Annotated in this window: 55 protein-coding genes (2 of these 55 only partly in view); 28 read left to right on the top strand and 27 right to left on the bottom strand. The window is 72.5% G+C overall.

Features of this window, described 5'->3' with window-relative positions; genetic code table 11:
- Positions 1-1,320, top strand: the 3' portion of a protein-coding gene (locus tag SHK17_RS10415) for an acyl-CoA dehydrogenase (RefSeq protein ID WP_322424264.1). Its footprint begins 438 nt before the window's first position; the window shows 1,320 of its 1,758 coding nt (coding positions 439-1,758); its start codon lies off the left edge, out of view; it ends in the stop codon at positions 1,318-1,320.
- A 30-nt stretch (positions 1,321-1,350) separates the two neighbouring features.
- On the opposite strand, the gene SHK17_RS10420 is transcribed toward SHK17_RS10415, so the two are convergent.
- Together SHK17_RS10420 and SHK17_RS10425 are read right to left on the bottom strand one after the other, a co-directional pair.
- Positions 1,351-2,418: an AI-2E family transporter gene (locus tag SHK17_RS10420; RefSeq protein WP_322424265.1), complete on the bottom strand. Its 1,068-nt coding sequence runs from the start codon at positions 2,416-2,418 to the stop codon at positions 1,351-1,353.
- Positions 2,419-2,686: 268 nt separating this feature from the next.
- A complete protein-coding gene (locus SHK17_RS10425; RefSeq protein ID WP_172272162.1) occupies positions 2,687-3,013 on the bottom strand; it encodes a hypothetical protein in 327 nt (108 codons plus the stop codon).
- A 189-nt stretch (positions 3,014-3,202) separates the two neighbouring features.
- Here SHK17_RS10425 and SHK17_RS10430 point away from each other — a divergent pair, with 189 nt between their 5' ends.
- The 3 genes from SHK17_RS10430 to SHK17_RS10440 all read left to right on the top strand — a co-directional run bounded on the left by SHK17_RS10430 (position 3,203) and on the right by SHK17_RS10440 (position 5,031).
- Positions 3,203-3,385, top strand: a complete 183-nt coding sequence (locus SHK17_RS10430; protein WP_172272159.1) for a hypothetical protein — start codon at positions 3,203-3,205, stop codon at positions 3,383-3,385.
- Positions 3,386-3,455: 70 nt separating this feature from the next.
- The gene (locus SHK17_RS10435) at positions 3,456-4,190 is read left to right on the top strand and encodes a TetR/AcrR family transcriptional regulator C-terminal domain-containing protein (RefSeq protein WP_322424266.1); all 735 of its coding nucleotides are present in this window, start codon (positions 3,456-3,458) and stop codon (positions 4,188-4,190) included.
- Positions 4,191-4,338: 148 nt separating this feature from the next.
- The gene (locus tag SHK17_RS10440; RefSeq protein WP_172272153.1) at positions 4,339-5,031 is read left to right on the top strand and encodes an ANTAR domain-containing protein; all 693 of its coding nucleotides are present in this window, start codon (positions 4,339-4,341) and stop codon (positions 5,029-5,031) included.
- A 161-nt stretch (positions 5,032-5,192) separates the two neighbouring features.
- Here SHK17_RS10440 and SHK17_RS10445 read toward each other — a convergent pair whose 3' ends face one another.
- Positions 5,193-5,498 carry a hypothetical protein gene (locus SHK17_RS10445; RefSeq protein ID WP_322921999.1) on the bottom strand — a complete coding sequence of 102 codons (306 nt, stop codon included), beginning with the start codon at positions 5,496-5,498 and terminating at the stop codon, positions 5,193-5,195.
- A gap of 43 nt (positions 5,499-5,541) precedes the next feature.
- On the opposite strand from SHK17_RS10445, the gene SHK17_RS10450 reads away from it, so the two are divergent.
- Together SHK17_RS10450 and SHK17_RS10455 are read left to right on the top strand one after the other, a co-directional pair.
- A complete protein-coding gene (locus SHK17_RS10450; RefSeq protein ID WP_405030411.1) occupies positions 5,542-6,042 on the top strand; it encodes a general stress protein in 501 nt (166 codons plus the stop codon).
- 215 nt (positions 6,043-6,257) lie between these two features.
- Positions 6,258-8,291 carry an AGE family epimerase/isomerase gene (locus SHK17_RS10455; RefSeq protein ID WP_322919129.1) on the top strand — a complete coding sequence of 678 codons (2,034 nt, stop codon included), beginning with the start codon at positions 6,258-6,260 and terminating at the stop codon, positions 8,289-8,291.
- 21 nt (positions 8,292-8,312) lie between these two features.
- Here the strand turns inward: SHK17_RS10455 and SHK17_RS10460 are convergent, their stop codons facing one another.
- Genes SHK17_RS10460 through SHK17_RS10470 form a run of 3 tightly spaced genes read right to left on the bottom strand, consistent with a single transcriptional unit; the run spans position 8,313 to position 12,275 of the window.
- Positions 8,313-8,990 carry a response regulator transcription factor gene (locus tag SHK17_RS10460; protein ID WP_322919131.1) on the bottom strand — a complete coding sequence of 226 codons (678 nt, stop codon included), beginning with the start codon at positions 8,988-8,990 and terminating at the stop codon, positions 8,313-8,315.
- Positions 8,987-10,342, bottom strand: coding sequence for a sensor histidine kinase (locus SHK17_RS10465; RefSeq protein WP_322919132.1), 1,356 nt, complete (start codon positions 10,340-10,342; stop codon positions 8,987-8,989). Before SHK17_RS10465 ends, SHK17_RS10460 begins: the two co-directional genes overlap by 4 nt.
- A 22-nt stretch (positions 10,343-10,364) precedes the next feature.
- A complete protein-coding gene (locus SHK17_RS10470) occupies positions 10,365-12,275 on the bottom strand; it encodes an APC family permease (RefSeq protein ID WP_322919133.1) in 1,911 nt (636 codons plus the stop codon).
- A gap of 111 nt (positions 12,276-12,386) precedes the next feature.
- On the opposite strand from SHK17_RS10470, the gene SHK17_RS10475 reads away from it, so the two are divergent.
- The gene (locus SHK17_RS10475; protein ID WP_322919134.1) at positions 12,387-13,241 is read left to right on the top strand and encodes an ERCC4 domain-containing protein; all 855 of its coding nucleotides are present in this window, start codon (positions 12,387-12,389) and stop codon (positions 13,239-13,241) included.
- A 243-nt stretch (positions 13,242-13,484) separates the two neighbouring features.
- Entirely contained in the window at positions 13,485-13,904 is a 420-nt protein-coding gene (locus tag SHK17_RS10480) for a DUF7144 family membrane protein (protein WP_172272138.1), read from the top strand.
- A gap of 16 nt (positions 13,905-13,920) precedes the next feature.
- On the opposite strand, the gene cls (SHK17_RS10485) is transcribed toward SHK17_RS10480, so the two are convergent.
- Together cls (SHK17_RS10485) and SHK17_RS10490 are read right to left on the bottom strand one after the other, a co-directional pair.
- Positions 13,921-15,447, bottom strand: a complete 1,527-nt coding sequence (gene cls / locus SHK17_RS10485; protein WP_322919135.1) for a cardiolipin synthase — start codon at positions 15,445-15,447, stop codon at positions 13,921-13,923.
- Positions 15,448-15,576: 129 nt separating this feature from the next.
- Complete coding sequence (locus SHK17_RS10490; RefSeq protein ID WP_322919136.1) at positions 15,577-15,804, bottom strand: hypothetical protein; 228 nt, start codon at positions 15,802-15,804, stop codon at positions 15,577-15,579.
- A 240-nt stretch (positions 15,805-16,044) separates the two neighbouring features.
- On the opposite strand from SHK17_RS10490, the gene SHK17_RS10495 reads away from it, so the two are divergent.
- Positions 16,045-16,599 carry an LURP-one-related/scramblase family protein gene (locus SHK17_RS10495; protein WP_322919138.1) on the top strand — a complete coding sequence of 185 codons (555 nt, stop codon included), beginning with the start codon at positions 16,045-16,047 and terminating at the stop codon, positions 16,597-16,599.
- A gap of 172 nt (positions 16,600-16,771) precedes the next feature.
- Here SHK17_RS10495 and SHK17_RS10500 read toward each other — a convergent pair whose 3' ends face one another.
- Positions 16,772-18,112, bottom strand: a complete 1,341-nt coding sequence (locus SHK17_RS10500) for an MFS transporter (RefSeq protein WP_322919140.1) — start codon at positions 18,110-18,112, stop codon at positions 16,772-16,774.
- A 69-nt stretch (positions 18,113-18,181) separates the two neighbouring features.
- Between SHK17_RS10500 and SHK17_RS10505 the strand changes: the two genes are divergently transcribed.
- A complete protein-coding gene (locus tag SHK17_RS10505) occupies positions 18,182-20,449 on the top strand; it encodes a LuxR C-terminal-related transcriptional regulator (protein WP_322919141.1) in 2,268 nt (755 codons plus the stop codon).
- Between the two features lie 197 nt (positions 20,450-20,646).
- Here SHK17_RS10505 and SHK17_RS10510 read toward each other — a convergent pair whose 3' ends face one another.
- Positions 20,647-21,654 (bottom strand): LuxR C-terminal-related transcriptional regulator, encoded by a 1,008-nt coding sequence (locus tag SHK17_RS10510; RefSeq protein WP_322919143.1) that lies wholly within the window; start codon positions 21,652-21,654, stop codon positions 20,647-20,649.
- 127 nt (positions 21,655-21,781) lie between these two features.
- On the opposite strand from SHK17_RS10510, the gene SHK17_RS10515 reads away from it, so the two are divergent.
- The 3 genes from SHK17_RS10515 to SHK17_RS10525 are packed head-to-tail and all read left to right on the top strand — an operon-like array spanning position 21,782 to position 24,421.
- Entirely contained in the window at positions 21,782-23,287 is a 1,506-nt protein-coding gene (locus SHK17_RS10515; RefSeq protein WP_322919144.1) for an arylsulfatase, read from the top strand.
- Complete coding sequence (locus SHK17_RS10520; RefSeq protein WP_322919145.1) at positions 23,284-24,258, top strand: formylglycine-generating enzyme family protein; 975 nt, start codon at positions 23,284-23,286, stop codon at positions 24,256-24,258. The genes SHK17_RS10515 and SHK17_RS10520 overlap by 4 nt, the downstream gene beginning before the upstream one ends.
- Positions 24,251-24,421 (top strand): hypothetical protein, encoded by a 171-nt coding sequence (locus SHK17_RS10525; protein ID WP_172272120.1) that lies wholly within the window; start codon positions 24,251-24,253, stop codon positions 24,419-24,421. The genes SHK17_RS10520 and SHK17_RS10525 overlap by 8 nt, the downstream gene beginning before the upstream one ends.
- Before the next feature lie 43 nt (positions 24,422-24,464).
- Here the strand turns inward: SHK17_RS10525 and SHK17_RS10530 are convergent, their stop codons facing one another.
- Both SHK17_RS10530 and SHK17_RS10535 read right to left on the bottom strand, forming a co-directional pair.
- Positions 24,465-25,841, bottom strand: coding sequence for a glutamate decarboxylase (locus tag SHK17_RS10530; RefSeq protein WP_322919146.1), 1,377 nt, complete (start codon positions 25,839-25,841; stop codon positions 24,465-24,467).
- Positions 25,838-26,491, bottom strand: coding sequence for a hypothetical protein (locus SHK17_RS10535; RefSeq protein ID WP_172272116.1), 654 nt, complete (start codon positions 26,489-26,491; stop codon positions 25,838-25,840). Before SHK17_RS10535 ends, SHK17_RS10530 begins: the two co-directional genes overlap by 4 nt.
- Positions 26,492-26,623: 132 nt before the next feature.
- Here SHK17_RS10535 and SHK17_RS10540 point away from each other — a divergent pair, with 132 nt between their 5' ends.
- From SHK17_RS10540 to SHK17_RS10560, 5 genes are all read left to right on the top strand, one after another.
- Positions 26,624-27,061 (top strand): DUF7144 family membrane protein, encoded by a 438-nt coding sequence (locus SHK17_RS10540; protein ID WP_322919147.1) that lies wholly within the window; start codon positions 26,624-26,626, stop codon positions 27,059-27,061.
- A gap of 299 nt (positions 27,062-27,360) precedes the next feature.
- Entirely contained in the window at positions 27,361-28,635 is a 1,275-nt protein-coding gene (locus SHK17_RS10545) for a LuxR C-terminal-related transcriptional regulator (protein ID WP_322919148.1), read from the top strand.
- Positions 28,636-28,723: 88 nt separating this feature from the next.
- Positions 28,724-29,161 carry a DUF7144 family membrane protein gene (locus tag SHK17_RS10550; RefSeq protein WP_172272107.1) on the top strand — a complete coding sequence of 146 codons (438 nt, stop codon included), beginning with the start codon at positions 28,724-28,726 and terminating at the stop codon, positions 29,159-29,161.
- 92 nt (positions 29,162-29,253) lie between these two features.
- A complete protein-coding gene (locus SHK17_RS10555; RefSeq protein ID WP_322919149.1) occupies positions 29,254-31,323 on the top strand; it encodes a phage holin family protein in 2,070 nt (689 codons plus the stop codon).
- Positions 31,320-32,378: an AI-2E family transporter gene (locus tag SHK17_RS10560; RefSeq protein ID WP_322919150.1), complete on the top strand. Its 1,059-nt coding sequence runs from the start codon at positions 31,320-31,322 to the stop codon at positions 32,376-32,378. Before SHK17_RS10555 ends, SHK17_RS10560 begins: the two co-directional genes overlap by 4 nt.
- Here SHK17_RS10560 and SHK17_RS10565 read toward each other — a convergent pair.
- Genes SHK17_RS10565 through SHK17_RS10575 form a run of 3 tightly spaced genes read right to left on the bottom strand, consistent with a single transcriptional unit; the run spans position 32,323 to position 34,940 of the window.
- Positions 32,323-33,111, bottom strand: coding sequence for an MBL fold metallo-hydrolase (locus SHK17_RS10565; RefSeq protein WP_172272101.1), 789 nt, complete (start codon positions 33,109-33,111; stop codon positions 32,323-32,325). The genes SHK17_RS10560 and SHK17_RS10565 overlap by 56 nt on opposite strands.
- Positions 33,108-34,418 (bottom strand): YhjD/YihY/BrkB family envelope integrity protein, encoded by a 1,311-nt coding sequence (locus SHK17_RS10570; protein WP_322424282.1) that lies wholly within the window; start codon positions 34,416-34,418, stop codon positions 33,108-33,110. The genes SHK17_RS10565 and SHK17_RS10570 overlap by 4 nt, the downstream gene beginning before the upstream one ends.
- A gap of 15 nt (positions 34,419-34,433) precedes the next feature.
- Complete coding sequence (locus SHK17_RS10575; protein WP_172272097.1) at positions 34,434-34,940, bottom strand: hypothetical protein; 507 nt, start codon at positions 34,938-34,940, stop codon at positions 34,434-34,436.
- A gap of 172 nt (positions 34,941-35,112) precedes the next feature.
- On the opposite strand from SHK17_RS10575, the gene SHK17_RS10580 reads away from it, so the two are divergent.
- Positions 35,113-35,652 (top strand): potassium channel family protein, encoded by a 540-nt coding sequence (locus tag SHK17_RS10580; RefSeq protein ID WP_216652509.1) that lies wholly within the window; start codon positions 35,113-35,115, stop codon positions 35,650-35,652.
- Positions 35,653-35,785: 133 nt separating this feature from the next.
- The gene (locus SHK17_RS10585) at positions 35,786-36,307 is read left to right on the top strand and encodes a DUF1269 domain-containing protein (RefSeq protein WP_172272095.1); all 522 of its coding nucleotides are present in this window, start codon (positions 35,786-35,788) and stop codon (positions 36,305-36,307) included.
- Between the two features lie 39 nt (positions 36,308-36,346).
- Here the strand turns inward: SHK17_RS10585 and SHK17_RS10590 are convergent, their stop codons facing one another.
- The 4 genes from SHK17_RS10590 to SHK17_RS10605 form a co-directional block, all read right to left on the bottom strand.
- Entirely contained in the window at positions 36,347-37,000 is a 654-nt protein-coding gene (locus tag SHK17_RS10590; protein WP_322919154.1) for a hypothetical protein, read from the bottom strand.
- Positions 36,993-37,817: a bestrophin-like domain gene (locus tag SHK17_RS10595; RefSeq protein WP_172272091.1), complete on the bottom strand. Its 825-nt coding sequence runs from the start codon at positions 37,815-37,817 to the stop codon at positions 36,993-36,995. The genes SHK17_RS10590 and SHK17_RS10595 overlap by 8 nt, the downstream gene beginning before the upstream one ends.
- 43 nt (positions 37,818-37,860) lie before the next feature.
- Complete coding sequence (locus SHK17_RS10600) at positions 37,861-38,790, bottom strand: HAD family hydrolase (RefSeq protein ID WP_322919155.1); 930 nt, start codon at positions 38,788-38,790, stop codon at positions 37,861-37,863.
- A gap of 67 nt (positions 38,791-38,857) precedes the next feature.
- On the bottom strand, positions 38,858-40,120 hold the full coding sequence (locus SHK17_RS10605; protein WP_322919156.1) for a cation:proton antiporter domain-containing protein: 1,263 nt from the start codon (positions 40,118-40,120) through the stop codon (positions 38,858-38,860).
- A 210-nt stretch (positions 40,121-40,330) separates the two neighbouring features.
- Between SHK17_RS10605 and SHK17_RS10610 the strand changes: the two genes are divergently transcribed.
- Positions 40,331-42,019 carry a SulP family inorganic anion transporter gene (locus tag SHK17_RS10610; RefSeq protein WP_322919157.1) on the top strand — a complete coding sequence of 563 codons (1,689 nt, stop codon included), beginning with the start codon at positions 40,331-40,333 and terminating at the stop codon, positions 42,017-42,019.
- Between the two features lie 75 nt (positions 42,020-42,094).
- On the opposite strand, the gene SHK17_RS10615 is transcribed toward SHK17_RS10610, so the two are convergent.
- Both SHK17_RS10615 and SHK17_RS10620 read right to left on the bottom strand, forming a co-directional pair.
- Entirely contained in the window at positions 42,095-42,397 is a 303-nt protein-coding gene (locus SHK17_RS10615; RefSeq protein ID WP_322919158.1) for a hypothetical protein, read from the bottom strand.
- Between the two features lie 12 nt (positions 42,398-42,409).
- A complete protein-coding gene (locus SHK17_RS10620; protein ID WP_322919159.1) occupies positions 42,410-42,886 on the bottom strand; it encodes a DUF6325 family protein in 477 nt (158 codons plus the stop codon).
- A gap of 199 nt (positions 42,887-43,085) precedes the next feature.
- Between SHK17_RS10620 and SHK17_RS10625 the strand changes: the two genes are divergently transcribed.
- Complete coding sequence (locus SHK17_RS10625) at positions 43,086-43,472, top strand: phage holin family protein (protein WP_322919160.1); 387 nt, start codon at positions 43,086-43,088, stop codon at positions 43,470-43,472.
- 36 nt (positions 43,473-43,508) lie between these two features.
- On the opposite strand, the gene cls (SHK17_RS10630) is transcribed toward SHK17_RS10625, so the two are convergent.
- Positions 43,509-44,960, bottom strand: coding sequence for a cardiolipin synthase (gene cls, locus SHK17_RS10630; protein ID WP_322919162.1), 1,452 nt, complete (start codon positions 44,958-44,960; stop codon positions 43,509-43,511).
- 105 nt (positions 44,961-45,065) lie between these two features.
- Between cls (SHK17_RS10630) and SHK17_RS10635 the strand changes: the two genes are divergently transcribed.
- Positions 45,066-45,575, top strand: coding sequence for a hypothetical protein (locus SHK17_RS10635; protein ID WP_322919163.1), 510 nt, complete (start codon positions 45,066-45,068; stop codon positions 45,573-45,575).
- 2 nt (positions 45,576-45,577) lie between these two features.
- Positions 45,578-46,045: a hypothetical protein gene (locus SHK17_RS10640; RefSeq protein WP_322919164.1), complete on the top strand. Its 468-nt coding sequence runs from the start codon at positions 45,578-45,580 to the stop codon at positions 46,043-46,045.
- Between the two features lie 4 nt (positions 46,046-46,049).
- On the opposite strand, the gene SHK17_RS10645 is transcribed toward SHK17_RS10640, so the two are convergent.
- The 4 genes from SHK17_RS10645 to SHK17_RS10660 all read right to left on the bottom strand — a co-directional run bounded on the left by SHK17_RS10645 (position 46,050) and on the right by SHK17_RS10660 (position 50,655).
- Positions 46,050-48,332, bottom strand: a complete 2,283-nt coding sequence (locus SHK17_RS10645; protein WP_322919165.1) for a helix-turn-helix transcriptional regulator — start codon at positions 48,330-48,332, stop codon at positions 46,050-46,052.
- Between the two features lie 118 nt (positions 48,333-48,450).
- The gene (locus tag SHK17_RS10650) at positions 48,451-48,672 is read right to left on the bottom strand and encodes a hypothetical protein (RefSeq protein WP_172272062.1); all 222 of its coding nucleotides are present in this window, start codon (positions 48,670-48,672) and stop codon (positions 48,451-48,453) included.
- 109 nt (positions 48,673-48,781) lie between these two features.
- On the bottom strand, positions 48,782-49,048 hold the full coding sequence (locus SHK17_RS10655; protein WP_172272059.1) for an ANTAR domain-containing protein: 267 nt from the start codon (positions 49,046-49,048) through the stop codon (positions 48,782-48,784).
- A gap of 302 nt (positions 49,049-49,350) precedes the next feature.
- A complete protein-coding gene (locus tag SHK17_RS10660; protein WP_322919169.1) occupies positions 49,351-50,655 on the bottom strand; it encodes a hypothetical protein in 1,305 nt (434 codons plus the stop codon).
- 910 nt (positions 50,656-51,565) lie between these two features.
- Here SHK17_RS10660 and SHK17_RS10665 point away from each other — a divergent pair.
- From SHK17_RS10665 to SHK17_RS10680, 4 genes are all read left to right on the top strand, one after another.
- Positions 51,566-52,171 carry a PAS and ANTAR domain-containing protein gene (locus SHK17_RS10665; protein ID WP_322919170.1) on the top strand — a complete coding sequence of 202 codons (606 nt, stop codon included), beginning with the start codon at positions 51,566-51,568 and terminating at the stop codon, positions 52,169-52,171.
- A 54-nt stretch (positions 52,172-52,225) separates the two neighbouring features.
- The gene (locus tag SHK17_RS10670) at positions 52,226-53,101 is read left to right on the top strand and encodes a WcbI family polysaccharide biosynthesis putative acetyltransferase (protein WP_322919172.1); all 876 of its coding nucleotides are present in this window, start codon (positions 52,226-52,228) and stop codon (positions 53,099-53,101) included.
- Between the two features lie 197 nt (positions 53,102-53,298).
- Positions 53,299-53,718: a hypothetical protein gene (locus tag SHK17_RS10675; RefSeq protein WP_322919173.1), complete on the top strand. Its 420-nt coding sequence runs from the start codon at positions 53,299-53,301 to the stop codon at positions 53,716-53,718.
- A gap of 201 nt (positions 53,719-53,919) precedes the next feature.
- The gene (locus SHK17_RS10680) at positions 53,920-55,881 is read left to right on the top strand and encodes a translation factor GTPase family protein (RefSeq protein ID WP_322919175.1); all 1,962 of its coding nucleotides are present in this window, start codon (positions 53,920-53,922) and stop codon (positions 55,879-55,881) included.
- A gap of 5 nt (positions 55,882-55,886) precedes the next feature.
- On the opposite strand, the gene SHK17_RS10685 is transcribed toward SHK17_RS10680, so the two are convergent.
- Positions 55,887-56,538, bottom strand: partial view of a hypothetical protein gene (locus SHK17_RS10685; RefSeq protein ID WP_322919176.1) — the 3' portion only. The gene runs 113 nt beyond the window's last position; only the last 652 of its 765 coding nucleotides appear in the window; the start codon falls outside the window, past its right edge; it ends in the stop codon at positions 55,887-55,889.

Genomic DNA, 56,538 nt, shown 5'->3' on the forward strand with positions numbered 1-56,538 from the left:
CAGCCGATGGTCGAGGGCCGCTTCTTCGGCACCATGTGCCTGAGCGAGCCGCAGGCCGGCTCGTCGCTGGCCGACGTGACGACACGAGCCGTGCCGCACGGCGACGGCACCTGGCGGGTGCGCGGCAACAAGATGTGGATCAGCGGCGGCGACCACGAGCTGAGCGACAACATCGTCCACCTCGTCCTGGCCCGGGCCGCCGGGGCGCCCGCCGGCGTCAGGGGACTGTCGCTCTTCATCGTGCCCAAGGTGCTGCCGGACGGGTCCCGCAACGACGTCCAGCTCGCCGGGCTCAACCACAAGATGGGGATGCGCGGCATCACCAACACGCTGCTCAACTTCGGCGAGGCCGACGGTGCCGTCGGCTACCTGGTGGGCGACGAGAACCGCGGGCTGGCCTACATGTTCCACATGATGAACGAGGCCCGCGTCGGCGTCGGGACGAGCGCGGTGGCCCTGGGCTACTCCGGCTACCTGCACGCCCTGGAGTACGCCCGCACGCGTCCGCAGGGGCGCCCGATCGGGGCCAAGGACCCGGCCAGCCCGATGGTGCCGATCGTCGACCACGCCGACGTGCGCCGGATGCTGCTCGCGATGAAGTCGTACGTCGAGGGCGGCCTGGCCCTCGAGCTCTACTGCGGCCGGCTGCTCGACGAGGAACGCACCGCCACCGACCCCGGCCGCGCCCGTGAGGCCAGGCTGCTGCTCGAGATCCTCACCCCGATCGCCAAGAGCTGGCCCTCGCAGTGGTGCCTGGCCGCCAACGACCTCGCGATCCAGGTGCACGGCGGCTACGGCTACACCCGCGAGTACCCGGTCGAGCAGCTCTGGCGCGACAACCGGCTCAACCCCATCCACGAGGGGACCCACGGCATCCAGGCCCTCGACCTGCTCGGCCGCAAGGTCACCATGGCCGACGGCGCCGCCGTGCACCTGCTCGCCGCCCGCATGCGCGACACCATCGAGCGGGCCGCGGCGACACCCGGCGCCCCGGCCACCCACGCGGCGGAGCTCGCGGCCCACCTGGACCGCACGCTCGAGGTCACCGCGGCGCTGTGGGCCACCGGCGACCCGGCGCTCGCCCTCGCGGACGCGACGACGTACCTCGAGGTCCTCGGGCACCTCGTCGTCGCCTGGCTGTGGCTCGACGTGGAGCTCGTCGCCACGCGGGCGGAGACCGCGACGGACCCCTTCCACGCCGGCAAGCGCGCCGCGGCGCAGTACTTCTTCACCCGTGAGCTGCCCCGGCTCGGGCCGCAGCTCGACCTGCTCGCGGGGATGGACCGCCTGCTCGTCGACCTCGACCCGTCGGTGCTGTGACCGCGTCGCGCTGCCCGGCGATGCCGGAGGTCAGCCGGCCGGTGGGGTGACGGCGGGCTCGGGGTGCCCGCCCGAGCGCTGGTCGACGACCTCGTCGAGGTAGCGCACCACGACGGCCAGCACGGCTGCCACCGGGACCGCGAGGAACGCGCCGGTGATGCCGAAGAGCGTGCCGCCGAGGGTCACCGCGAGCAGCACGACGGCCGCGTGCAGGTCCATCGACCTCGACTGCAGATAGGGCGAGAGCACGTTCCCCTCGAGCTGCTGCACCACGAGGATCAGCAGCAGGACGAGCAGCGCCCCTGTCACTCCGTTGGAGACCAGGGCGATGAGGACCGCGATGATGCCGGCGACGAAGGCGCCGACGATGGGCACGAAGCCGGCGAAGAACGTGATCACGGCGAGCGGGACGGCCAGCGGGACCCCGATGACGAGCAGCCCGGCACCGATCAGCACGGCGTCGATCAGCGAGACCAGCGCCTGGGTCCGGATGAACCCGCCGAGCGTGTCCCAGGACCGCCGCCCCACGGCGTGGAGGTGGGGACCGGCGGTGGGACCGGTGAGGCGGCTCAGCCACGGCAGGAACCGGTGCCCGTCCTTGAGGAACAGGAAGCTGAGGATGAGCACGAGCACCAGGTTGACCACGCCGTTGGTGATGGCCGAGACCCCGGTCAGCACGCCGGAGGCGATGCTCCCGGCGGACCCGGAGAGGCGCTCCTGCAGGCCCTGCAGCCCGGCGTCGATCTGCTGCGCGGACACGAAGTTGGACTCCTGCACCCAGTCCTGCACCCGCTGCAGGCCGTCGCTGGCCCGATCGACGATGTCGCCGCCCTGCGAGGCGACGGAGGGCGCGATGGTGAAGCCCACGGCGACGACCACGAGGATCGCGCCCAGCATCGTCGCCGCGGCGGCGAGCCCGTTCGGCAGGTGCGCCCGGCGGCGCAGCAGGCCCGTCACGGGCGACAGCACGGTGCACAGGATCAACGCCATCAGCACCGGGAAGATCACCACCCAGGCGTACTTGACGACGTAGCCCAGGATCACCAGGCCGACCACGATGAGCGTCAGCCGCCAGCTCCACCGCGCGGTCCACGACACCCCGTCCCCGATCAGGGACTCCCGGGAGGGCCCGGCGACCACGTGCGCGACCGGTGCCGAGGATGCCGCAGGTGCCGCCGGCGCCGACGGTGCCGCGGCGGAAGCGCCGCTCCGGCTCACCGGCCGTGGCGTCGGGTCCTCGGGGTCGGTGGCGGGCGCGTCGGCGTCATGGGAGGGCTTCACACCCGGGGGTACCCGCCGCTGCACCTCGCATGAGCCGCGCCCGTCCGGCGGGGTGCCCGCGGGCGTGCTTAGGGGTGCTCGGGAGTCAGGTGCCGACCTCGCCGGAGCCGTCGAGGAAGGTCCGCATCCGCAGCGTCACGTCGGTCCGGCTCATCCCCGCCCGCTGCTCGAGCAGCCATGCGAGGCCGCCGAGGGTCAGCACGAGGCCGCCCATCAGGCCCGAGGCGTCGACCTCGAGCTCGTCGGTCGCCGGGTCGACCGTGATCCGCACGGCCCGGATCTCGTTGAGCCGCTCGAACGCCAGGCTGAGCGCGTCGACCGTCTCGTCCTGTCCTCGCGGGTCGTCGTCGAGGACCGACAGCAGGTCCACCAGCACGTGCCCGGCGAGGCGGCCAGCCTCGGCTCCGTCCATGTCGACCTCCTGGCTCGTGTTCGTCACCACCGAGCGGTCGGATTGCCCGTCGGCTGCCGTCGGACCCGGTCGGGTCGAGACCTGCGCTCGTCGCGGAGACGGGGGTGCTCGTGCCTGAGCCCCCTTGCGCACCCGCGTCCGAGGAGGCAGTGTTTACGACGTAAAGTCTCCGGCTCGAGGACGGTCCCGATGGCAGCCCCCAGCACGTCTCCCACACCCGCGGCCAGCACGTGGGCGTTCCTCACCAGGAACGAGCTCACCTGGCGCCAGGCGACGGAGGGCTGGGCGGTGCTGACGGCGCTCGGCGCCTTCGCGGCGACGGCGGCCGCGTTCTTCAAGCTGGCGCGCGTGGTCGGTCGTACCCGCTTCTGAGGTCATCCGCCGAGGCGACGTGCGGGCGGCGGTCCCCGCGCTAGTGTTCGGCGACAAGGGGGGTGTTGCCATGGCACAGGACTACCCGGACGCGGACCTCGCGGCCGTGAACGACGAGCCGCCCCCGTCCGGCCGCGTGCCGCTGAGCCGGCAACGCATCGTCGACGCGGCCCTCGACTACATCGACGCCCAGGGCCTGCCCGGACTGACGATGCGCCGCCTCGGTGAGCAGCTCGGCGTGGAGGCGATGGCGCTCTACCGCTACGTCCCCAGCAAGGAGGACCTCCTCGACGCCGTCGTGGAAGACCTGGTGGCCCAGGTGCGTGCCGACGACGTCGTCCTCGACGAGCCGCGCGACGGCTGGCAGGACTTCCTGCAGCGCATGGCGCACGGCGTCCGGCGCATGGCACTGGCGCACCCCAAGGCCTTCCCGCTGGTCGCCTCGCGCCCGGCGGAGGCCCCGTGGCTCCGCCCGCCGCTGCGCAGCCTGGAGTGGGTCGAGACCTTTCTGTCCGGCCTGCTCGCCGAAGGCTTCAGCGACGACGCCGCCATCGACGGCTACCGGGCCTACACCAGCTTCCTGCTGGGCCACCTCCTCCTCGAGGTCGCCGTGCACGGTGCGGACGTGGGGCCGCTGGACGTCCTGGACGACCAGACCGGTGAGCCCGGGACTGCCGAGTACCCCACCGTGTCCCGCCTGCGGAGGCCTCTGTCCGAGGACCGTTCCGCCGTCGAGTTCGAGGAGGCCCTCGAGGCGCTCCTCGACCGGATGACCGTCGCCCGCAACGCCCACGTCAGGGGCTGAGCACCGGGTTCGCCCGGCGCGAGCCCGGACCTCGTGCGCGGTCGCCGGCGTCGCGGGGTGTCGGCCGACCCGTTTATGATGTAAACAGGGGCCGTGCACCGTGAGCACCGGTGCCACGGACGTCGCGCGCGACGAGGGAGAGAGTGACGTGAGGGAGACGGCCCCGCGCCTGGACGAGTTCACACGCCTGACGCGCGCCCTCGCGGCCGCCCCGGACGAGTCCACGCGCCTCCAGCTCGCGGTCGACTCGACCGTGTCGCTGGTCACGAGCTGCGACCATGCCGGCCTCACCGTGAACCAGAGGGGCGGCGTGCTCACGCGCGTCGGCAGCGACGACGTGGTGCAGCGGGCCAACGAGCTGCAGTCTGAGCTCGGCGAGGGCCCCTGCCTCGACGTGACGCGCGACCAGGACACGCTCGTCATCCCCGACCTGGCCACCGCCCGCCGCTACCCGACCTGGGCGCAGCGGGTCCACACCGAGCTGGGGGTGGGATCGATGATGTCGCTGCTCGTCTACACCGACCAGCACTCCTACGGTGCGCTCAGCCTCTACGCCGACATCGGTCGTCGCTTCGACGCCGACGACCTGGCCAGCGCCCAGGCGGTGGCCGGTCACCTCGCGGTGACGCTGTCCGCCGGTCGGGAGATCGAGCACCTCAGCATCGCCATGCACAACCGCCTGACGATCGGGCGCGCGCAGGGCATCTTGATGAGCACGCTCGACATCGACGCCGACGCCGCGTTCGACTACCTCCGCCGCATGTCCATGGAGTCCAACCGCAAGGTCGTCGACCTCGCCGAGGAGATCGCCCGGACCCGGGCGCTCCCGCCCCGCCCGTGACGCCCGGCGGGCGACACCGTCCGTGGCGGGTGGCTCCGCGGCCCGCTTCTTGAGCCGCGGAGCCCGGTCGGTGACCCGCAGCCTCCGGCGGGCCTGACGACCGTGGCCGCACGGTGCCCACGAGGTGCCGTCCCATACGTGGCTCGCGGGCTCTGCCGGACTCAGCCGCGCACCCGGTACTGCGTGGTGACGTGCCGCGTGCCCAGCGTGGTCGAGCCGTCGAGGTCGAGGTCGAGGCTCCCCCCGACCACGACGGACGCGTAGCGGCCGCGCAGGTCCTCGACGACTGCCGACACTCCCTCACGGTGCACCTCGACCTGGCCCGCGTCGCCCCACGGCGCCGAGGTCATGGTGCCGGCGACCACGTGCATGGGCGCGGCATTGATCCACGCGGCGACGGCGTCGAAGAAGCCGATCCCCCCGTCCTCGTCCGCCGCGAACCCGTCGGCGCTCACGATCTGCTCCACGGCGTCTCGTCGACATGGTGCGTGCACACTGGGACGCATGAGCATGTCCACCCCCGGTGCCGCCCCGTCCTCGCCCCTCAAGCTCCAGTTCCCGCAGTCGCTCGCGGTCTACGACGACTACGCGGCCGCGCAGAAGAGCGTCGACTTCCTCGCCGACCAGGAGTTCCCGGTCGAGCACCTGATGATCGTCGGCACCGACCTCAAGCGCATCGAGCGCATCACCGGCCGACTGACCTGGGGCCGTGTCGCCCTCGGCGGCATCCTGTCCGGCCTGTGGTTCGGCGTCTTCGTCGGCCTCATCTTCGCGCTCTTCACCACGTCCGACACCTGGCAGGTGCTGCTCAGCACGGCCTTCTTCGGAGCGACGTTCGGGCTGGTCTGGGCGCTCATCGGCTACGCCTTCACCCGTGGCCAGCGCGACTTCTCCTCGGTGACGCAGGTCGTCGCCACCAGGTACGAGGTCCTGGTCGAGCACAAGCACGCGGCACGGGCGCGGGAGCTGCTCGCCGGTCTCCCCGGAGCCCTGCCCAACCCCTTCGCCTGAGCCGCGCACGCCTGCCACAGGCCAGCGGTCTAGCCCATGGGGTCCGCTCCTGGCGGAGGGGCGCATAGTGGGGAATCTCGGCACCTGGAGGCGTCCTCATGACGACGGCAAGCACCAGCGTCCCAACCGCGCTCCTCTGTGGACTGGCACTGGCTGCCGGCCTCGCCGTAGGACCGGGCACGACTGCCGTCGGCGCGCCGGCAGCCGAGTCGGCCGTGGAGGCGGAACCGGGTGTGCTCGGCGGCGACACATGGCTGGAACACCACCGCGAGGACCTGCTCCCCTACTGGGACACCCCGTCCGCCCTCGGCGTTCCGGTGGGCAACTTCCCGTCCTGGCGGGGCCGCGACGGTGAGCTCCTGACCGACCCCCCGACCCGGAGCCAGCGCGGCCTCCCGACCCTCGCCCGTGGCGTCTACGGCTACTCGGTCGCCTTCCTGCTCACCGGGGAGGCGCGTTACCTCACCTACGCCAAGGCAGGCATCGACTGGATCAACGCGCACGCTCGCGACACCGTCCACGGTGGCTGGTTCGGGGTGCTGGACGTGAACGGCGCTCCGGCCGACCGCTTCGCACGCAAGGAGGTCTTCGACCTCGCGTCGTTGGGCCTCGCCTTCGGCATGTACTACAACGTCACCCGGGACCCGGCAGTGGAGGCCGACCTCCTCGCCGTCCGGGACCTCCTCTTCGAGCGCTACTACGACGCCGAGACCTCCCGCATCAAGGACGCCGTGGACTTCACGCAGTCCACGGAGGTGGACACGGGGGGCAACGGCGGCGACATCACCAACTACCTCGTGCCCGGCTCGGCGCTGCTGCTGCCGAACATCGACGTGTTGAGCGACCCTGTCCGGCGCCAGCAGTTCCGCGACGACCTCCGCCTCGTGACCGAGCAGCTGGTGGCGCGGCACCGAGGCGCCGGCCCGGAGTCGTGGTGGTTCTGGGGCCGCACCGCACGCGTCGGGCGCTTCAACGCCCAGCAGACCGACTTCGGGCACTCCGTCAAGAGCCAGGAGCTCATCCTCAACGCCAACATGGTGTTTCCCGACCGCCCCTGGTCGGGTCTTGCGGGCGACCTCTCGGTGCTCCTGCACCGGGCCTGGGACGGCCCCGCCGCCCGGTGGAACCAGGCACGGACCGGCGCGGAGCCGACCGCGGTGGAACGCGACAGCGAGTGGTGGGTCCACGACGAGGCCGACCAGACGCTCGCCTCCCTCGACCTCGGGGACGACTTCGCGCATCGGGAGTGGCTGGCCACCAGCGCGCGGAGCTGGCTGGACGTGTTCGTGGACCGGGGGTCGCCGGTCCGGGAGACGTACGTCCGCCCCGCTCGTGATCCCGTCGTCCAGGACCTGCGCAAGACCGGGTTCGGCAAGAACATGTACCACGTCAGCGAGCACGCCCTGGTGATGTACCTGCACGGCCGTGCCCTGGAGGGGCGGCCTGCGCGGCTCCACTACGCCTTCCCGACGGGCACCGCGCTGACGGCCGAGGCCGAGCCCTACTGGTACGACGCCGCTGCGGAGACGCGGGTCGTCCGCGATGAGCTCACCGAGCTGCCGGGCCACCGGCTCGTGCACGTCGACTTCACCGGCATCGGGCAGGTCACACCGCCGCCCTACCCCGCCCCGCAGGACACCGCAGCGCCGACGACGGCGCACGCCGTGACCCCCGGGCCCAACGCTGCCGGATGGAACCGGAGCGACGTCTCGGTGGCCGTCACGGCCACCGACGACGGCGTCGGGGTGCGGGAGATCCGAGCGATCGTGGAACGGGGCGGCGGCCTCCCGCCCATGGCCGTCGTCGATCCCGGCCCCGAGCTGGTCCTGCCGCCGCTCACCGAGGAGGGTGTCCACCGCGTGACCTTCTGGGCGGTCGACCTCCTGGGCACCGCCGGCGTCCCGGAGCACGTGGAGGTGCGCATCGACCGCACGCCACCGACGATCGTCGGGATGCCGCAGCAGCCGTGCGTCCTGTGGCCGCCGGACCATCGCCTGGTGCAGGTGGCCGACGTCACCGGCAGCGACGCCCGGTCCGGGCTGGCCGCGGTCGGCCTTGACGTGACGGCGGACGAGCCCCTCCGTCCGGGGGCCGTCGTCAGGGACGGCGGACGGGTCGCGGTGCGGGCCGCTCGGGACGGGCGCGGCGACGGGCGCACGTACGCCATGGTCGCGACCGCCGACGATCTCGCGGGCAACACCTCCCGGGCCGTGGCGACCTGCGACGTGCCGCACGACCGGGCGCCCTGACGCAAGCGGTCACGCCCGCGGCTACGCGCCGGGCTCGAGCGTGAACCGGTGCCCCAGGCCCGGCTCGGTGACCAGGTGCACCGGGCGGGAGGGGTCGACCTCGAGCTTCTTGCGGAGCGTCGCCATGTAGGTGCGCAGGTAGTTCGTCTCGCGGTCGTAGGCGGGGCCCCACACCTCGTGGAGGAGGTCGGCGCGGCCGACCAGCCGTCCGGGGTGTCGCAGCAGCACCTCGAGGATCGCCCACTCGGTGGGGGTGAGCCGCACGGGCGCGCCGTCCCGGCTGGCCTGCCGGGCGGCCACGTCGATCCGCAGGTGCTCGGTGACCACCGGCGCCGCGGTGACGGCACCACGTCGGCCGGCCGAGCGGATCCGGGCGTGCAGCTCGTCGACGCCGAACGGCTTCGTGACGTAGTCGTCGGCACCGGCGTCGAGCGCACCGACCTTGTCCTGCGAGTCGGTCCGGGCGGAGAGGACGATGACGGGCAGCCGGCTCCACGTCCGCAGGGACTGCAGGACCTCGAGGCCCGGGATGTCGGGAAGTCCCAGGTCGAGGACGACGAGGTCGGGCGCGTCCTCGCGCAGCGCGTCCAGGGCCGTGCGACCGTCGGCGGCGACGAGCACCTCGTGGTCCTCGGCCCGCAGCCCGATGGCCAGCGTCGTGCGCAGGACCAGGTCGTCCTCGACCAGCAGGATCCTCACCGGGCGGCCCCCAGCTCGACGACCATCGTCAGGCCACCGCCCGGCGTCGTCCCGGCCTCGAGCGCCCCGCCCTGGGCCTCCGCGAGGCCGCGGGCCACGGCGAGCCCGAGGCCTACGCCGTCACGGTGGCCGTGGTCGCCGACCTGCTGGAACGGCTCGAACATGCGCGGCCGGTCGGTGTCCGCCACCCCGGGACCGTGGTCGACGACCGCGAGCCGGACCCGCTCGTGGTGCGCGGTCGCACAGACCTCCACGGGTCCGTCCGTGTGGCGCAGCGCGTTGCCCACGAGGTTGGCCAGCACCCGCTCCAGGAGCCCGGCATCGGCGCGCACGTGCGGCATCGGTCCGACGACGTCGACGCGTCCGGCCGCCTCGAGGTCGGCGAGCACGCGGGTGAGGACGCCCACCGGGTCGACAGGAGCGAGGACCGGCTCGACGGCCCCGGTCTGGAGGCGGCTCATGTCCAGCAGGTCGGCCACGATCGAGGTCAGCCGGGTGGTGCTGGCGGCGATCGCCGTCAGGAGCGACGTGCGGTCGTCGCCGGTGAGGCGGTCGCCGTTGCGCAAGAGGGTGCCCGCGGCGGCCTGGATGCCGGCGAGCGGCGTACGCAGGTCGTGGGAGACCGCCGCCAGCAGGGCCGTCCGGGTGCGGTTGCCGGCCTCGAGCTCGCGGGCGGCCTGCGTCTGGCGGGCCAGCTCCTCGCGTTCGCCGAGGACGCCGATGTGGGTGGCGAACGCGGCGAGCACGCGCTGCTCGGCGTCGTCCACCCGCCGGCCGCGGAGCACCAGGACCTGTCGGGTCGAGACAGGCGCCACGCTGTCGTCGCGGTCGAACGGCGCCTGCGCATCGACCAGCTCGGCGACGCTGGGCGCGAAGTGCTCGCGGACGAGGTCGAGCAGCCGCGCGACGTCGTAGTCCCCGCCCAGGACCCGCCGGTTGAGCATCGCGAGGGTCGCGGCCTCGCGGCGTGCCTGCGAGGCCTGCTCACGGCGGCGGGCCGCCGAGTCCACGACCGAGGCGACGGCCACCGACACCGCGACGAAGACGACCAGCGCCACGACGTTCGACGCCGAGGCGATGCGCAGGGTCTGGACGGGCTCGGTGAAGTAGTAGTTCAGCGACATCGCGCCGAGCGCCGACGCCGCGAGTGCGGGCCACCGACCACCGACGAGGGCGCACGCCACGGCGAGGGCGAGGAACAGCATGGTCTGCAGCGCCGGGCCGTCGGGGTCCTGGCTGCCGAGCAGCACCGCGGTCAGTGCGACCGAGCCGGGGCCCGCGAGCAGCCACCCGCCGAGGACCCGGCGGCGGCCCAGGGCACCCGCCCTCGGCTCGTCGCTGCTGACGGACATGTGCACACCCTCCATCATCCGCTCAGCCCGCATGGACGCGGGGACGCCTCGCCACGTCGGGCTCCGCACGCCGGAGCACCTCGCGGGTGACCGGGGCGACCTCGCCGTTGCCGAAGAGCAGGAAGCGCAGCATCTGCTTGACCGGGTTGCCCTCGGTCCAGTCGATGTGGATGTGCGGGACCACGCCGGACACGTCGCGCACGTGCAGGAGGAGGGCCGCGAGCGCGTTGGCCACGCTGGAGGACTCGACCGTCATGACGCGGTGGCGACCGTGCAGGACCTCGCCCCGCACCAGCAGGCGGCTCTCGAAGTCGCTGGGGTCGGAGACCACCACCTCGACGAAGACGATGTCGGGGTCCGTCGGCAGGTCCAGGTCCCTCCTCACCTGCTCGACCTTGGCGGCGTACTCGGCGGCCCCGCGGTGTCCGGACTCGTGCGCGACGAGCCGGATGGTGCGGCGGGCGCAGTCCCGGACGAAGACCTGGCTGGTCGCGTCGAGCTCGACGTCGGTGACGCGCAGCTCGAAGGCGCGGCGCAGCCGGGACAGCAGCGACACGGCCACGATGGCGGCGATGAAGCACGCGCCGATCCTGATGCCGTCGGGTCGTTCCCAGACGTTGACCGCCGTCGTGTAGGCGAACACTGCGGTGATGGCCGCGAACGCCGTCGCCCAGGCGCGCTGACCGGCGCGGCGCGCGGCAAGGGTCACCGCGACTCCGGCGCTGGTGAACAGCATGAGCACGCCCGTGGCGTAGGCGCCTGCCTGCGCGTCGACGTCGGCGTCGAAGAGCCAGGTGATGAGGAAGGCCGTGCCCGTGAGGACCAGGACGAGCGGGCGGGTGGCGCGCGTCCACGTCGGAGCCATCCCGTAGCGCGGCAGGTAGCGCGGGATGAGGTTGAGCAGGCCCGCCATCGCCGACGCCCCGGCGAACCAGAGGATGGCGATCGTCGCGGCGTCGTACGTCGTGCCGAACGCGTTGCCCAGGTGCGCGTGGGCCAGGTAGGCCAGCGCCCGCCCGTTGGCCTCGCCACCGTCCTCGAACTCCGCGGCGGGGATGAGCAGCGTCGTCACGAACGAGCTGCTGACGAGGAAGCCGCTCATCGTCAGCGCCGCGACGGTCAGCAGCTTCTTGGTCTCCCGGACCCGCCCACGCGGCGCCGCCTCCGTGTCGCTGGCGTCGCCTCGCACCAGGGGCATGACGGCGACGCCCGTCTCGAACCCCGACATCCCGAGCGCCAGCTTGGGGAAGACCAGGAGCGCGACGGCCACCATCATCACCGGGCTGCCGTGCTGCTCGGTCAGGGCGCTGGTCCAGTCCCCCACCACTGAGGGGTCGCGGATGATCTGCCAGGTGCTGACGGCGATCACCACGAGGTTGAGCAAGAGGTAGGTGCCGACCAGGACGACCGCGACCCCGATCGCCTCGCGGAAGCCCCGGAGGAACACGCCGCCGAGGAGCGCGAGGAGCACGATCGTGATCCCCAGCTCGTGCCCGTGCAGGACGCTCTCGAGGTTCGGGTTCTCCACGAGGTGTGCGGTCGCGTCGGCCGCGGACAGCGTCATGGTGATGACGAAGTCCGTGGCGGCGAACCCGAGCAGGACCAGGACGAAGAGCTTGCCCTTCCAGAAGCCCATGAGCCGCTCGAGCATCGCGATCGAGCCCTCGCCGTGGGGGCTCTCCTCGGCCACCCGCCGGTAGACCGGCAGCGCCCCGAGCAGGGTCAGCAGCACGAGGACCACGGTGGCGAGCGGGCTCAGCAGCCCGGCGGCGAGCGCCGCGATCCCGGGCTGGTAGCCGAGGGTCGAGAAGTAGTCGACGCCGGTCAGGCACATCACTCGCCACCAGCTGCTGCCGCGGTGGTCGTCAGGAGCGGTGGCGGAGGAGGCCGGTGAGGAGGCGGGGGTGGAAGGACGGGGAATGGTGGTGGACACCGCTCGAGCATCGGGGGCGTGCCCTCCGCGAGCCCCCGCCCTTGACGCATCCTTGACGCCCCCGCCGGGTGCCCCGACGGATGCGGGTCACCCGCGAGGTAGCGTCGGAGCGTGGTCGCAACGGGTCCGGTGCTGGTCGACCACCGCGAGCGGGCCAGCTCGATCCCCGACGCCCTGGTCGCGGCCGGCCTGGACGTGCAGCTCACGGACCTGCCGGTGGGCGACTACGTCCTGGGTCCCGGCCTGGCCGTCGAGCGCAAGGGACCGGCCGACCTGGGTGCCTCCATCCGCGACGGGCGCATCTTCGACCAGGCCGAGCGCATCCAGTCAGCGTTCCCGCAGGCGGTGCTGCTCGTCGAGGGCGAGCCGCGCATCGCCGAGGACGCGTGGCGCGGCGCCGTCTGCCGGCTGGTCGAGGACGGCTTCACCGTCCTGCACAGCCTGGACGCCGAGGACAGCGCGGCGTGGATCGCGCGGCTGGCCAAGCGCGCCCGGCGCACCGCTCCCACGGTGCGCGGGGAGGGACCGCGTCGCGCCCCGCGGCACCCGTCGGCGCAGGCGGAGGCGATGCTCTCCGTCGTGCCCGGCATCAGCACCGTCATGGCCCGGAGCCTCCTCGCCGGCTACGGCAGCCTCGCGGCCGTGGCGGCGGCCGCCCCCGACGGCCTCCGCGGGCACCCGGGGATCGGTCGGGTGCGGGCCGCTCGCCTCGCCGAGGCGCTCCACGGCGACTACGTCGCCCTGTCCGACCGCGACCCCGAGCCGGAGCGCCCGGCTCGCGACGGGCGACCGGCCCGGCGTTGGGTCGTCAGCTCACCCGACGAGGGCATCGAGGGACAGTCCTTCAGCCGGCGGGCCATCGCGCTGCGGGCGTTGCGGGGCGCCGCCGACGGGACCCGGCTGGTCGACGGCCTGACCGGGGAGGTGGTGGCCGAGGCCGCCGCCGGGGACCACCCCGCGGGCTAGGCCCGCGCGGGACCAGGCCTGCTCGGCCTCGCACGTCGCCAGACAGACATCAGCGGTCCCTCCGGGTCAGGCGTGGGTTCTGCGCCACGCCTCTCCCACAACAGCGGCCCGGCGCTGTCACGCCGCCCGCAGGACGCGACCGCCCAGGACCTCCTCCGTCACGGGTGAGGAGGGACGTCCGCGCCGTGCCTAGCGTCCGGGGTACGCAGCCGACGACCGGCTGGTCCAACACCTGGAGGAACGATGAGCACGACTCGAGCGCACCGCGACCATGACTCGTCGACGAAGGGGATCGTGGCGGGCGGGGGGACCATCTTCGCCGCGACCATGCTGGGGCTGACCGGCGTGTGGCAGGTGCTGGCCGGCATCGCGGCCATCGCCAACGACGACATCTACGTCCTCGGGGGCGAGTACTCGTACAGCTTCGACATCACCGCGTGGGGATGGGTGCACCTGGTGATCGGTGCCCTCGCGATCGCCATCGCCGTCGGCATCTTCTCCGGCAACCAGTGGGCGCTCAGCGCGGGCATCGGCGTCGCGTTCGTCAGCTCGCTGAGCAACTTCGCGTTCCTGCCCTACTACCCCCTGTGGGCGATCGTGGTCCTGGCCTTCGACGCGTTCATCATCTGGGCGCTGTGCCAGCGGCTCATGCAGGCCGACTGAGGACGACCGTCCCCAGTCACTGCAGCGCGGCGGTGAGCCGCATGAGGTTGTCGACGTACGCGGCCCGCCACCCGCGCCGCGACCACTCCTCGGCGGTCAGCTCGGTCGACAGGCGCCGGTAGTCGTCCTGGACGACCCGCAGCCGGGTCACCAGCTCGGGGCTGGAGGCGAGGACGACGCACTCGTAGTTCAGCGCGAAGGACCGGTAGTCCATGTTCGAGGACCCGACGACTGCCAGGGCGTCGTCCACGGTGAAGAACTTCGCGTGCAGCACGTAGGGCTCGGGGTAGAGCCAGATGCGCACGCCGGCCTCCAGCAGCGCCTGGTAGTAGGAGCGCTGCGCGTGGAAGACCATGAACTGGTCGGCCACCGCCGACACGAACAGCTCCACGTGGACGCCGCGCTGCGCCGCGGTCGTCATGGCGTAGAGCAACGTCTCGTCGGGCACGAAGTAGGGCGAGGTCACCGAGACGCTCGCCCGGGCCGAGTAGAGCATGGAGTTGAACAGCCGCAGGTTGTTCTCCGTGACGAACCCCGGGCCCGACGGCACGACCTGGCAGGCGACCCCGGCCACCGTCTCCAGGCTTCGCGCCGACCCCGGCTCGGCGGCGGTCTCCCCCAGCGTGTGCGCCAGCTCCTCGCCCGTCTCCGCCACCCAGTCGGTCGCGAACACCACAGCGAGCTGGCGCACGACCGGGCCGCTGAGGCGCACGACGAGCTCGACGTACGTCAGGCCGCGGCGATGGTTGCCCTCGTCGTCGTAGCCGGGCTCGATGAGGTTCTGGGACCCGATGAAGCCGACGTGTCCGTCGACGACCACGACCTTGCGGTGGTTGCGGAGGTCCGGACGCCGCACCTGCCCCTTCCTCAGGCCGATCGGCAGCATCGGTGCCCAGGCCACGCCCGTGCCCTCCAGCCGCTTCAGGAAGTCCTTGTAGCCGGGTACGGCGCGGGTGCCGAGGTGGTCGAACAGGAGCCGCACCTCAACGCCGCGGGCGGCAGCCGCCACGAGCTCCGTGAAGAACCCGTCGGTGACCTCGTCCCAGGCGGCGATGTAGAACTCCACGTGGACGAACCGCTGCGCGCCGGCCACCGCGACGCGCATCGCCTCGATGCTGCCCAGGTAGTCCGGCAGCACCTCGACCTCGTTGCCCTCGACCATGGGGAGGGCACTGAGGTGGCGGTTGAGCCGGGCGAGGCCGTCGACCTCGGCGGCGGTCGCACCGACAGGCGCGTCCCGTCCGTCGTGCTCCCCGGGCGAGGGTCCGTCCGCCGGCGCTCGCGTCGCGACGGCGTCCAGCACCCGAGCGTTGACGTCTCGCTGCCACGCCCGACGCGTACGTCCCACGGAGGTGGAGCCGAAGAACAGGAACGCCACGAAGCCGAGGAAGGGCACCGCGAGGATGAGGATCAGCCACGCCATGGCCGTGGACGGCTTGCGGTTCCCCGGCAGCACGCCGAGGGCCAGCGCGCAGATGACGACGTGCGCGACCGCCACGGCAGCCGACAGCAGACCGACGATCCAACCGCCCGCGCCCGTCATGGCTCGGCCGTCGGCCGAGGGGGCACGGCACGGACGCGACGATCGGTGCGACGACGTCGGTGGGGCACCGGCCTCACGCTAGGAACGACTGCGCCCACCAGCGTCACCCGGGACGGGTGAACGCACCGGTCAGTCGGACGGGATGGTCAGGACCTCCACGACCCTGATGCCGAGGGTGCTGAGCAGGTTGAGCACGCCCTGCAGCTCCTCCTGGTCGATCACGTCGCCAACCAGGGTGGTCTCGGTCCGTTGCGCCCGCGCCGACAGCTGGGGGAACGCGCTCACCAGCTCGTCCGACACCGTCCCGTCCACGCGGATGAGCATCCTGGTCATCGCCACCACCTCGTCGCCCCGCATCCGGTCTCCTCCGACGGAACCTCGCCGCGGCCACCGGCGGTGGCTGGGGCCCTTCGACGGTAGGGCTCACGGGCCGCCGTCCCCTCACCGGAAACGGGCGAAGCGGTGTCCGCTCGTGCCGTCGACACTGACGTGTTCGCGCACCAGCCTTGCCCGGCGGTGTCGCCTCACTCACCGCGGGTGAGGTCGGCCCGCTGCGCGAGGACGACCGTCGTCCTCGACGACGAGAGGGGACGGCCCATGTCCATGCGCGACCGGCGGGAGAAGCGTCAGGAGAAGCGGGAGGTCTTCGGGCGCGGCGGCTCCGCCGTCCGCTTCCGGATGCGGCAGAAGCTGCTCTCCATCGGGGACGACTACTGGATCGAGGACGAGGCCGGCGGCCGGTTCCTCCGGGTCGACGGAAAGGCCGTGCGACTGCGCGACACGCTCGACCTCGAGGACGTGCACGGAACCCTGGTCCACCGCATCCAGACGCGCGTGCTCCACATCCGCGACTCGATGGCTGTCGAGGATGCCGACGGCGAGCAGGTCGCCCTCGTGCACAAGGCACTCGTGTCCCCCCTCCGCGAGCGCTGGAAGGTCGACCGCACGGAGGGTGACGACTGGAGCGTCCACGGGAGCATCGCCGACCACGAGTACGAGATCGAGTCCGACAGCGGCACCGTCGCGGAGGTCTCCAAGAAGTGGTTCCGCGTCCGCGACGCCTACGGTGTGGAGGTCGCTCCCGGCCAGGACCTCGCCCTCGTCCTGGCCGTGACCGTCGCGGTGGACGCGATGGCCCACCCGGGGAGATGAGTCCGGGCTGATGGGCCTCCCCCGCTCCTGCCTTCCCCTGACCTACCTCCGGCGTGCCAGCACCGCGAGGATGATGAGGACCGCCAAGACCGCGAAGATGATCGTGTAGAACACAGCGCCCGTCCTTCTCTCTCTCTCTCTTCGTGTGAGCCGGAGCCCCACGGTGGCCCACCTAGGACGGCGGGGCCTCCCCTGCGACGGGGGATGCCCGTCCAACCGTCGCAGTGCGCAGCGGCGCGAACGCGGTCTCCGGCCAGGTGCGGAGGACGAGCAGGGCGGCGACCGCAGCACAGGCCACGTAGACGCCGGGGAACAACTCGAAGCCGGTGGCGGCCACCACGGACTGGTTGACGAGCGGGGCGGTCCCGCCGAGCAGGGCGGACGAGAGGCCTGACGCCACGGCCAGACCCGTGACGCGCACCTCGGTCGGGAACATCTCGGCGACCATCGCGACGGACAGGGCACCCCCGATGGCGATGCCGGCCAGGACCTGCACGGCGAGCAACGCGAGCAGCCCCCCGCGGGCGGCCAGCCAGGCCATCGGGACGGCCATGACGGCCAGCGCGGCGAGGCACGTCAGGACGACAGGCCGTCGACCGGTCCTGTCGGACAGGCGGCCGAGCGCCAGGGCCGCGCCAGCCGCCGTGACCAGCCCGAGTGACCCGGTCATGAGCGCGGTCGACAACGAGCGACCTGTGGTCGCGACCACGTGGTTGGGCACGAAGACGAACATCGTGTTCAGGGCGAGGGCGCCGGTGCCCGCCAGCGCGAAACCGGCCACGATGCCGTCGCGGTGCTCGCGCCAGAGGCTCGTGACCGGGCTCGAGCTGGTGGCGCCTCGTCGAGCGAGGGCCACGAAGTGCGGGCTCTCCAACGTCGAGCGACGCAGCAGGAATCCCACGATGCCCAGCGGCAGCGCGAGGACGAACGCGAGCCGCCACCAGCCCGGATGGTCAGCCGTGGGGAGGACCTCGATCAGGACGGCCGCCAGGCCGAAGCCCAGGGCGAGCCCGAGCCCTTGGGTCGCGATCTGCCAGGCAGCCGTCGCCCCGCGGCGCCCGGGCGCCGCGTGCTCGGTGATGAAGACAGACGCCAAGCCGGCCTCGCCGCCTGCGGCCAGACCCTGCAGCGCACGCAGGACGACGATGAGCACGCTTGCCAGGACGCCGATCCGGGCGTAGCCCGGGAGCAGCCCGACGGCGACCGTCGCGCCGGTCATCAGGAGGAGGACCGCCGAGAAGACCACCCGGCGCCCCCGCAGGTCACCGATCCGTCCGAAGAGCACAGCGCCCACCGGGCGCATCAGGAACGCCGTGGCGTAGACGGCGAAGGCGGCCAACAGCACGCTCGTGCTGTCCTCCGCGGGGAAGAAGACCGGTGTGATGACGATCGCCAGGCTCCCGAAGACGGCGAAGTCGTACCACTCCACGGTGTTGCCGATGCACGCCGCGCGCAGAGCGCGCCGGGACGCTCCCGGCGAGCCGTCCTCCACGGGCCCAGCGACGTCCGTCACGGGCCGAGGCTACTCGGCGACTACGATGACGTCACCCGCATCCGCGCACCCCTGTCGCAAGGTGCCCCCATGAGCGAACGCCCCGAGCACGTCGTGCTCCTCGAGCCCGCGCCCCGCTCGGTCGACCAGTTCCTCGAGGCGAAGCTGCACCGGCCGCCGGCGCGCGACGGCTGGGTCGGACGCCCTCGGCTCCTCGACGTCCTGGACCGCTCCGTGAGCCGGAGCGTGACGCTCGTCGCGGCCCCGGCGGGGTACGGCAAGACCACGGTCGTCGCCCAGTGGCTTGCCTCGCGGAGGGGGGAGCGTGCCGCGGCGTGGGTCTCGATCGACGCCGGGGACAACGACCCGGCCAGGCTGTGGGCCCACATCGCGACGGCGTTGCAGCGCGCCGGCTGCTTCCTCGCTCCCGACCTGCCCATGTTCCTCGTCGCTGCGAGCGCCGACGTCCGCACCCGCCTGCTCCCCCACCTCCTCAACGCGCTGGCAGCGACGTCGGACGGCATCACCTTGGTGCTCGACGACTTCCACGTCCTGGTCTCGCCCGAGTGCCACGAACAGGTCGCCTTCCTCGTCGAGAACCTGCCCCCGTCGACCAGCCTCGTGATCACGTCGCGGTCCGACCCGCGCCTCCGGCTGGGACGCCTGCGCGCCTCGGGAGGGCTCGCGGAGCTCCGCGCCGACGACCTGGCATTCACCCGGGACGAGGCTCGCGAGCTCGCCGCCCGGGAGGGCGTCGACCTCTCCGACGCGGACCTCGACGAGCTGGTCGTCGACACGGAGGGATGGCCGGCGGGGCTCTATCTCTCCGTCTTGCTGCGCGCACACGACGACAGCACCAGCACGGTGGCGCCCCACGCCCGCACGGCGAACCGGTTCGTCGGCACCTACGTCACCGAGGAGGTCGTGAGCCAGCACCCGCCACCGGTGCGCGACCTGATCCTCCGGGCCTCGATCCTCGAGAGGTTCTGCGCGCCCCTCTGCGACGCCGTGGCCGGCCGGTCGGGATCGGCCGGCACGCTCGCCGCGCTGGCGCGGGAGAACCTGTTCGTCGTCCCCCTCGACGACACGGGCACCTGGTTCCGCTTCCACCACCTGTTCGCCGCCGTCGTGCGCAGCCAGCTCGAGGCGACGCTCGGTGACGACGTCGCCGAGATGCACGGGCGGGCCGCGGCGTGGTTCCGGGCCAACGGCTACGTCGACGACGCGGTCGCCCACCTCGTCGACGCGGGTGACCACCGGGCGGCGGCGACCGTCATCCAGGAGAACTGGTTCGACTACTACGACGTCGGCCGCTCCGGCACCGTGCGCGCGTGGATGCGCGCGCTGGACCCCCGCGTCGTCGCCACCGACGCAGCAGCGGGCGTGACGGCGGCGTGGCTCGCCACCGTGCGGGGCGACCGACCGGCCCAGGCCCAGCACATGCAGGCCCTCGAGCCGCTGGCCGACGTGGGACCCCTGCCGGACGGGACGCACTCCGTCGAGTCGGCCGTCGCCCTCATGCGCGCCTCCTACGGCTACGGCGGACCGGGCGACATGGCTCGCGCTGCCCGCCGGGCCGTCGAGCTGGAGACGGACCCGCGCACCCGCGGCTACGCCATCGCCCAGCACTCGCTGGGCCACCTCGCCTACCTCGACGGCGACCTGGACGGAGCGATGGCGCTCCTCACGGAGGTGAGGAGGTGCGAGGCCGCACCGGCCACGCTGCGCGTCAACGGTCTCGCGCTGGAGGCGTTCATCGAGGACGAGCGCGGCGACCACGAGCGGAGCCGCGAGGCGGCCGAGCTGGCGGCCGCGATCGTCGACGCCCGCGCGATGCACGAGACGCCCCAGATGTCGATCAGCCTGACGGCGCTCGCGCAGGTCCAGGCCTCGGCCGGAGCCCTCGACGAGGCGATGGCCACGTGCCGGCGGGGGCTGTCCATCCGGCGCCGGCACATGACGTACGCGCCGTGGATGACCATCCACCACCTCACCGTCATGGCCCGGGTGGCCGCCCTGAGCGGTGACACCCCACTCGCGCTCGAGCTGCTGGACGAGATCGACGACCTGGTGTCCGGCTACGCCGACGGCGTGGCCGGCGTGCGCGCGCGGCTGGCCGCCATCCGGTCCCTCACCGGCGCCGGTGCGAGCAGCCGCGGAGGCGGCGAGCAGCTGACCGCGCGCGAGGTCGACGTCCTGCGCCTGCTGCAAGGGCCCCTGAGCCTGCGGGAGGTGGCCGGGGAGCTCTACCTCTCCCCGAACACCGTGAAGTCCCACACCCGGTCAGCCTTCCGCAAGCTCGGAGCCAGGTCCCGCGCGGAGGCCGTCGAGGCCGCCCGGCGGCGCCGGATCCTCTAGCCGGAGACGGCGGGACCGCCGGGAGGGCGGGTTCCTGCCACGGCGGAGATCCGCCAGCCGTGCGCCCCGTTCGGAGGTGGGGAACGCCCGCGCCCGTGCCTACGCTGTCGCTGATGTGGGTGGTCAGCCCCCGACCGCCCCGTCGCTGCACGCCTGCCCGCGGCTCCCCCCGAAACGCCGCGGGCAGGCCCGGACCGTCACGCCCAGCCGTGGCGCGCGGCGTACCAGCCGAGCTGTATCCGGCTCCTGACCCCGGCCAGGTCCTGCAGGTGGCGCAAGCGCCGCTGCACGGTCCGCAACGACAAGCCGAGCTGGGACGCCACGGCCTGGTCCGAGACGCCCGCCAGCATGAGGCTGAGCACCTGCCTGTCGAGTGCGGTCGGGCCGGCCTCCGGCCGGTCCGGACCGAGCGGAGCACCGTCAGGATCGTCCGCGTGGTCGGGGAGCACGAGGGGGTACGCGTGGCGCCAGGTCGACTCGAACAGGGCGTCCAGCGCTGCCAGCAGCCCGCTCCGCTGCAGCAGGACGGCGCCCGGCCCCCCGCCGAGGCCCAGCGGGACGAGGGCGAGCTCGGCGTCGGCGATGACGAGCTTGATCGGGAGCACGTCCACGACGCGCACCTGGAGCCCGTTGCGAAGGGAGTCCTCCGCCTCCTCCACCGCCCCCGGCTCGGCGAGCACGGCGGTGTCCAGCACCACCCGGATGGCCACGCCCCTGTCGACCGCCGCGGCCTCGGCCCGGTTCTCGCCCGGAGGCACCGCGACGAACGGCGCGGTGACGAACATGCGGAGCTCGCGCGAGGCGGCCTGCTGCACCTGGTGGAAGCGGTGCCGGACGGCATCGACGCCCGTGACCACCTCGATGAGCTCGCCGATGTCGCGTCCGGTCATCGCCGCCCGGTGCTCCTCGGCCATCGTGGCCAGGGCCTGCTCCACCAGGCGCAGGCCGTCTCGACGCTCGTTGAGGAGGGCGCCCAGCGCTATGGCCGGTGGGGCGGCCACGAACGTCGCGTCGTCCGACCTGATCGCCAGACCGAGCTCCACCAGGGTCGCCAGGCCCCTCCCGACCTCATGCCGGGACCGGTCGAGGGCGCCGGCCAGCACCGCAGCGGTCGTGTGCGGCCGACCGAGCAGGGCGCGGTAGACGCGCTCGACGTCGGGCGCGATGCCTAGTTCCTCCAGCACCACCTGACCTCCGGTCTCCACCCCCGGGCCCGAGCCTAGGAGGCGCAGGACCATCCCGTGCCTCCCCCGGAACGAGTGAAGCCGCCCCGGTCCGGAGCGTCGTACGTTCACCCGGAGTCCACCTCTGCTCCTAGCCCTGGAGGCCGCCGTGCCAAACCAACCGAACATCCTCATCATCTGGGGCGACGACATCGGGATCAGCAACCTCAGCTGCTACAGCGAGGGACTGATGGGCTACCGCACCCCCAACATCGACCGCATCGCCGCCGAGGGCGTGCGCTTCACCGACTACTACGGCGAGCAGAGCTGCACCGCCGGCCGGGCGGCGTTCATCACCGGCCAGAACCCCTACCGCACCGGACTGACCAAGGTCGGCATGCCGGGAGCGGACATCGGCATCCGGCCCGAGGACCCCACCATCGCGACCGCGCTGAAGGCCGTCGGCTACACCACCGGGCAGTTCGGCAAGAACCACTTCGGCGACCGCGACGAGTTCCTGCCCACCCAGCACGGGTTCGACGAGTTCTTCGGCAACCTCTACCACCTCAACGCCGAGGAGGAGCCGGAGCAGTTCGACTACCCCTCCGAGGAGGAGTTCCCGGACTTTCGCAAGAACTTCGGTCCGCGAGGGGTCATCCACGCCTGGGCCGACCCCGACGCGCCCGGCGGGCAGCGGATCGAGGACACCGGTCCGCTCACGCGGGAGCGGATGAAGACGATCGACGACGAGGTGGTGCCCGAGGCCCTGCGCTTCATGACCGAGGCGAAGGAGAGCGACACCCCCTTCTTCGTCTGGCTCAACACCACCCACATGCACTTCCGGACCCACGTCAAGGACGGGAGCCGGGGCAAAGCCGGTCGCTGGCAGTCGGCCTACCACGACGCGATGTGCGACCACGACGAGCTCGTCGGACAGGTGCTCGCCCACCTCGACGAGCAGGGCCTGGCCGACAACACCATCGTCATGTACTCGACCGACAACGGGCCGCACATGAACACCTGGCCCGACGGCGGCATGACGCCCTTCCGCAGCGAGAAGAACTCCAACTGGGAGGGCGCCTACCGCGTCCCGGCGATGGTGCGCTGGCCCGGACACATCCCGGCGGGCCAGGTCCTGAACGGGATCGTCAGCCACAACGACTGGTTCGTCACCCTGCTCGCGGCCGCCGGCGACACCGATGTCGCCGACCGGCTCAAGGCCGGCACGGACCTCGCGGGGTCGACGTACAAGGTGCACCTCGACGGCTTCAACCAGCTCGACTACATCACCGGTGAGGCCGAGGCGAGCCCACGCCAGTTCTTCTTCTACGTCTCCGACGACGGCGACCTGACCGCGCTGCGCTACGACAACTGGAAGTTCGTCTTCCTCGAGCAGCGCATGCCGGGCACGCTGGCCATCTGGCTCGAGCCGTTCGTCGTGCTGCGGTGCCCGAAGATCTTCAACCTGCGCACCGATCCTTACGAGCGCGCGGACATCACCTCCAACACCTACTACGACTGGATGTTCTCGCACGCATGGCTGGTCATCCCGGCCACCGCATTCGTCGGCAGGATGATCCAGAGCCTCAAGGAGTTCCCGCCGCGACAGGAGCCCGCCAGCTTCACCATCGACAAGATGATGGAGAAGCTCAAGGCCGGCATCGCCGGCGCATGAGGCGCGGGAGCGGGGCGGTCCTGGACGCCACGGCGGTCTCGCTGCCGGGCGGGGCCTTCACGATGGGCTCCGACACCCACTACCCGGAGGAGGCCCCGGCCCACCCGGTGCGGGTGGACGGCTTCTCCATCGACGCGACCACGGTCACCAACCGGCAGTTCGCCGCCTTCGTGAGGGACACGAGGTACGTCACCGTGGCGGAGCGCCCACCGGACCCGCAGGACTACCCCGATGCGGACCCGGCCAACCTGGTGCCGGGGTCCCTGGTCTTCACCCAGACGCCCGGACCGGTGGACCTGCGGCACCTGAGCCAGTGGTGGACCTGGACCGCCGGCGCGTGCTGGTCGGCGCCCGAGGGGCCCGGCAGCTCGGTCAAGCGCCGCCCCGACCACCCGGTCGTGCAGGTCGCGCTCGAGGACTGCGAGGCCTACGCTGCCTGGGCTGGCGCCACGCTGCCGACGGAGGCGGAGTGGGAGTACGCCGCTCGCGGCGGCCTCGACGGAGCGGCGTACACCTGGGGTGACGAGGCCCGGCCGGACGGCCGCATCATGGCCAACACCTGGGACGGCCCGGACTTCCCCTGGCGCAGCACCCGCGAGAGCGGCTTCGTCGGCACCGCACCGGTCGGCAGCTTCCCGCCCAACGGCTACGGCCTCTTCGACATGGCCGGCAACGTCTGGGAGTGGACCGCCGACTGGTGGGTCAGTCGGCACCCCGATGCCGCCGAGAAGCCGTGCTGCGTCCCCACGAATCCCCGCGGCGGCCCGGTCGAGGCCAGCTATGACCCCGCCCAGCCGCAGTTCCGCATCGGCCGCAGGGTGGTCAAGGGCGGGTCGCACTTGTGCGCCGACACCTACTGCCTGCGCTACCGCCCCGCCGCCCGCCGGCCGCAGATGGTCGACACGGGCACCAGCCACCTCGGCTTCCGGTGCGTGCGCCGGACCCCGTCCGGAGGAGGAACCCATGAGTGACCACCCGACCGTGCCGCTGACCCAGGTGGCGGCGCTCGCCGCCGGCATGGCGGCCGTCGTGATCGCCTCGCGAGGCGCCGCCGCGGCTGCGCGGTTCGCGCTGCGCGAGCTCGACTACCGGGCCGGCAGCGACATCGAGAGCTGGCTCAGGCACGTGCGGTGAGCGGACGGACGGCCGTGGCCGTCCGCCCGCTCACCACCCGCCGTCAGTAGCCGGTGCCCATCTTCGTCTGCTCACGCTCGGCCGGGTGCGTGCCACCCTTCTCGTCGAGGGTCGCGCAGGCGTCGGCGATGTCGCGCGTGAGCCGCTCCACCTGCTCTCGGCTCATCGTCTGCTTCACCAGCGCTCGCATGATCTTCACCTTCTCCGCGCGGGGCGGAAGGGTGTAGGCGGGCACCATCCACCCGCGCTCGGCGGACAGCTGCCAGGCGATGTCGGACTCGTCGTACGACGCGTGCTCGCCGGAGAGGCGGAAGGCCACCAGCGGCAGCTGCTCCTGCCCGTCACCGATGACCTCGAACCTCCCGCTGGCGCGCAGGTTGGCTGCGAGCGCGGCGGCGTTCTGCTGCATCTGCCGCATCACGTAGGTGTAGCCGTCGCGGCCGAGCCGCACGAAGTTGTAGTACTGCGCGAGCACCAGGGCCGCTCCCGTGGAGAAGTTGAGCGTGAAGGTGGCATCGGTCTTGCCGAGGTAGTTCTCGTAGAAGACCAGGTCCTGCGCCAGGTCGGACGTCTCCCGGAACACCAACCACCCGATGCCGGGATAGACGAGCCCGTACTTGTGGCCCGAGACGTTGATCGACCGGACCTGCTCGAGCTGGAAGTCCCACGTCGATTCGGGGTAGAGGAACGGCCACACGAAGGCGCCGCTCGCGCCGTCGACGTGGATGGGGATGTCGAGGCCGCGCTCCTGCTTCACGTCGAGGAGCAGCTGGTTGATGCCGGCGATGTCGTCCTTGTGACCGGTGAAGGTGGTGCCGAGCACGCCCACGACGCCGATCGTGTTCTCGTCGAGGTGGGGGGCCACGTCCTCGGGGCCGATCGTGTACTTGTCCACCTCGAGCGGGATGATCCGCGGCTCCACGTCGAAGTAGCGACAGAACTTCTCCCACACCACGTGGACGTCGGCGCCGAAGACCAGGTTGGGCCGGTCGGTGGACGCGTGCTCGGCCTCCCGACGCTCCTTCCACTTCCACTTGAGGGACAGCGCGCCGAGCATGATGGCCTCCGACGAACCCTGCGTGCGGCAGCCGGTGGTCTGCCCCGGCGCGTAGAACAGGTCCGCCAGCATCCGCACGCACCGCTGCTCGATCTCGGCCGAGATGGGGTACTCCGCGTGGTCGATGAAGTTGCGGTGCAGGTTCTCGGCGATGATCCGCTGCGCCTCCGGCTCCATCCACGTCGTCACGAACGTGGCGAGGTTGCGCTGCGGGTCGCCCTCCAGGTTGAGGTCCTCCGCGAGCAGGCGGAAGGCGTCCGTCGGCGGCATCCCTCCCTGCGGGAACGCCGTGGACGGGACCGACTCCGTGAGGAACCGGTTGCCGTAGAGGGCCTCTGTCTGTGCGTCGGTGAGCTGGGTCATGGCGTCGTACCGTCCGTTCGTCGGGAAGTGCGGATGTCGATGGCTTGGAGGACGCCGGCCGCGAGGAAGCAGCTCGCCCCGGCGAACGTGCCCCAGTTGACGAGGCCGACGTTCACCACCTGGTCGGTGGCCGGGCGCACGAAGGCAGCCAGGCCCGCGAGGAAGAACAGCACGGAGCCGAGCTGGTTGACGGCCGCCACCCACCACGCGAGGAGGTGCGGCAGCACCCGCGTCCCGCCGGCGCCCAGGTCGAGCAGCGCCAGCCGGCCGGAGGCGAGGAAGCAGCAGCACCCGATGATGTCGGGGAGCCAGATCCAGCCGTCGGACTGGCGGGGCGTGAGCCCGGCGAAGAACGCCGCCACCAGGCTCACTGCGAAGAACAGCGTCCCGACGAACAGGACGACGGCGCTGCGCCGGGCGCGCGCACCGACGCCGGCGGCCAGCACGACCGAGACCCAGCCGCCGAGGCTGAAGAAGAAGCCGCCGACGAGGTAGGTCACGTCGACCGTCAGCAGGTCCGTGGTCCCCATCTGGGCGAGGAGCGCACCCAGCGCGAAGAGCCCGCCGCCCAGCACGAACGAGACGGCCGCGGCGAGACCGAGCCTGGCGGACCGGCGCGCCGTGGCGTCAGGCGACACCACGTGCGTCATCGCTGCTCCTCTCGTCACGGCGGGTCCACGCTCGCCGAGACCGGGCACCCCTGCTTCCTCCGCGCCGGGTGAGGCCCGCACCTGTGACGAGTGGCACCGTGCCCTGAACCCTCGTCCGTGAAGGAGAAGCCCATGACGCAGCACGCACCACTGGCCGACGGGGGCCAGCCACCCGCCCGCGACGGGCTGTGGAGCGGGGTGATCGGCTTCGCCTCGATGATGCTCCTGCTGCTCGGCGGGTTCCACGGGCTCGGAGGCATCGTCGCCCTCCTCACCGAGACCCACTACGAGGTGCCGTCCTCGCAGCTCGTCGTCTCGGTGAGCTACGACGTCTGGGGCTGGATCCACCTCGCGCTCGGCGTGGCGCTGTGCTTCCTCGGGGTCGCGCTGATCGCCCGGCAGCCGTGGACGCGCGTCGCCGTGGTGGTCTTCGCCGTCCTCAGCGCCGTCACGAACCTGGCGTTCCTGGCGGCCGCGCCGGCCTGGTACTCCCTGATGATCCTGCTCGACGTCGTCGTCATCTATGCGGTCACCGTGCACTTCGACTCCGGCAGCGACTTCGACTACTAGGCCCGTCGACTCGCCGACGTAGCGCCGCCGCGTGGGCCACCGGGAGACGTCACCCGCTTCGGGTGACTCCACGACACGATCTCACCCGGGTGAATTGAGGCGCGAGGTGACGCGCTCTCACCCCAGGGGGGAGGTGAATAGCCGCGCACCCCACCTCACCCCTAGGGATGGCCATGTCTTCCTCCGCGAACCACGTCACCGATGCTGTTGCAGCCGCTGCGCCCCTGGTCAGGACCCGGACGCCGCTGAGCGTCACGGCAGCGCCCTCAGCCGCTCCTGCGCCCGACCGTTCGTGGGCCGTGGTGGAGATCCTCCGCGACGGGAGCACGGGCCCGTGGATGATCCTCACCGCGTCTGACGACGACGGGACGGGACCGGCCGCGCCACCCGCCCTGGCGGCCACGACCCTGCCGCCCTCGCGGGTCGACCCCGTCCTCGAGGTCCACCTCGGTCGGGTCCAGGCGTCGCAGGGGCACCACCGGGAAGCCGTGCGGTCCTGGACCAAGGCGCTCCGCGCAGCGACCACCGGCTCGCTCCGGCACCGTTGCCTGGCGCAGCTGGCCCTGGTCGACGCCTACATGGGACGGCTCGCACGCTCGGCGGAGCACGACCGCCGGGCCGAGCGGATCATGCCGGGTGTGGGCGGCGACACCCTGCAGCTCGCCCGGGCGGTACGCCACCTGGCGCAGGGCGACCTCCCCGAGGCGCGACGACGGCTCGAGCTGGTGGTGTCGACCGCGGACGTGCAGGACGAGCCGTGGGAGGGCACGCTCCGACTGCTGCTGGGCGCCGAGCTCCTGATCGCCACCGGCCGCCCCGATGCAGCCTCGCGGTTGCTCGCGGAGGCGCTCGCGGTCGACGGGACTCCCACCCCGGGCTGGAGCAGCGGTGTCCTGCTCGCCAGACGAGCGGACGCCCTCGCAGCGGAGGGCGAGCTGCACCGGGCGCTCGCGCTCGTCACTCCCCTGCCCGCGCAGGCGGCAGCAGAGGCCGGGGTGGTGGCCGCCGACATGCGCGCCGCCATCGGTGACATGCGTGGCGCGCAGGCCGTCCTGACCGCCGTGGTGGACGAGCTCGACCTTGCCCCCGCCTTGGTGCAGGTGCGCGCCTGGGTGCTGGAGGCCCGGTTGGAGCAGCACCGCGGCAACACGGTCCGGAGCCGGGTGCTGGTCGACCGGGCGCTGCAGGCGGCCGCCGGCGAGGACATGCCGACCCCGCTCCGCCGCGACTGGCAGTGGCTGCGCGCGACGCTCGACCGCGACCTGCCCCTGCGGCACGCGCACCGGGAGATCCTCGCCGGCCTGGACCGCCTGGTCCGGGACTCCGACGTCCGGCCCCGGCTCGTCGACGTCTCCCGGGCCCCGCAGCCGGAGGTCCTCGGTGGCGCCCTGACCGAGCGCGAGTCCCAGGTCCTCGAGCTGCTGGCGGAGATGTACTCGACGGAGGAGATCGCCGCCGCCCTCTTCGTGTCGGGCAACACCGTCAAGACGCACCTCAAGGGCATCTTCGCCAAGCTGTGCGTCAACCGGCGCGTGGACGCCGTGCGCCGCGGACGGCAGCTGGGTCTCTGCTAGGCGACGCCGTCACCCACCGTGGGGGAGGCGACCGCCGGGCGGCGCTCACATGCTGGTGCCGATACCACCGCAGCAGAAAGGTCCCGACATGACTGCACACGCTTCGGTCGACCGCTCCGGCAGCGCCCCCGGCGACACGGGCGGGGGATGGTACGGCTGGGTCGTCTTCGCCGGCGTCATGATGATGATGCTCGGGGCGTTCCACGCCATGGCCGGCCTGGTCGCGCTCTTCAAGGACGACTACTTCCTCGTCACCGAGCGCGGGCTGGTGGTGACCACCGACTACACCACCTGGGGCTGGGTCCACCTGCTCCTGGGTGTCCTGCTCGCGGTCGCCGGCGGGGCGCTGCTCACCGGAGCCACCTGGGCCCGCGTCGTAGCCGTCGTCGTCGCGATGACGAGCGCCGTCGTGAACCTGGCCTTCCTCGCCGCCTACCCCCTCTGGTCGGCGATCATGATCGCCGTCGACGTCTTGATCATCTACGCGGTCACCGCCAGGCGCGGCTCCTACGCCGAGTGGCGCTGACGCGTGGACGGGCGCAGCAACCACGCCACCCGCGGCGCCGGAGGTCGAGGTGCTGAGGTGACCCCTCGCGCGAGCCGGCGCAAGCGACACCCGTGAGCGGCGTCACCGATCCGCCGGCGCGTGCCGACGCGACCGCCCCTCGGACGCCGCGTCCCCGGCCTCTGCGGCTGGCGGACGGTGCCCGGCTCGTCGCGGCGTGGATCCTCTCGTTCGTCGCCCTGCTGATGACAGCGTGGCTCCTCCCGGGGTTCACCCACACCTCGTGGCTGCCGCTGCTGGTCGCCGCCGCCGTGACCGGGTTGCTCGGCCTCGTGGTGCGTCCGGTCCTCGTCGAGCTCGCGGCCAGGGTCGGCTGGATCGCCGTCGCGTTGTGCACCGTCTTCGGCCAGGCGGTCGTGATGCAGCTGGCCCTGGGCCTCGTCCCGGGCGTGTCCTTCGCGTCGTGGTGGACCGCCGTCGCCGCGGCGTGGATCGCCTCTGCGTTCGGGACCGTCCTGGTGTGGCTCACCAGCGCCGGGACCGACGAGTCCTTCGCGGCGAGTCTCATGCGGATCAAGCCGGGCCACGTCACGGACCCCGAGGTCGACGGCGTCCTCTTCGTCCAGCTCGACGGCGTCTCCTTCCCGGTGATGCAGTGGGTGCTCGAGTCCGGCACGATGCCAACGTTGCGCCGCTGGGTCGACAGCGGGTCCCACGCGCTGCACGAGTGGACGGTCCAGCTCCCGTGCACGACACCCGCGAGCCAGCAGGCGCTGCTGATGGGCAGCGCGGCCGGCGTCCCCGCCTTCCGCTGGTACGACCGCGAGCTCGGCAGGGTCCTCGTCGCCAACCGTCCCGAGGACGCGGCGGTGATCGAGTCGCGCGCGAGCACCGGCCAGGGGCTGCTCGTCGACGACGGGGTGTCCGTCTCCAACCTGTTCACCGGTGACGCGCCCAAGGCCTCCATGACGATGAGCCGGCTCGAGGTGACGCGCGGGGCGCGCCGCACCAGGCAGGTGTTCGCACGCTTCCTGGTGCGGCCCGACGGCCTGGCGCGCAGCCTGTCGCGTGCTGCGGCCGAGGTGGGACGCGAACGCTTCCAGATGGCGCGTCAGCGACGCCTGCTGGTGCACCCGCGCGTGCACCGCTCCTGGACGTTCGCCGCGCTGAGGGCGTTCAGCAACGGCCTGCTGCGGGACCTCAACACCGCGATCGTCAGCGAGGAGATGATGCGCGGCGCGCGCAGCATCTACGTCGACTACGTCGACTACGACGAGATCGCCCACCACGCCGGCGGCACGCGCATCGAGTCACTCGCCGCGCTCGGCGGGCTCGACCAGGTCTTCGCGGTCCTGCACAAGGTCGCCGAGCGAGCGCCGCGGCGCTACCACGTGGTGGTGCTCAGCGACCACGGCCAGTCCCAGGGGGAGCCTTTCGCGGCCCGCCACGGCATCGAGCTCAGTGCGCTCTGCCGCGCGCTCACCATGTCGGCCACCTCGGGCGTGGAGGGCAGCATCGAGGGCTGGGGCCGGGTCGACTCGGTCCTGCAGGACCTCACCGCGGCGCCCTCGACCGGGATCTCGGGGGCCGCGTCACGCCGCGTCCGGGGCAGGACGCAGCCGGACGCTGCCTCCAGCGACAGCGAGCTAGTGGTGCTGGGCAGCGGCAACCTGGGGCTCGTCTACGCGCCGGGTCCCGCGCGGCTGACGCTCGACGACCTCGATCGCCAGTGGCCGGCGCTGGTGCCCGGGCTGGTCGCGCACGAGGGCATCGGCTTCGTGAGCGCGATGTCGCTGGCCGGCCCCGTCGCCATCGGGCGCTCGGGTCGCCACTACCTCGACACGGGTGAGGTGGTCGGCACGGACCCGTTGCACGGCTTCGGCTCGCACGCCGCGGCGATGGTGCGCGCGGCCACCTCGATGCCCGAGGCGCCCGACCTGTACGTCAACAGTGCCGTCGACCCGCGCACGCGCGAGATCGCTGCCTTCGAGCCGCTCGTCGGCGCACACGGCGGGCTCGGCGGGTGGCAGGACCGCGCGTTCGTGCTGGCACCGGCCGACCTGCTCATCCCCATGGAGCCGATCGTCGGAGGCGACGCCTTGCACCGGCACCTGGTGGGCGTGCTGGAGGCGCTCCACCACCGGACGAGCCTCCCCGCCGGCCACCAGAGGAGCAGCTCATGACAGCGACGCGCAGTGGCCGCATGCTGGTGAGCGCCGCCGCGCTGGTGGTCGTCCTCGCGGGGCTCAAGGCCGCCGCCGGGATAGTGGGACCCACGGCACTGGCGCTCGCCCTGACCGTGCTCCTCCACCCCGTGCGCTCGCGCCTCGGGCGGCGGATGCCGACGTGGGCCGCGTCCGTCGTCGTGCTGCTCGGGGCATACCTGCTGATCGCCGCACTCACTCTTGCCCTGGTGGTCTCGGCCGCGCAGCTCGCGTCCCTCGTGCCGACCTATGCGAGCGAGCTCGACGACCTGTCCGGCAGCGTCCACAGCACGGTCACGTCCATGGGCTTCGACGAGCCGCAGGCCAAGGCCGCCGCGGGAGCGCTCGACGTGGGCCGTCTGGTGGAGGCCCTCACGGCCCTGATGGGGGGCATCGTCTCCCTGCTCTCGTCGTTCGCCCTCGTCCTGACGCTCATGCTCTTCATGGCCTTCGACGGTGCGAGCACCGAGCGGCTCGCCGCCGGTGCACGTCGGCACCGGCCCGACCTGGTCGCCGCGCTCGAGTCGTTCGCGCAGGGCACCCGCACCTACCTCGGGGTGTCCGCGATCTTCGGGCTCATCGTCGCCGTCGTCGACACGGTCATGCTGTGGGGCCTGGGCGTCCCGGGCGCGCTCGTCTGGGGCGCACTGGCGTTCGTCACCAACTTCATCCCCAACATCGGCTTCGTGATCGGCCTCGTGCCACCCGCCCTCGTGGCACTGCTCGAGGGCGGTCCCGACCTCATGGTCGTGGTCGTGGTGCTCTACTGCGTCGTGAACCTCGTCATCCAGTCGGTCATCCAGCCCCGCTACGTCGGGTCCGCCGTGGGCCTGTCGACCACCCTGACGTTCCTCTCGCTCGTGTTCTGGGCGTGGGTGCTCGGCCCGATCGGAGCACTCCTCGCCGTGCCGATGAGCCTGCTCGTCAAGGCGCTGCTCATCGAGGCGGACCCCGACGGGACGTGGCGGGAACCACTGGTCAGCGGTCAGCCCGGCGACCTCGTCGAGGAACCACCACCGAGCCGCCGAGGCTGAGCACGGCGACCTCGCAGTCGGGCGCCTCCCTGGTGACGGCCGCCGCGAAGTCCGGTCCTCCGGCTCCCATCCACCCACGGGGCAGCTCTCGCGCGCCCGGGACGTGGAGGGTCCCCCAGTGCACCGGGACGGCGAGCGACGCGCCGACCCGACGGCACGCCACGGCAGCCTCGTGCGGTCCCAGGTGTCCGGGTGAGAGGCGCGGCCCCCAGCCGCCCACGGGCACGACCGCCGCGTCGACGGCCGCCCCCGCCAGGTGGGGGACGGTCTCCATGCCGGCGTAGAGCTCGGTGTCCCCGGCGATCCACACCACTCCGGACGGCCCCCTCACGAGATGGCCGTTCGCCGCGTTCGGCCGGTGCGGCATGGGTCGCGAGTGGTGCACGGCCGGTACGAGGCGCACCCGGACGTCGCAGTCGTCGTCCACCCGCACCCACTCGTCCTGCAACCCGTGTCCGCGCAGGCCCTTGCCCGTCACCCACCGGGCGTTGTCGACGGCCGTCAGCACCGGGACGTCCCCGAGCAGCCGCAGGGAGGAGACCTCGGCGTGGTCGTGGTGGAGATGGGACAGGAGGACGGCGCGCGCACCCGCCCAGGCCGCCCGGTCGGGCTGCTCGCCGCGTCGCCGGAGCGGGCCGTTGTGCCGTCGCAGGAGCGGGTCCGACACCAGGCGCACACCGTCGATGTCCACGACGACGGTCGCGTGGCCCAACCACGTGATGACGATGCTCATGCGTTGACCCGCCTCTGCGACGACCCCGCCGAGGAGCGCGCGACCGGGCGGACGACCAGCTCGAGCACGGTCGTGACGACGGCGATGACCAGGGCCCCCAGGACGGCGTTGCCGAGGCCGTCGACGGAGAAGCGCTCGGTGAGCCCGGCGGTCGTGGCGAGCAGCACGCCGTTGACCACCAGCGCGAAGAGACCCAGCGTCACCACCGTGAGGGGCAGGGCGACCAGGTCGAGGAGCGGTCCGAGCACGGCGTTGACGAGCCCGAACAGGACGGACAGGGCCAGGTAGGTCACGACACCGCCGTCGACGTGCAGACCTGGCACCACGGCCGTGGCGACCCAGACGGCCGCCGTGAGGATGAGCCAGTTGAGCAGGACGCGGACGAGCAGGAGGACGTCGTCCGCCGTGAGCCCGCGATCCTCCTGCTCGACGACGCGGCTCTGGTCGGCGGAAGGGTCGTGCAACCCGAAGCGCGTCTTCAGCGCCACCACGCGAGCACCACGGGCCGCATCGAACTCGGCGCCGATCGCCGTGCTGCCCACCAGGATCCCGGCGCCGACGAGCATCCAGCCGATGAGGGCGATCGTGATGCCGAACAGGCCGAAGTCCTCGGTGTAGCGCTCCACCGTGACCGGCATGTAGACCGTGGTCGCGAGGGAGAACGCCGTCGTGCCCACAGCGGCGCCACCGCCGGCGACCAGCAGCCGGCGCCAGTGCACGCGCCGGTCCATCAGGAGGTACGGGATCGAGGTCCAGAGGACCAGGCCGGTGGCGAGCTGCACCGGGACGGTCCACCACCAGTGAGCGCTGAGACCCTCCCCCAGCTCCCGCAGGCCGTAGGTCAGGCAGACCTCCACGAGCAGCGCTCCCAGGCCGAGCACCGCGAAGACCGTGCTGCGCACCCCCTGCCGCTCCTGGTCCCACCCGGCGCGGTACATCGCCTGCATCCGGCGCGCGAAGGACACTCCCGAGAACAACAGCAGCAGGGCGCTGAACACGCTCACGCCGCTGGAGGCACCGGGCGGTGTCGAGAACAGCTGCTCGACGGCGTCCGCGGACCCACCCGTCAGGGCGAACTTGTCGACCAAGGAGTCGGCGACGACGTCCTCCTCGCCGACCGGTGCCAGGCTCGCCACCAGGATCAGGAGCGGGATGAGGGCAGTGAACGCCTGGGAGGACAACACGATGCACCGGTCGATCCCGGCCATCCTGAGGAACCGGAGGACCGACCTGCCCAGGAAGGACTCGGCGGCTCTGCGGCCGAGGGCCTGGAGGTCGCCGGAGGAGCCCGGGCGGATGAGGTCCATCAGGCCGTCGCCACGTCAGTGCAGGGCGATCTTGAGGACGATCATGGCGACGCCCAGCAGCCCGGCCGCCACCGTGGCCACCACCAGCGCCCCTCCGCGGAGGTGACCGGCACGCCCCATGCGCCACCCGACGACCAGCAGGAGCACCGCGTTCAGCCCGAGCGCGAGGTCGACCGCCAGCGCCGTCTCCACGCGGAAGAGTGCCTCGACGACCAGGAAGGCCACCGGGACGGCGCACGCCGCCACGAGCGGCCACCCGTCGCCGACCACCTCCCGCTTCTCCGCCGAGGTCAGCGCGCGGCCGGCGAGCGTGCGGACGCTGATCCAGTGCACGTACGTCTCGGCAGCCCAGTAGACGACCAAGGTGATGAAGAGATTGAGCGCCACCCTCACGAGCCGGAAGTCCTCGGGGACCGTGGCCAGCACGGCCCCGCCGATGATGAGCCCGTAGACGTGGGACGCGTGCCTCCGGGTCTCGCGGTGGGTCGACGTGGCGCCGGTTGCCTGCGGCTGCCCGACCATGCGCCCGCCTCCCTCACCTCGCTCGCCGGTGCAGCCCATGGTCGCGCCGCTCAGCCGCCGTGGGGTCACCCGACTCAGGTGATGCACGGACGAGGTGGACGACGTGGTCTGGGCCTGCGCCGCCACGCATGCCGTCGCGTGTCCCGAGGCAGCAGTGAGGAGGAGCCCCACCGTGACCCACGCCCGTGAGCAGAGCCAGAGCACCGGCACAGGCCGGCCTCCCGTCGCGCGTGGCGTGGCACGGGCACTCGCATCGACCACCGCCGTGTGCGTGCTCTACTTCGTCCTCCCCCTCGACCACCTCGGCCGATTGCCAGTCGGGGTCGGCCTGCTCGCAGCGCTGGGCGCACTGGTGGTGGTCACGGTGTGGCAGGTGCACGCCGTGACCCGCTCCACCCACCCGGGTGTGCGGGCGGTCGAAGCGCTTGCCGTCATCCTGCCGGTGTTCCTCGTCCTGTTCGCCGTCAGCTACTACCTCCTGACGCTGGACGACCCCGACAGCTTCACCGCCGGTGCCCTGACCCGGACGGACGCCCTCTACTTCACCGTCACGGTCTTCGCGACGGTCGGCTTCGGCGACATCGCGGCGGTGACCCAGCAGGCGCGTCGCCTGGTCACCGTGCAGATGGTGCTCGACCTCCTGCTGATCGGCGTGGTCATCCGCGTCTTCGTGGGCGCCGTCGAGCGGGGTCGGAGCCGCGACGGTCGGTGACGGCAGGCGTGCCCCTCGGTGCTCGCCCGCCACGTGTGAGGCACGCCCGGCGCTGCGGGCCTTGGATGGAGTCGACACCGGCCCCGACGGGAGCGAGACGAGCCATGCACGAAGCGCCCCGGAGCACGGCCCCGTGACCGCGCTGACGGTGTGGCACTACGACACGCCCTTCGGGGCCGAGGCGGGTGGTGTGCGGCTCAGGGCCTTGGAGGAGCGCCTCGTCCTCACTGTCCACGACGCCATCACGGTCGCCTGGATGCCGCGGGCCGAGGAGCCGGTGATCAGCCACCTGCACCATCCGTCCGCGTCGAGCGCCGGCAAGGGCTCGGTGCTGGGCGGACTCGTCGGACTCGTCGTGCTCGCTCCGCTGGCCGGGGCCGCTGCGGGCGCCGGCATCGCGGCCGCCATGTCGCGACTCAGCGGCGCCGGCATCGACCGCCGGCTCGTCGAGGAGATGGAAAAGCACCTGACCCCTGGCTCCTCCGCCCTGCTCGTGCTGTCGAGCGACGCCGACCTCGACGAGCTGCGCCCGGTCATCGAGCGCGAGCTCGAGCGCGGGGACGTCGCACTGCTGCACGCGGAGCTCTCCGAGGACGCCCCCGCGGCCGTCCGGGAGGTCGTCGACGACCTCGAGCGTCGCGGACAGGGCCCGTAGCCGCGACCCGGGTGCGGCCGCGCCCACGGACCAGCGCACTCAGACGGCGATGCTCACCGGGAAGGTGGCGATCCACGCCAGGGTGCCGAGGAAGACCGCACAACCGGCGACGGTGAGGACCCACCGCAGGCGCAGGGTCGAGACCCGGGTGCTCATGCCGGCGAAGAAGAGGGCGACCGCGTAGAGCACCACCGTCAGCACGTAGTTGCTGGCGCGCTGGATGTTGCGGCGCACCTCGGCCGCCGAAGCCTCGGCCCGCACGTCGAGCTCCTCTGCCTGCTCCTGGGACGCGAGGTGGTACTCGTCCATGGCGAACGGTGTGGGCGGCGCGTCGGGATCGGTGAAGGGGGCGGTCGCCGTCCAGGCGTCGTACGCCGGGCGGAACTCGTCGCGGAACCGGTCCTCGACGAACTCCGCGAGCCGGGCGTCACCGGTGCGATCCGCCTCCACCCAGGCGATGAAGGTGGCCACGTCGATCTGCGTCTGTGACTCGGCCAGGGCGTCGGCGCGCGACGCCTCGATGCGGACGGCGTTCGTGCGGCCTGCTGCGGCTGCCTGCTCGCCGTTCCACCGGGTGGCCTGGTAGCTGCTCCAGGACGTCGCGACCGCGGCGACGACGAGGAGCAGGGTGGCGGTGCCCTCCTGCCACGAGCGAGTGCGGTGCTCGGACGACCCGGACGTCTGCTCAGGCACGGTCGCCACGCTCGTCGCACGGCAGGGAGACCTCGATGCCGACGACGTCGAGCTCGACGTCGATGAGCGCGATGGTCCGCTCCATCGCGGTCGGCTGCAGCCTGCCGATGCCACCGCCGTGCGGATGGTCGAAGAAGGCGACGAGCAGCAGGAGCAGGGTGATGACGACGGCGGTGCTGCCCATGAGCATCGCCTGGGTGAACGGCCCCTCGGAGGAGTCGGCGAAGAAGAGCAGGTAGGTGAACACGACGCCCGTGATGAGGAAGAGCACCCACCACAGCGGCGCGGGGATGATGCCCTCGGCGCCGTGCACCCGAGCGACCCTCGCCTGCTCCCGCTGCGCCGTCTGGTCCATCCAGCGGTCGTAGGCCGACTGCTCCGTCGCGCTCTCCGGCTCGACCTCCGAGATGGTGCGGTAGAGCTCCACGCCCCACGGGTTGATGCGGTCCCCCAGGGTCTGCGACTCGAGTGCCTCCCACTCCGTGCCCGCGACCGAGCGGGCGTAGCAGGCCAGCTCGGCCGTCAGCTCGCCGGAGACCTCACTCGGGAGGAACTGGGCCGTCTGCACCTGCTGCAGCACCAGGGTGGCCTCGGTCTCGGCGCCCGTGCGTGAGGAGTCGTAGGACTCGAACGCGAGGAAGATGATGAAGCCGAGGAGCACCGAGAACCCGGTCGCCAGCACGCCGAAGACCCCCGAGGCGCGGTCGCCGTCCTGGAACCAGCTGCCCGCCGGCGCACGCCGTCGCACCGTGAGCATCGCCGCCACGCAGACCGAGGTGACGGCGACGACCACCAGGAGCCCGACGAGCACGTTCATGGGCGCCGGCCGGCGTCCGGGCGCACCCCACCCGGCGGGGTCGTCACGTCACGCCGTCCTCGACGAAGACGGTGGCCCAGTCCTCGGCCATGCTGACGATGGACCACCCGAGGCGGTCGCCGATCTCCGTGATGGGCTCCGTCTCGGTCAACGACACCGCGCCGCCCTGGTAGGCGAACTCCCGCTCGGCGTCGTCGTGGTCCACGAGGAGGGCGAGCGTCGGGCCGTCCGCCAGTCGCGCCCACTCCAGCATCTCCCAGTCCCCCGCCGTGTTGCCCGCGGCGAAGATGGGACGACGCCCCAGCTGGGTCTGGATGTTGTTGACCTTCGCGGGGCCCTCGTTGGCCCCGCCGACGAGCCGCGTCGACCGGCGCAGCTGCGGACCCGAGGCCTCGGCGCCGTACTCGTACTCGATGAGGGTCCCGACGACGAGCTCCGGTGGGACGCCGTACAGCTCCTGGCTGACTGCGCGGACGAACTCGGTGCCCCCACCGGTGACGACCGCGACGGTGAACTCCAGCCGACGGAGCTCGGCGACCAGCTCGAGCATCGGCTGGTAGCGGTTGGACCCGTGGAGGCGATCGAGGGTCGCGTGCCGGGCAGTGCTCATGAACTCCACCACCCGCCGGCTGAACTCGTCCGGTGGCACCCCCTCGAACAGGCTGGTGAGCGCCACCGCGATGCGTGGGAGACCGAGCTCGTGGATGGCGTGCTCGTCGTGGCTGAGCAACGCGTCGAAGGCCGGTTCGTCGCGCAGGCCGGGGTCGGCCTCGACGGCCGTTCTGAGCGCGTCGACGAAGAAGTCGAGCTGGACGTACGTCGGTCGCTCGCACCACAACGTGCCATCGTTGTCCAGGCACGCGACGCGCTGGTGGAGCGGGACGGTCGCGGCCCGGCCGAGGAAGTCGACGACGGCGTCGCGGACGGCGCCCTCGCGCCACGACGGGAGCAGCGGTCGGGCGAAGTTCATCATCGGCGTGTCCTTGCTCCCGGGATCTGGGCGGTCGTCCCGAGCGTCGCCCGGCGGAGGCCCGACCGCCTCACCCTCGATGAGTGATCTGGTGGGTGCGTCGGTAGCGGGCACCGAGGGGACCCGCCGACACGCCGTGCAGCACGACGCTCAGGGTGACCGTCAAGGCGATGACGGCGACAGCCTCGCCGGTGACGGCGGACTCGCCCAGCTCCTCGACCGCCAGGAGTGCGAAGACGACGGAGGCCAGGCCCCGCGGACCGAACCAACCGATGAAGAGCACCGTGGACCGGTCCAGGCCGGCACCGAGCGTGGCGACGGCGACCGGCACCATCCGGACCGCCGTGAGGCTGAGCACGGCATAGCCGACGGCCGCCACGGACAGGTGGTCGAGCGCGACGGGGAGCAGGGCGGCACCGAACAGGAACCACACGGCGAGGCCCGCGAGCTGGCCCAGGAGCTCGGGCAGCACCACGGCCTCCTCCACCTCGTCCGCCTCGTCCGCCTCGTGTGCCTCGTCCCCCTCGGCGGGTCGCCGCGGCAGGACGGCCCCGAACGCCGCACCCGCGACGAAGGCCGCGATGAAGCCGTTGCCGTCGAGGGCGACCGCGAGCGAGAAGCTTCCGAGGGCGGCCCCGAGGGTGGCCAGACGTCTCCCGCCCGGGGCGATCCATCGCCTCGCCGCGCCCAGGCCGACCAGCAGGGCGGCAGCCAGGCCGACCACCAGGCCGACACCCAGTCCGACGGCCAGGTCGAGGAGCGCCCTTCCCTCGGCGGACTCGCCGTGCACTCCCGGAGCGAGGTCGGCGGCGACGACCGCCAGGGCGAAGACGACGACCGGCGTGGCGATGCCGTCGTTCAGCCCGCTCTCCACGTTGAGGACCCGACGGACGCGGCCCGGGACGCGCTCGTCGCCGACGACCTGGGCGCTGAGCGCGGCGTCCGTCGGCGCCAGCGCGGCTCCCACGAAGAGTGCCAGCGCCCACGTCGCGTCCGCGAAGATCCAGGCGGCGAGGACGGAGCCGGTGACGATCGACAGCGGCAACCCGATGCCGAGCAGCCGCGCCGGTACGCCGACGTCGCGGCGGAGCCGCGACACGTCGACCCGCGAGGCGTCCGCGAAGAGCAGCATGGCGAGCGTCAGCTCGGCGAGCCGGTGCACCGACGGTGACTCGACGTCGAGACGGATCGGCCCCCACGTCGGGTTGGCCAGGGCGAACCCCGCCGTGAGGAACACCAGCGCCCCGGTGACGTCCCAGTCGGCCAGCCGGCTCGAGGTCACGGCCCACACGATGGTCAGGAGGGCCAGGGCGGCAAGCACGGTGTCCGTCACGGTCCGCTCCTGCCGGCGAGGGGCGCACACGCCGGGAGGCGGTGCTGTCACACCTCCCCGCACCGTCCCGCTCCGGACATGCAGCCACCTCCCCCGTCGCGGATGACCGACGGGTCGCGCCTCCTCCGCGGCGGGGGAGGCTGGTGGACCCGACGCTGATGACACTGACCACCCGAGGACCACGCCGGCGGCCGGGAGGATCGAGCGGAGATGACGAGTCGAGCGCGCCCGTCCTTCCGACGACGCCTGCTCGAGCTCGCACCGCGGCGCGCCACCGTCAAGCAGGACCTCGTGGCGGGCATCCCGGGCGCCATCAGCAGCGTCCCGGACGGCATGGCGGCCGGGGTGCTGGCCGGCGTCAGTCCCGTCCACGGGCTCTACGCCAGCATCTTCGGGCCCATCGGGGGCGGCCTCACGAGCAGCAGCAGGTTGATGATCATCACCACCACCAGCGCGGCGGCCCTCGCCGCCGGCTCGGCGGTCGCCGGCACACCGCCGGACAGGCGGCCGCAGGCGCTGTTCCTGTTGACCCTCATCGCCGGCGGGCTCATGGTGGCGGCCGCGCTGCTCCGGCTGGGTCGCTACACGCGCTTCGTGCCGCACTCGGTGATGATCGGGTTCCTGACCGGGGTCGCGTGCAACATCATGTTCGGCCAGCTGCCCGACCTCGTCGGCTCCGACGTGTCGGGCGACTTCGCCCTCGCGAAGGCCTGGAACCTGCTGCTGGACCCCGGCAGTGCGGACCCGGCGTCGATCGCCGTCGGCGCGGCTGCGATGGCGATCCTCGTCCTGGGCGGGCGGCGGCTCGGCCCCTACGCGTCCTTGCTGGCGCTGGCCCTGCCCACCGTCGTCGTGGTCCTCGCGGGTGCCGACGCGGTGCAGCGGGTGAGCGACGTCGGCGACATCCCCCGGGGGTTGCCCCTGCCCGCGCTCCCCCGGCTCGGCGAGCTCTCCTTCGACCTCCTCACCGGGGCCTTCGCAGTCGCGGCGCTGGTGCTCATCCAGGGCGCTGGGGTCGCCGAGTCCTCCCCCAACCCGGACGGGACGCGCTCCGACGCGAACCGCGACTTCCTGGCGCAGGGCATCGCGAACGTCCTCGCCGGACTGTTCCGCGGGCAGCCGGTGGGCGGCTCGGTGGGGCAGACGGCGCTGAGCGTGGCCGCCGGTGCTGGCGGGCGGTGGGCGAGCATCTTCGCCGGGTTGTGGATGGCGGTCATCCTGGTGGCGTTCTCGGGCGTGGTGGGCGCCGTGGCCATGCCCACCCTCGCGGCCGTCCTCGTGGCGGCCGCCTACGGGTCGCTGCGGACCGGTCAGGTCCGAGCGATCCTGCGCACGTCGCAGATCTCACGCATCGCCGTGTGCGCGACGTTCGTCGCCACCCTCCTGCTGCCCGTCGCCGCGGCGGTCGGGCTGGGCGTGGTGCTGGCCCTGATGATGCAGATCAACCAGGAGGCGCTGGACCTCCGTGTCGTCCGGCTCCGGCCGACCGGCACCGGCACGTTCCACGAGTCGCCCGCCCCCGCCCGGCTCGAGTCGCGGCAGGTCCTGCTGCTCGACATCTACGGCAGCCTCTACTACGCCGGCGCCCGCACCCTGCAGGCCCACCTGCCCGATCCGGAGGGCTCGGACCACCCGGCGGTCGTGCTGCGGCTGCGTGGACGCGCGATGCTCGGCGCCACGTCGTACGTCGTGCTGTCGGACTACGCGGCGAAGGTCGCGGCCGTCGGGGGCCGGCTCTACCTGGCCGGGCTGGACCCGGCAGTCATCACGCAGCTGCGGCGCAACCGGACCGTGGAGCACGCCGGCGACGTGGTCCTGTTCGAGGCGACCGACGTCGTCGGCGAGGCCAGTCTGGGTGCCTACACCGAGGCCGAGGAGTGGCTGGCCGCGCAGCGGTGAGCAGGCGCCGCCGCAGGCCCGGACATGCGGACGGGGGCCGCGCCCTCAGCTGCGGCCCCCGGCGCATGCCGGACGTCATTGCGCCAGTATTCGCGCCTTCTGCTGATCGAACTCCAGCTGGTTGAGCACGCCCTGCTGCTGCAGCTGCCCGAGCTCCTTGAGCTGGGCCAGCTTGGTCTCCATGTCCACCGCCGCACCCGGCGCCAGCGGCGGCGCTGCCGCGGCGGGTGGCGGGGCGGCGTACGCCTGCTGGGCCGCGGCCTGCTGCTCCTGCGCTGCCCACCGGCCCTGCTGCCGGCGCTGCACGCGTCCCGACACAGCCGTCGCCGTGCCGGCGATGGCGGCCGTCCTGGCGACCCCGCGAAGTAGTCCTGGCATGGTGATCTCCTCCTAGTGGTCGGACGTGGTGGACGGGTCGTCGGACGTCGCGGCCTCGACCAGGGCGTCGAAGGGGATGCGACCGCTCGCGACGAGCTGTCCTCCGCCCCGCCTGATCGCGGTCGCGAAGGGTGCCGCCCAGGTGTTCTCGTAGACGAGGATGCCGGCCGAGCTCCCGCTCTGCAGCACCTCGCCGGCCTCGGCGATGTCGTCGTCGCTCAGCAGGCCCGAGGCGGCACCCTCGAAGACCGCGAGGTCGAGCTCACCGTCCCCGTCGAGGTCGGCGACGGCGATGCCGTGCACGACTCCGTCGAGGTCCTTGGTGACGAACACCAGGTCCAGGATCCGGATGAGGCCCCGGTCGACCAGGTCCACGAGCAGGGGCAGGCCCTCACCCGTCATCCTGCTTCCGGGGAACTCCACGACGATGTAGTCGACCGGTCCCATCTCGATGTCGTCGGTGCTGCTCGGTGCCTGGTCGACACTCATGCTTCCTCCTCGAGGCGATGGGTCCCGCGGACGACGGCCACGGGGGCCGCCCGACGAGCCACGGGACGACCTCGTCGGACAGTAGGCAGCGCCGTCGTCCGACCACCTCACCCGGGACAGGTGAGGGAGGCGTGCCGGCCCGTGCCTACCGTGACCCGTGCGCGTCCCCGGTGGGCGGGGGCCCACCCGAGGAGTCGACATGCTCGTAAAGCTGCTGCTCGCCTGGATCGTCGTGGCCGCCGCCATCGCCGCCGCTGCGGCCGTGGTGCCGTCGGTCGAGATCGACGGCGGGGTCCTCTCGCTGCTCTGGGTGGCCCTGCTGTTCGGCCTCGTCAACGCGCTGATCGGGCCGGTCCTGCAGCTCCTCGCGCTGCCGTTGACCATCATCACGCTCGGCCTCTTCGCCCTGGTCGTCAACGGGATCCTCCTGGCCATCACCGCTGGGCTGACCGACTCGCTCGACGTCGGCGGCCTGCTGTCGACCACATTCGCGGCGATCGTGATCTCCGTCGTGACGGCGGTGCTGCTGTTCGTCCTGGACCGCGTCCTCGGTGGACCGCGAGCGGCGCACCCGGCGCAGGCCTGAGCGCGCGGCGCTACCCGGGCGCCCGGTGGCCAGTGCTCACTGAAGGGCCGCGGTCAGCCGCATCGTGTTGTCGAGGTAGCGCTGCACGGCCGGACGCCGGCTCCACTCCTCGAGGGTGAGCTCGCGCGACAGGGCGCGGTAGTCGTCCTCCACCTTGCGGAACCGCGCCACGACGTCGCTCCCGGTGACCATCATGGACACCTCGTGGTTGAGCGCGAACGACCGCATGTCCATGTTGCTCGAGCCGATCACGGCGACGTCGTCGTCGATGCTGAAGTGCTTGGAGTGCAGCACCGCGGGTGCGGGGTAGAGGTGGATCCGGACGCCGGCCTCGAGGAGTGCCTGGTAGTAGGAGCACTGGGCGTGGTAGACCATGAACTGGTCGCCCTCCTCGCTCACGAAGAGCTCCACCTCGACGCCACGGCGAGCGGCCGTCGTGACCGCGTAGAGCAGCGGCTCGTCCGGCACGAAGTAGGGGCTGGTCAGCGAGACCCTGTGGTGCGCCGAGTAGATCAGGGTCGTGAACAGCCGCAGGTTGTTCTCGGTGCCGTAGCCCGGACCGCTCGGCAGCACCTGCGCCGCCACACCGTCGTCGTGGCGCGCCGGCTCCACGGAGACGAGCTCCTCGTCCAGGCGCTCGCCGGTCTCCGCGTACCAGTCCTTCGCGAACACGGCGCGCAGCGCCCGCACGGTCGGACCGTCGACGCGGGCGACGAGCTCGACCCACTCGCGGCCCGCCTCGTGGTTCTTCGGCTTGTTGTAGCCGGGCTCCACCAGGTTCTGCGAGCCCATGAACGCGGTGCGTCCGTCGACGACGAGGATCTTGCGGTGGTTGCGCAGGTCCGGGCGCTGGAACTGACCCTTGAGCGGGCGGACCGGCAGCATGGGGTGCCACTCGATCGTGGTCCGCGCGAGCCGCTCCTGGAACCCCGCGAAGCCGGGGATGGAGCGCGACCCCATGTGGTCGAACAGCAGCCGCACCCGCACCCCTCGCGCGGTGGCGGCCACGAGCGCCTCGAAGAAGGGGCCCGTCACGTCGTCCCATGCGGCGATGTAGAACTCCACCTCGACGGACACGGTGGCGGACGCGACCTCGGCGGTCATGGCGGCGACGGCGTCGCGGTAGCCCGGGACGAGGTCGATCCGGTTGCCCGCCTGCAGGGGCAGCGAGCCCAGGTTGCGGTTCAGGTGCACCACCGATGCCAGGTAGGGCGGCCCGTCGACGGGCTCGGTCACGAGCCGGTCGACGGCGGTGCGGATGGCGCGGTCCGACTCCTGCTGCCGGGCGAGGCGTCGCCGGCCGAGGTCGGTCCGCCCCAGGAGGAGGAAGACCGCGAAGCCGGCCAGCGGGATGATGAGGATGAGGATGAGCCACGCCATGGCCGCGGACGGCTTCCGGTTGCCGGGGATGACGCCGAGGGCGATGACCTTGATGACGTAGTCGGCGACCACGAGCGCCGCGCCGAGCACGATCAACAGCTCCGACACGGGACCTCCTGGACCGGGGACGGCCATCGTCGGCGAACCGGCTCGAGGGCGTCCTCATCCGTGCCGGGTGAGGCGTGGCGACGCGGGGGCGCCCACTGTCGGCCCATGAGGCCTGGCACCCGGCACCCGAGCCCCGTCCTGCGGGGGGCCTGGTCGGCTGTCGTGTGGCCGGTCCTGGCCGGCGTCGCGACGGCGCTCGGCGCCGTGGGGGCGTATCGGGCCTCGACCGTGCTGGGACTGCTCGCGACGTTCCTGCTCCTGGGCGCCCTCACGGCGGGCTGCCTGTTCTGCATCGCCCTCGAGCTGGCGCCGACCGCCCGCGAGGCCGCCCGACGCGCGATCACGCTGCCGGTGGCCGTCCTGGCCGGATGGGGACTGGTCAGTGCCTTCAACCTCTACGGCCTGCTGGTCGTGGTCGCGCTGGCCGCCACCTCCCCGCCTGTGACCCGACGCCTCTCCCCCCGGCTGGCCGACCGTGCGGATGCAGTCCGGGGAGGTCGGCCGGCGCCGGACGACGTGACGCCGTACGACCGGCTGGAGCGCGAGCGCGTGAACCGGCGGTTCGAGGAGCTGGTCTCTGGCCTGGACGACCCCGGCGAGGCGCAGGAGCGGTGACCGTGTCCTGGGACGAGCAGCCGGCCACCTACGAGATCCGCCTGCAGGGGAGGCCACCCGGCTGGCTGCGGGACAGGTTCGGCATGCTGAGGACCAGCCCCGCGCCGGCCCAGACCGTGCTGTTCCGCCGTGTCGACTCCCCCCGCGACCTCGACGTGCTGCTGTCCCGGCTCACGTCGCTGGGTCTCACCCTCGCCGAGGTGCACGAGCACCAGCCGTCGGGCGTGCCGGCGGACGCCTCCGGCCGGACCAACGGGCCGTGCAGCTACGAGGTGCGCGTCGACGGCCGTCTGGGCGAGTCGTTCCTGACGTTCCTCAGCTGGCGGCACTGCGTCGTCCCGGAGCAGACCTCGGTCCTGGTCGAGGCCCGTCCCGAGGACGTCCTGCAGCTCCTCGCGACCTGCTCGGAGCTGGGGTTGGGCATCGAGCGGGTCCGGCGGGTGAGCAGCACGAGCTCCGCCACCGGGTGAGTCCTCAGATCAGCTGCTGGCGCCTGGCCACCGCCACGGCGTCGGTGCGGGAGTGGGCACCGAGCTTGCGGTAGAGCGCCTGCACGTGGGTCTTGACCGTGTTGGCCGACAGGTGCAGCACCGCAGCGATCTCGGTGAGGCTGAGGGTGCCCTGCAGGAGCCGCAGCACGTCGAGCTCCCTGCCGGTGAGCGGCTCCTCCAGCGGGTCCTGCCGGAGCCGCTCCCGGAAGGCCGCCCGGACGACCGCGACGCGGGCGTGCATCGCGGCCATCCCCTCGGTCCAGCGGTCGTTCCGGGCGGCCAGCTCGTCGAGGAGGTGCTGCGCCTTCCCCAGGTCGTCGAGATCCACCGCGACGCGCGCCATCACGAGGAGGTGGTGGATCCCCGGCCAGGGGCCGATGGTCGGGAGCCGGCGTCGCAGGGCCCAGCCCTCCTCGAGGGTGACCATGGCTTCGGCGAGCTTGCCCGCCGCCGCCTGCGACTGCCCGAGCGCGGTGAAGGCGAGCGACCGCGCCTGCGGCATGGCGTAGACCTCACGCTCGTCGGCGATCCGCATCGCCTGGTCCGCCATCTCGGCGGCGACGTCGTGCCGGCCGAGCTCGGCGTTGACGAGGGCGCAGTCCGCCAACGCCGCCAGGCGAACCATCGGCAGAGCCGCATCGCTGTGCACCGCCCTCAGCAGCGGCGGCATGGCCGCCGCCAGGTCGCCCAGCACGTACGCCGCGTGCCCGAGGCTGCGCTGCGCCATGGCGTACTGGATGGTCCGCGCGTCCGTCTCGAGCTCGGCGGCGCGGCTCGCCCCGGACATCATCGGCAGCGGACCGTCGTAGCCGAACATGCCGTGGACCAGTGCGACCGCGGACTCGACCGAGTGCGTCCCGTCGGGCAGGGGTCCGTCGTGGAGCACCGGCGCCAGGCCGTCGAGGTGGCGGGCGAGCACCGCCTGGTCCCCCGTGATGGCGGCCACCCACGCTGCTGCGACCCCCGCGGACGGGTGGCGGGAGATGGCCTCGGTGCCCAGTCCGTCCAGCCACGACCGCAACGTGTGCGCACGGCCGCCGTCCAGGTGGGCGATCACGCTCTTCTGCACGAGATCGGCCGCGCAGCCCGTGTCGCCGGCTGCGAGCAGGTGGGTGACCGCCTCGTCGACGTGGTGGTGGAGGCGGAACCACTCGGCGGCACGCCGGTGCAGCACGGGGACGCGCTCGGGGTGGAGCACCTCGAGGTGGCTGCGGACCACGGCTGCGAACAGGTGGTGGAACCGGAACCACCGACCCTCGTCGTCGAGCGGCACGAGGAAGAGGTTCGCGCGCTCGAGCTCGCGCAGCACCGCCGCCGACCCGGTGGTCTCGACGACGTGGTCGCAGAGCGCCGCGCAGAAGGTGTCGAGGACGGAGATCTCGAGGATCAGGCGGCGCACCGGCTCCGGGTGTCCGCTCAGCACCTCCTCGGAGAAGTAGTCGGCGACCGACCGGTGGCTGCCGTCGAAGCGGTGCACCTGCTCGTCGGCGTCGGAGCGCCCGGCCAGGGCGAGCGCCGCGAGGTAGAGGCCGGCCGGCCATCCCTCGGTCGTGGCGAGGAGCTCCGAGACGCCCTCCGCGCGCAGCGCGACGTTCTCGACCGACAGGAGCGACGCCGCCTCCGGCTCGGTGAAGCGGAGGGCGTCGGCTCGGATCTCCCCCAACAGCCCCGACGCCCGCAGTCGTCCCAGCTTCAGCCCCGGGTCGACGCGAGTCAGGATGACGAGGTGCACGTGGTGCGGCAGGTGCTCGACGAGGAACGACACCTGGTCGTGGCACGCCGGGTTGGTGATGCACTGGAAGTCGTCGAGGAGGATCACGACCTCGTCCGGCGCGGAGGACAGTGCGCCCAGCAGCCTGGGCAGGGCGCCCGCGACGAGCTCGCCACCGGGTGCGGCCAAGGACGTCGCCAGCTCGGCCGACACCGCGCACCCGGCACGATCGAGCGCGACCGCCACGTGGGTCCACAGGCGTGCGGGGTCGTTGTCACCGTCGTCCAGGGCGACCCACGCGGTGGCGCGGGAACCCTTGCTGTCCGCCAGCCACTGGGCGGCCACGGTGGTCTTCCCGTAGCCGGCCGGTGCCGAGACGAGGACGATCGGGCGGCGGGCCGCCTCGTCGAAGACGTCCACGAGGCGCTGCCGCGCGACCCAGGCCGCGCGCTGGGGCGGTGGATGCAGCTTCGTCTCCAGGACGAGCTGGAGCGGCGGGGCGACGCTCGGCTCTCCCAGGCCGGACGCCACCTCGCTCGAGCTCGGGTCAGACATGGCGCATGCTCGCCCCCCGTCGGTCGACCGACACGTCACCGTATCCCCCGGTCACCCTGAGGGGCGAGCGCTTTGCCGGCGCGCCGTCCCGGGCAGCGAGCAAGACAGGCACCCGCGCTCACTCGAGGTCGTCGTACACCTGCTCCCGCCTCACGTCGACCAGGACCAGCCCCTCGCGCCGCAGGGCCTCGAGGATGCCGTGCAGCTCCGCCTCGTCGGCGAGCTCGGCGCGCATCGTCGTCCCGACCGGGTCGACGGAGACGCTGATCCGCGCGAAGTCGTCGACCAGGTCCGGCGGCACCTCACCGAGCACCCGGATCTCGTATGCGGACCTCGACATGTGAGTCTCGATTCTCGGCGCCCAGTGGATCACGACAGGGTCTCGCGACCGAGGCGTCGACGCGTCACCCCCAGCGGGTGACGCCGATCCTCCCGGTGACTCGGCCGCCTCACTCCGCGGTCGGCAGCTCGCGTGTCTCGGCGATGTGCCGGGCGATGTCGACCAGCTTGCGGTTCGAGTGGGACGACACGCGCCTGAGGTAGTCGATGGCCTGTGCGGCGCTCATGCCCAGCCGCTCCATCAGGATCCCCTGCGCCTGGCCGATGACCGTGCGGGCCTGCATGCCCCTCTGCAGGTGCTCGATCTCCATCGCGGCGATGGCCAACGGGGTCGCATCGGACTCAGCCGCCTGGTCCGGCCTCTGGGCATCGATCATCGACTCGTTCCTCCGTGCTGCCTGCGGATCGGGCTTGCCCAAACCCTATACACAGGTGCACAGCTTTTCTATACGCGACCCGGCGAACCCGCGGTCGGTGCCCCGCGGCCAGCAGCCCGGCCGCGGGGCGGTCCCCACACAACCCCGGTCGGCGCGATGGCCGGCCGCGTCCCGCTCAGCGGCTTCCCCGGTGCAGCTGGTCGTGGCTGGACGGTACGCCCGTCACGGGGTGCACACTCCACCCCTGGGGCGGGGTGGACTCTGTCCAAGGTCGGACAGGCGTGACTCGCGTACGTCGATGGCTAGGTGGCCTCGACGGGGATGGCGTCTCCCCGGTGACGCGTGTCGACAGCGGTGGCCTCCTCGCCGGCGCCGACCAGCACCTGGAGGGCGACCAGGCCCGCGACCACGGTCGCGAGCGACCACCAGAAGCGCTCCATGGAGACCTGGTTGCCCCAGAGCAGGACCACCCCGCCGGCCAGGACGACGAGCACCCGCAGCCAGGCCCGGTTGCCAGCCACCCAACGTCCTGTTGCGCCGACGGAGTCACCTCCGAGGCGTGCCCCGGTCCCCTCGAGCGCCGACGCGAGCCGGGTGCGGACGGCCGTGCCGTACGCGTTGGGCCCGGCGAAGCACCCCGCGACGACCAGCGTCAGCCCGAGGGCCAGCACCACGTCCTGGCCCCGCTCGAGGTAGGCGAGCAGCGTGTCGTAGAAGACCCGGCTCGCCGGGCCGAACACGGTGCCCGAGAGCTGGTTGACGAACAGCTGGCGCCCGATCGCGAGGGCCAGCGCGACCAGCACGGCGTTCGCCACGAGGGCCGCCCCGATCAGCACGCCCATCCGGGGCCGACGCCGGGCGAGGACGAAGGCGAGGACGTAGAGGGCGGCGACCACAGGGAGCATCCAGATCGCGATCGGGTTGCTGAAGGCGTAGATGGTGCGCAGCTGCGCCAGACCCTCGGACTGCAGCAGGACGACCTGCCGGTCGGTCGCGGGGACGGGCAGGTTCTCGACCAGCGTGAGCCCGCGGTCGACGAGTCGCCCCTTGACCGCGGTGATGACCGCGTCGACGTCCAGGACGAGTTGGTCGCCCTGGACCGTGACGGCTCCGGAACCCTCCCCCGTCAGCACGCGCTGCAGCGCCTGCTGCGCCCTGATGTTGACCTGCACCCAGAGGTCGGCGAACTGGTCCGAGGCGATGAAGGCGCGCACCTCACGGTCGATCAGGCCGTTGATCGCCGCGGCCAGGGGCCCCACCAGCTGCTCCAGGCGGGGCCGGTCGGTGATCACGCCGGCGAAGACCTCGTCGAGGACGGCCTCGATGTCGACCTGGTTCTCGATGGCGTCGGTGACCTTGGTGGCGATGACGTCCTGCACCTCGGGCGAGGCCACGAGCGGGTCCACCGTGGAGACGTAGCGGTCGGTGTCGTTCAGGGTCCGCTGCCCCCAGTAGGCCACCGCGGCGGGCGTGGTCAGGAGGGCGGCGAGCAGGAGGCAGACGAACGCGGCGACCGAGCGTCCACGGGACGGGCCGGCCGGGGTCTCGGATGGGGGTTCGGTCCGGGTAGGGACGGTGGGCGCGTTCGGTGTCGAGAGCTGCGACATGGCTTCTCCGTCGGAGGTGACGTGGCGGTGTCCGGGACCCGCGTCGGATCGCCGTGGGTCGAGCCGCCGTCGGCCGACCGTAGGTCGGTGCTCGTGCCGGTCACCTCACCCCGGGCGGGTGAGCGCTGGACGGCGACCGTCCTCACCCGTCGCGCAGGATGCCCGGCAACCCTGACGAGAGGAAGCCCGATGACTGACCCCGTGTCGTCCTGGCGGGACGGTCCCACCGCCGCGGGGGTGGCGGCAGGTTTCAGTTTCGGGGTGGCACGGGTGCGATGTGCAGTTTCGGGGTGGGCCGGGTGCGATGTGCCGCCACCTTCCCGAGGTCCGCCGTGGGGGTGGCGGCAGGTTGCAGGCAGCGGGGTCCGGGACTGCGATGTGCCGCCACCTTCCCGAGGTCCGCCGTGGGGGTGGCGGCAGATTGCAGGCAGCGGGGTCCGCAACAGCGATGTGCCGCCACCTTCCCGAGGTCCGCCGTGGGGGTGGCGGCAGATTGCAGGCAGCGAGGTCCGCAACAGCGATGTGCCGCCCACCTGGCCGAGTACCACGGACGCCGTCCGCCGCTTCGTCGGTGCAGGACGGTCGGGTGTCCGCCATCAGGTCGTCACGGACGAGGCATCGGTGCTCCGCCAGGTTGGCGCGAGGTTCTGGTCCCTCGCCCCGGCCAGCGACGCCTAAGTCACCTCGGCGGGGACCGAGGTCACCGGCTCGACATCACTGCTGGAGGGAGGCGGTATGTGCGGCAACCCGCGCCCGGAGGCCTGCTCACCTGTAAACTCATCCCACCGAATGACTCGAGGACACGGGTCACTCAGTCCCGCATGCCGACAAGAACACGGACTGCTCGTTGGACATCGACTCTTTTCCCGGCACCCGGTCCCCCGGTGTCGTCGCCCCCTTCAGCTACGACGTGGCGAACGACCAGTGGGAGTGGTCCGACGCCCTCTACGACCTGCACGGCTACTCGCCTCGTGAGATACCTGCCACGACGGGCGCCCTGCTGCACCACAAGCACCCCGATGACCGCGAGCGTGCCGCCGGTGTCTTCGCGGCCGTCGTCCAGGACGGTGGGACCTACAGCTGCTACCACCGCATCGTGGACCGCAACAAGCGTGTCCTCTCGGTCGTCAGCGTCGGCAGGACCGTCCTCGACCCGGACGGTCGACCGGCCGAGATCGAGGGCTACTACATCGACCTCACGGACGCACGACGTGACGAGACCGAGGCCGACGTCAGGGACGCTCTCTCCCGGAAGGCACAGGCCGGGCCCCTCATCGACCAGGCCAAGGGCATGATCATGCTCGCAGAGGGTTGCACTGCGGACGCGGCGTTCGAGCGACTGCGGTGGTGCTCCCAGGACACCAACCGCAAGGTCGCCGACGTCGCTCGGGCACTGGTCGAGTGCGTGGCCGAGAGCGGGTTCCGGAGCGATGTGGTGTCCCAAGTCCTGGGCCGGCTCCTCGAGGAGGCTCGCGAGGGGCAGGTCGACCTCGGCAGGCAGCGCTCCTCCGTCTGACGGGGGCTGACCCCGGCCCATCGCCCGTGCGGCGGGCTCTGCGACGATGGACCGGTGCGTGATGACCGGCCGTTGCTCGTGGTGGTCGGCAACTGCCAGGCCGAGTCGCTAAGGCTGCTGCTCGACGCCGGCGACGTACGCACGAAACGGGTCCCGGCGCTGCACGAGCTGACGCCGGCCGACGTCGTCGCCCTGCACGAGCTGCTCGCCCGAGCCGACCTCCTCGTGGCGCAGCCGACGTCCGACGACTACCGCGGTCTTCCGGTCGGCACCAGCCAGCTCCGGGCGGTGCTGCCAGCGAGCGCGCGGGTCGCCCTCGTGCCGAGCCTGAGGTACGCCGGCCTGCACCCGTTCCACCTGCTGGTCCACCCGCCCGGACTGGAGCAGCCGGACCCGCCGGTCGTGCCCTACCACGACATCCGGACCGTGCTCGCCGCCGACGACGAGCGGGCGGGCAGGCCGGTTCGGGACCCGCTGCAGCTCACCGTCGAGACGGTACGCGCGGTGGCCACGGCGTCGGTGGCCGAGCTCGCGCGACGCGAGGCCGTGCACGACACGGTGGTGGTCAGCGACCTCTTCACCTCCCCCACCGCCGACGCCATGCGGACCATCAACCACCCCGGCAACGCCGTCCTCGCACCGGTGGCGGCCCGGCTTCGGCGCGCGCTCGGCCTCGACGCCCTCGGCCCGGCCGTCACCCGGCCACTGCTGAACAACATCCACGCGCCCCTGCTGCCGGAGGTGCTGGCAGCGCACGGCCTCGAGTGTCCGGCCACGACCGACTGGACCATCGATGGGCAGCCGGTGGCGACGACGACCGTCGAGGCGGCGCACCTCGCGTGGTACCGGCGTCGGCCCGAGATGCTCGATGCCGCGCTCACCCGCATCGAGCCACTGCACGAGCTGCTCCGGAGGCCCGCCGTGACCTGAGGCCGCACGAGGCCTTGCGACCGGGATGCTCTCGTCGATCCTCTCGCCCCTGGCCTGACTCCGTCGTGGGCGCGCGCGGGACGGGCGGCGGCTCCGACGGCGGCGGCTTCGACGGCGGAGGCTTCGACGGCGGAGGCTTCGGCGGGAGTGACTGCGGGGGTTGACCGGCCGGGTCCTGACCGGGTGATGATCCTCGGGTGACGAACCGACGGCTCTGGAGACGTCTCCTCGACGACGTCGACCGGTGGGCCAGTGCCCGCGAGGTGCCCGCGGGCATCGAGATCACCTTCGAGCAGTCCCCGGGCGTGTCTCGCACCGTCGAGGTCGTGATGACGCCGGACGACTGGGAGAGCTTCATCAGCGTCATCTGGGCACGGGCCGAGCCGCGCGACACACCGTTCAGGAGCAAGGTCATCGGCACGCCCGCCGACGCGGACTACCTGGTCTACGACACCTACGACTGGTGGCCGTCAGCCACACGCGAACTGCAGGAGGAGGAGCCCCCCGCGGGCCCGGGCACGTGGGTGCCGATCGCCCCTGCGCGATCCCGCGGACCGGCTCGTACACGCGGACGACGGACAGTGACGGACGGCCGGGGCGAGGAGAAGCACCGGTGAGGTTGACCGACCTAGCCCCGACCGCCTGACCTCTCGCTCGCAGGCCGCACCATGCCTGACCCGGCGTAAACCGGGTGCGCCGCGTCGCGGCGCCATGCGATCGTCGAACGTACGCCCGGCCGAGCGGCCACGACCCAGGAGCAGACATGCGAGCAGCCACCACGCCCCGGACCCTCTTCCGTCCAGCCGTGGAGCTGCCCTGTGACCTCGCCCCCATCCACCCTCAACCTCGGGATCGTCGCCCATGTTGACGCCGGCAAGACGAGCCTGACCGAGCGCCTGCTCTTCGAGGCAGGCGCCATCGACGCACCCGGCAGCGTCGATGCCGGCACGACCCGGACCGACTCGCTCGAGCTCGAGCGGCGGCGCGGCATCACCATCCGGGCCGCGGTGACGTCGTTCGCGCTCGACGACCTGGTCGTCAACCTGCTCGACACCCCCGGCCACCCCGACTTCATCGCCGAGGTCGAGCGCTCCCTCGGTGTCCTCGACGCGGCCGTGCTCGTGCTCTCCTCGGTCGAGGGCGTGCAGCCGCAGACGGTCGTGATCTGGCGCGCGCTCCAGCGGATCGGCGTGCCCACCATCCTGTTCGTGAACAAGGTCGACCGCTCCGGTGCCGACGTCGACGGCGTCCTCGACCAGGTGCGCCACCGCCTCACGCCGTACGTCGTCCCGCTGGCGCACGCGCACGACGCCGGCACCCGGGACGCGCGCGTGACCGCCGTGCCGCTCACCAGTGACGACGTGGTCGTGGCGCTCGCCGAGGGCGACGACCGGGTGCTCGACGTCTGGGCCGCCGGCCGGCCGGTGGACGACGCGGCCGCGCGCGCCGCGCTGCGCCGCGGGCTCCGGACCGGTGGGCTGACGCCGGCGCTGTGCGGCTCGGCCATCACCGGCGCCGGGCTGCCGCTCTTGCGCGACGCCCTGGTCACCCTGCTCCCCCGGTCCGCTGCGCCGCCCGGCCCGCGAGCCGCCACGGTCTTCGCCGTCGACCGGGACGCGCGCGGACGCCGGGCCTGGGTGCGGGTGTGGTCGGGCGCGCTCCAGGTCCGCGACCGGGTGGCTTTCGGGGCGGCCGAGCCCGCACGGGTGACCGAGGTGGCCGTGTCGACACCCGCCGGCCTGCGGCCCGGGGTGGCCGGCGCCGGCCAGATCGCCGTCGTACGCGGCCCGTCGGCACGGATCGGCGACGCCGTCGGCAGGCCGCCGGCGCGTCGCGTGCACCGGTTCACCCCTGCCTCCCTGCAGGCGCTCGTCGAGCCGGTCGACGCGAGCCGCCGGACGGCGCTCTACGCCGGACTCGCCGAGCTCGCCGACGAGGACCCGCTCATCGACCTGCGGCTCGACGAGGTCGACGGCGAGGCCGCGGTGAGCCTGCACGGCGAGGTGCAGAAGGAGGTGCTCGCCGCACTGCTCGAGGAGCGCTACGGCGTCGCCGTGCGGTTCCTCGACACGTCCACCGTGTGCCTCGAGCGGGTGGTCGGCGTCGGGACGTCGGCCGACCGGATCGGCGCCGGCGGCAACCCCTACCTCGCCGGGCTCGGCCTGCGGGTCGAGGCCGCTCCGGTCGGGCACGGCGTCGAGTTCTCCCCCGGCGTCGAACGCGGCAACCTGCCGCCCGCGTTCGTCGCGGCGGCCGAGGAGGGCGTCCGCGGGGGCCTGCGGCAGGGCCCGCACGGCTGGGAGGTCACCGACTGCGTGGTGACGATGACGGCCTCGGCCTACTACCCGCGGCAGAGCCGGCCGCACCAGAAGTTCGACAAGTCGATCTCGACGGTCGCCGCCGACTTCCGCCACCTGGCGCCCGTGGTGCTCGCGGCCGCGCTGCAGGAGGCGCGCACCCGCGTGTGCCGCCCGGTCGACCGGTTCGAGCTGGACCTGCCCGCGCCTGCGTACCCCGCGGTCGCGGCGCTGCTCGGCCGGCTCGGAGCCGCACTCGTGGAGACCTCGACCAGCGGCGGCTACACGCGGTTGGTCGGGCACCTGCCGTCGCAGGTCGTGCCCGACGTCGCGTCGAGGCTGCCCGACCTCACGGGCGGCGAGGGCGTCCTGGTGACGGTGCTCGACCACCACGCGCCGGTGCCCGGGCGGCCGCCGCGACGGCGCCGGCACGGTCCCGACCCCCTCGACCGGACAAGGTGGTTCCGCGACGTCCCGCGGTGAGGCCGTCAGTCGCCGCCACCACCGCCGCCACCGTCCCCGCCACCGCCGTCGAAGCCTCCGCCGTCGAAGCCACCGCCGTGGCCCCCGTGGTCGTGCTGGTGAGGAGGCGTCCAGAGGTCCGGGGCGGCATACATCCAGGCCATCGCGGAGCCGGTCCCCGCGGTGTCTGCCGGGAAGTAGCCCCTGCTGTAGGGACTCAGGCTCGCGCCCGCCTCCCAGTAGGGGACGGTCCGCGAACCGATCGTGACCGTGCGGACCTCGGGCTTCTCGTGCGCGGCGAGCTGGGTGGCGCAGCGGGTGCAGGCGGGGACCTGTCGGCTGCCGTGCCGCGCGCTGGTCCACATGACCGTACGGGCGGACGGCCCGTGCTGGGGGTTGAAGAAGCACGGCGTGCGGAGCTGGGGCCGCGGTCGGCCGGCGAGGCTGGCCTGGACGCACGCCACTGCGTATCGACCGGTGGCCAGGGTGTCGACCAGCCGGCTGATCTCATCGGGATGCTGCATGCGTGGCGCGTCCCACTTCGCCCGCTCGTAGGCGTCGAGGGCGGACTGGTAGTCGTGTCGGGCGTCGGCGTCGAGGACGCTCTCGGCGACCGTCCCGTCGAGGCGCTGCAACTGCTCACCGAAGACGGTGACGTCCTCCTCGGCCAGCCGGCGC

This window comes from Nocardioides renjunii (genome assembly GCF_034661175.1).
Taxonomy (GTDB): domain Bacteria; phylum Actinomycetota; class Actinomycetes; order Propionibacteriales; family Nocardioidaceae; genus Nocardioides; species Nocardioides renjunii.

Coding starts and splice junctions, on each gene's coding strand:
- SHK17_RS10430 (WP_172272159.1), top strand. CDS start 3,203: ATGGCAGCCCCCAGCACGTCTCCCACACCCGCGGCCAGCACGTGGGCG.
- SHK17_RS10645 (WP_322919165.1), bottom strand. CDS start 48,332: ATGTCTGACCCGAGCTCGAGCGAGGTGGCGTCCGGCCTGGGAGAGCCG.
- SHK17_RS10550 (WP_172272107.1), top strand. CDS start 28,724: ATGACTGCACACGCTTCGGTCGACCGCTCCGGCAGCGCCCCCGGCGAC.
- SHK17_RS10520 (WP_322919145.1), top strand. CDS start 23,284: ATGAGGCGCGGGAGCGGGGCGGTCCTGGACGCCACGGCGGTCTCGCTG.
- SHK17_RS10610 (WP_322919157.1), top strand. CDS start 40,331: ATGACGAGTCGAGCGCGCCCGTCCTTCCGACGACGCCTGCTCGAGCTC.
- SHK17_RS10575 (WP_172272097.1), bottom strand. CDS start 34,940: ATGGTCGGGCAGCCGCAGGCAACCGGCGCCACGTCGACCCACCGCGAG.
- SHK17_RS10495 (WP_322919138.1), top strand. CDS start 16,045: ATGTCCATGCGCGACCGGCGGGAGAAGCGTCAGGAGAAGCGGGAGGTC.
- SHK17_RS10560 (WP_322919150.1), top strand. CDS start 31,320: ATGACAGCGACGCGCAGTGGCCGCATGCTGGTGAGCGCCGCCGCGCTG.
- SHK17_RS10565 (WP_172272101.1), bottom strand. CDS start 33,111: ATGAGCATCGTCATCACGTGGTTGGGCCACGCGACCGTCGTCGTGGAC.
- SHK17_RS10525 (WP_172272120.1), top strand. CDS start 24,251: ATGAGTGACCACCCGACCGTGCCGCTGACCCAGGTGGCGGCGCTCGCC.
- SHK17_RS10625 (WP_322919160.1), top strand. CDS start 43,086: ATGCTCGTAAAGCTGCTGCTCGCCTGGATCGTCGTGGCCGCCGCCATC.
- SHK17_RS10620 (WP_322919159.1), bottom strand. CDS start 42,886: ATGAGTGTCGACCAGGCACCGAGCAGCACCGACGACATCGAGATGGGA.
- SHK17_RS10595 (WP_172272091.1), bottom strand. CDS start 37,817: ATGAACGTGCTCGTCGGGCTCCTGGTGGTCGTCGCCGTCACCTCGGTC.
- SHK17_RS10490 (WP_322919136.1), bottom strand. CDS start 15,804: ATGCGGGGCGACGAGGTGGTGGCGATGACCAGGATGCTCATCCGCGTG.
- SHK17_RS10435 (WP_322424266.1), top strand. CDS start 3,456: ATGGCACAGGACTACCCGGACGCGGACCTCGCGGCCGTGAACGACGAG.
- SHK17_RS10600 (WP_322919155.1), bottom strand. CDS start 38,790: ATGATGAACTTCGCCCGACCGCTGCTCCCGTCGTGGCGCGAGGGCGCC.
- SHK17_RS10540 (WP_322919147.1), top strand. CDS start 26,624: ATGACGCAGCACGCACCACTGGCCGACGGGGGCCAGCCACCCGCCCGC.
- SHK17_RS10450 (WP_405030411.1), top strand. CDS start 5,542: ATGTCCACCCCCGGTGCCGCCCCGTCCTCGCCCCTCAAGCTCCAGTTC.
- SHK17_RS10650 (WP_172272062.1), bottom strand. CDS start 48,672: ATGTCGAGGTCCGCATACGAGATCCGGGTGCTCGGTGAGGTGCCGCCG.
- cls (WP_322919135.1), bottom strand. CDS start 15,447: ATGACGGGCGCGGGCGGTTGGATCGTCGGTCTGCTGTCGGCTGCCGTG.
- SHK17_RS10465 (WP_322919132.1), bottom strand. CDS start 10,342: ATGTCCGTCAGCAGCGACGAGCCGAGGGCGGGTGCCCTGGGCCGCCGC.
- SHK17_RS10660 (WP_322919169.1), bottom strand. CDS start 50,655: ATGTCGCAGCTCTCGACACCGAACGCGCCCACCGTCCCTACCCGGACC.
- SHK17_RS10480 (WP_172272138.1), top strand. CDS start 13,485: ATGAGCACGACTCGAGCGCACCGCGACCATGACTCGTCGACGAAGGGG.
- SHK17_RS10655 (WP_172272059.1), bottom strand. CDS start 49,048: ATGATCGATGCCCAGAGGCCGGACCAGGCGGCTGAGTCCGATGCGACC.
- SHK17_RS10535 (WP_172272116.1), bottom strand. CDS start 26,491: ATGACGCACGTGGTGTCGCCTGACGCCACGGCGCGCCGGTCCGCCAGG.
- SHK17_RS10530 (WP_322919146.1), bottom strand. CDS start 25,841: ATGACCCAGCTCACCGACGCACAGACAGAGGCCCTCTACGGCAACCGG.
- SHK17_RS10505 (WP_322919141.1), top strand. CDS start 18,182: ATGAGCGAACGCCCCGAGCACGTCGTGCTCCTCGAGCCCGCGCCCCGC.
- SHK17_RS10635 (WP_322919163.1), top strand. CDS start 45,066: ATGAGGCCTGGCACCCGGCACCCGAGCCCCGTCCTGCGGGGGGCCTGG.
- SHK17_RS10570 (WP_322424282.1), bottom strand. CDS start 34,418: ATGGACCTCATCCGCCCGGGCTCCTCCGGCGACCTCCAGGCCCTCGGC.
- SHK17_RS10425 (WP_172272162.1), bottom strand. CDS start 3,013: ATGGACGGAGCCGAGGCTGGCCGCCTCGCCGGGCACGTGCTGGTGGAC.
- SHK17_RS10615 (WP_322919158.1), bottom strand. CDS start 42,397: ATGCCAGGACTACTTCGCGGGGTCGCCAGGACGGCCGCCATCGCCGGC.